Origin of the sequence: Fibrobacter sp. UWH1 (assembly GCF_002210365.1) — a bacterium.
GTDB lineage: Bacteria > Fibrobacterota > Fibrobacteria > Fibrobacterales > Fibrobacteraceae > Fibrobacter.
The window spans coordinates 1-40,488 of the sequence record NZ_MWQG01000027.1; the positions used below are offsets into that span (position 1 = coordinate 1).

Consider the following 40,488-nt stretch of genomic DNA (forward strand, 5'->3'; position numbering starts at 1 on the left):
AAATCCAGCAGCAGTTCGGCTAAGTCCAGTTCCTCTGTGAACTCCTCATCAAGTGTCAAATCTAGCAGCAGTTCTTCTGCGAAGTCTTCGTCATCAGTTGCATCAAGCAGTAGCGGTGAATATGTTCCTTTTGACCATTCGAAGCCTCTTCTTGCGGACAGTATTCATTCTGGGGCCTATAAAATTTATGAAGATACTCGTGATGGTCAGCGTTATTATTACTTAACCATTAACGGAAAAAGACGCGATGGAACACAAGGATCTGTGACTATCTTCGCTCAAAATCTTAATTATGGGAAACAAATAGTGGGTAATAAAAATCAGGATGATGACAATAATCCAGAAAAGTACTGCTATGACGATGATTGGACAAGGTGTGATGAGTATGGAGGACTATACCAATGGGCTGAAACGATGAATTTACCATTTGAATGCAATACAAAAAGTTGTGCAAACTTAATACAAGACACAATTGATGCAAAGGGTTTTTACCAAGGAATTTGCCCGGATGGTTGGCGGTTGATGACTTATGATGATTATGAACTTATTTATAGGAGTTCGGATAAAGGTGCGATTGGTATTCGTTCGCAGTATACCTTTAAGGGATCTAATTACACCGGTTTTTCCTTGGTTGGTGCGGGGTATCGGCATAGTAAAGATGCTTCAGGTTTCGAAGGTCGGCTGACGGTTGCCGCTTGGTATTATCCCGCTGAAGTAGATAAAAATAAAAATTTGTCTACTAGCGAAGAATTTAATGATTCTGATGTATTTCCTAGTGCAGGGTATTCTTATCAAAGCAAGGATACACAATCGCCAAATACCGCTCATACCGATTCTAAGCTATGGGGACTTTCTGTCCGCTGTGTGAAGGTTTATCAGGAATAATTCAATCGGAGCCTAGACAGAGACTGCTTTGCGTTATACAACCATTGAGGTCGATGCGTCTAAAAAATCAGCAAGGAAAATTTGCTCGTGATGACTGCAAAATCGGCATCCATCAACAGCGCAAGATTTGCATAGACACACCGACGGAAGCCGACATAAAAGCCTTCAAGAAAAACATCCCTGTCGGTTCCACATTGCTTTCGCGTTAGGCCCCGCAGCCCGCATGGGTGGGAGCTTCGCTCCTTGACATTTCGCCTCAGCAATGGCTATGCAAGCATAGCCGCTGCATTCGGCTCTGGGTCAATCGGACTCGCGCGGCGCTTGCCGCTTGAAAATCAAAGGTGAAGAATTATTTCCTTGGCCCCATGAACTTATCTCCATTCAAATGAATCATGTGATCCGGAGACTCGGCCAGCCATACTTCTGTTTCCCATGCCAGCATTTCGGAGAACTTTTTGAAGGTTTTAAAATCAAGGAATGCTGTTGTATAAATTTTACCAGCAGACACATTTTTAGTCATTTCTTCAAGTTCTTTAATTCTTTTTGGATCCATTGGGCCTACAGATGTTACTGCTTCGACAAAGTAAATCCAGTCTTTCTCCTCAGAGTAAAGAACAACATCAGGCATTTTGTCATGCAATGTAATTTCAAAGCCTAACGCCATCAAAAATGCAAATTTGGCGATTTCTTGAAATAGAAAAAAAACTTTTTTGATTTTTTTTATAAATTTATTAAGGAATAAAATTGAAGAAAAACATGTGTTACATAGACGACATTAATAATTTAAAGCCCAAGCAATCTGAACCAGCGGTAGTTCTAGACCTCTTTGCTGGTTGTGGTGGACTGTCCTTGGGCTTTGAAGCCGCCGGTTTTCGAACTATAGGTTATGAAATGGTTCCGGCAGCGGCAGAAACATATCGTAAAAATCTTGGTGGCGAGTGTTATTGTCAAAAACTTGAGGTGGGACAAGAATACCCACATGCGGACATCATCATCGGTGGACCTCCTTGCCAGCCGTTTAGTATACGAGGAAAACAGAAAGGAATGGAAGACGCTCGAGATGGCTTTCCTATTTTTATCGATGCCGTGAAACGTGTTCAGCCTAAAGTATTTCTTTTCGAAAATGTCCGCAACATGATGTTTTCTCACAAATGGTATCTTGACTTGGTTATGGGGGAACTTCGTAAGTTGGGCTACATTGTAGAAGCCCAGTGTGTCAATGCAGTAAATTATGGAGTTCCTCAAAATCGAGAGAGAATCATTGTTGTCGGGCACAAGGCAAAGTTTAACTATCCAGAAACCGAAACAACAAAGGTAACTGTTGGCGATGCTATAGGGGATACCATGCATGATGAGGTGGAGAACAGCAAGTTTCTTACTCCCGCTCAGGATGCGTACATTGCTAAGTACGAGAAGGCCTCGTCCTGCGTGAATCCGCGTGATTTATATGCGGACAGACCCGCTCGCACTATAACTTGCCGTAATCTTGCTGGAGCGACAAGTGATATGCAGCGAGTTCGCTTGCGAGACGGTCGTCGTCGTCGAATAAACCAGCGAGAAGCTGCTCGCCTACAGAGTTTTCCTGATTGGTTTGAATTTTGCGGAAACGAAACTCAACAATTTACACAGATTGGAAATGCAGTTCCCCCAATGTTGGCTTACAAAGTCGCCCTTCAGTTGAAAAAAACGTTTCACATGGAAACGCTTTCTCCGAAGGCTATCGCAATCCACAACAATATGCCAAATCCCTAATTTTTTGAACTATGACCATCGTAACAACAGGCAACAAAACAGAAAAAGTAAAGAAATTAATCTTTGCAATGCTTGACATTTTCGAGGCTACCGAGATAAACCTTGAAAACTTAACAGATCGTAGAAAAGAAAAAATGGCTTGTGCTTGCCTAGCCGTTGCTGGGATAAAGTGCGCGTTGAAAGAAGCGCGTTCTATGATGAATGGCATATTTTTGCGTACTAGAGATATAATAGCTTTTGAAAACGAGAACTATGGTGAAACGATTGCCATGGGATCCTATGATGATGTTAGACGCAAAGATTTAAGGCCTCTTATTGAGTTGGGATATGTCGTAAATTCAGCAGACTTTGACATGTCTGCAACAAATAATCCTACACGAGGCTATGCTTTAAGTGCACCGTTCTGCAAGTTAGTGCAGTCTCACGGAACAAAGACATGGAAAAAGACTCTTGCCGTGTTTTTGGAAATGCAGCATAAACTTCGAGAAGAATTAGAACGAAGGCGTGCTTCAGAAAAAGTTCCCGTAACACTGCCATCTGGATTAAATCTTGAATTGTCTGCCGGGGAACATAACATTCTTCAGAAGCGAATTATTGAAGATTTTCTTCCAGAATTCGGAATGGGAGCTCAAGTTCTTTATGTGGGAGATACAAGCAATAAATATCTTTTCCGTGATGACAAATCCTTGAAATCCTTAAATTTCTTTGAACTTGAACACGATGAACTTCCAGACATTATTGCCTATTCAAAAGAGAAAAATTTACTTTTCCTGATTGAGGCGGTTCATAGTTCTGGACCTATGAGTGAATCTCGCATCGCATCTCTAAAAGGATTGTTGAAGAAGTGCTCTGCTAACATAGTATTTTTTACAGCATTCCTTGATATGAAAGAATTTCGTAAATGGCTAACCCAGATTGCATGGGAAACGGAAGTTTGGATTGCAGATATCCCTCACCATTTGGTTCATTTCAATGGAAGCAAATTCTTGGAAGTATATAAGTAATTTGCAGGGACAAACCCCATCAAAGTACCATTTGCCTTGAAATATTCTGCCCGCTGTTTCTTTTCGGCAAGAATATCCTTCAAAAGTTTTTTGCTTCGGATGTAGTAAACTGCTTCATAGCATAATCTTCATCTATAATATAGGAGGACTACAAAATCGGCATCCTTCAACAGCGCAAGATTTGCATAGACACACCGACGGAAGCCGACATGAAAGCCTTCAAGAAAAACATCCCTGCCGGTTCCACATCGCTTTCGCGTTAGGCCCCGCAGCCCGCATGGGGTCGGACTCGCGCGGCGCTTGCCTTGTGCAGTTGCAGGTCGCGCGAGGCTGAACGAACGACTCGCATCGCGAGTCGATAGCGCAAGAGGGCCGGCCCGCCAGGGCAACGCCCAAAACATCGCCCCCTGTCGCCTATAGTTTGCAAAGTGAAATTTTTTCGCGCCCCCGCCTTGACACCGCCCAAACTTTTGTATAAATTTAGTAGTGAACAAAAGAACACAAATCAAGCCGTCGCTTTTTTAGCCTGTAGCGACGGTCGGAAAAAATGAATAGAAAAATCAAGCCCATCGAGGAGTTGACCATCAGGGACAACTTCATGTTCGTAAAAGTCTTCAGCGACGAGGAAATCGCCGACGAAGTCTGGGGATAAAACCTGCTTATTAGTTTTCCTGAAAAAGCCCGCGCTCAAGTAGCGTGGGCTTTTGCTAATCGGTCTGTTATAGGAACATGGCCATATACAAAGGCAGGTGTGTCACTCCATCCTTTATCATGACATCCTTTGGGTATAATACGAATCTTTCTCCAAGTCTGTTGCCAAACTTTGTACAGAACTTGTCGAGGGAAGAGTGCTTCTTGTAGGTGGAAGACTTTACTTCGATAGGTGATATCCGTTTGTGATTCGAAATCAGGAAATCGATTTCCATGTTGTTTTCACGGTTTGCGGAATCAACGCGAGAGTAAAAATACAGGTGGTGGCCGTTACAGCGAAGCATTTGCGCAACGATGTTTTCCGTCAGCATCCCTTCGTTCACGTTCAGCTTGTCCAGTAAAACAGACTTGTAAAGAATGTTGTCTGCGTATTCGTCATCGCGAAATGCCTGGGTTACTAAAAGTCCTGTATCGCCCATATAACATTTTTGCGTCGTGTAGTCGGTGCTCATGGATAGTCCGACGCTTGGGTCTGTGGCGTTCACGCATCGATTCACCATCATGGCCTTGTCTAGCCATACGAATGCGTCTTCGTACTGTCGCATGCGGGCGTTCTTGTTGATGTCAGCCAGCTTGAATTTTTTTTCTTTTTTGGAAAGTTGTCCGGGAATATCCTTTAGAATGGAATATACTCGTTGCTCGTCGTTCCCTGCGTATTTTCCCACATCGGCAAGATACAGCGAAAGAATCTGTTTTTTTAGATAGTCTGCTTCGCCAAAATTACCCGTGTTCATGTACGCTTCGACAGCCTGGGGCATTCCGCCAACAAGCATGTACTTGCGAAAATCGTTTAGAACTTTGCGGTGTAGCGCTTGACCCAAGGGTTTCCTCTTTTCAAAACAAGTCTTCAAAAAAGGTACCGTGGCATGGTCGCCTGCTGCCCAGAGGAATTCCTCAAAGTCCATAGGAAACATTTGCAGATGCACTTCTTCAGATGGAATCAGGATGTCCTTCACATTCTTGTATAGCGAAATGAGGGAGCCGATTTCCATGTAATCGTATCGGCCGTCCTTCACAAGCTGCTTTATCAACTGCCTTGCAGGTGGGTACAGCTGGACCTCGTCGAATATGACAACGCTTTCTCGCCGGAAAAGCTGCACTCCGTATATGGCGGACAGCTTGGCGAAAAAAATGTCAAGGTCGTGACGGTCTTCTTGAAAGCATTTCAGTGTTCCGGGACGAGGATACGAAAAGTCAATAAGCAGGTAGCTTTTGTATTCTGCCCTGGCGAAGGCTTCAACTGCATAGCTTTTGCCGATTCGCCTTGCGCCATCGACAAGTAGGGCGGACTTACCCTTTGAACGATTTTTCCAGTCCCTGAATTTTTCGATTATTTTGCGTTCCATAATAAGTATACACGAAAGTGCAAGTAGTAATATATGAATTTCTACACGAAAGTGCAAGTTGTGTATGGTGAATTTCTGCACGAAAGTGCGTTTTCTTTGTAGTATTTTATAGTAAAAGCCTATAACGTGAGCTGAAAATTAAGCTCTGCTAGATAATTGCTTGCGTGGCGCCTAAGCTGCGAAATTACTGTAAAAATGCTTGTGAAACGAACCGACAGGGCAGGTTATAAGTTACATTTGTGCAGTAACAATACAGCAGGTCAACGGGCTTACAAATTACAACTTATTTGCTAAGCGCACGTTTACGCCTAGCAGAGCTTTCATTTTAACCTTTATTCATCTTTCAATTACATCAACCTACTAAAAAGATAGGAAATTGAAAGCGAAAAAACAAATTTATAGATTATCTCCGGTTTAATAAGTGGATAAAGCTTGCTTTACGATTGCTTCGATCGAGGCGCAGACCTCGGCAAAGGAATATCTATTTGCTACAGAGAAAGTCTTTTGGTATCGTTGCCAATATTCCGCCAAAATCTCACTGTCCTTGATGCTGCGAAGAATTTCGGAGGCTTCGTTCAAGACTGCGGCATTGTTACGGAAATTTGCGGTTTCGCTTATTGCAATGCTTAAAGTTTCCACGCTGATTTCGTTCGCCAGCATTTGCCAAATGGAATGGACGTCGAAGAAATCTTTCATCCTTGTATTCGCGACGCCCATGACGAGAATTGCGTTCAATTTTTCCGCCAATAGCGTTTCCAAGTTGTAGGACTTGAGCGTTGTTGCGGTATTGCCGAACAGGGACGGGAACGACATCTCAATTTCATGCGGCGTGATTCTGTCGCCGACAGTTACATCCATAGCAAACGGAATCGAAAGTGTTTGGCAAATTGCGTTCAGATGAATTCTAAGGCCTGAATATTGATTCTTTTCACGAATCGTTTCGATTCCTTTAATGCTGAAGGAAAAATCGTCGTCTAAATCAATTTGAACGATTTCCTGGAGAATTTCTCTAATGGAATTTTCGTCCAGCTTCCTATGACAAAGTGTTGCGTCAATGTCCTTTGTTGTTCGGGATTGAAATCCTAGTTTTGCCGTTACAAGAAGCCCGCCCTTTAAAATGAAATTCTCTCGATAGGCGGAAGCTTCCAGACGCTTGAGAAACATCTCTATTGCATACAGGGTGTTTACCGACTGCGGTGTCAAGGACTGTTCCTGCGCAATCTTTTTCAGTTTGTTTTTCAACTGCATCACATTGATAGCGTTCATAGGAGTGCCTCCACATAGGGGCGGATTTTATCATGCATGCCGAACGAATTCGCGATTGAAAAAAGTTTGTTCAAGTTTTTGTCGGCGCTCGCCATGTACACCTTTATGGCGTTCAAGAAAAGTTCGGGGTCACCCTTGTATTTGAGCATGTCGCACAAAGTTCGTTCGATGCTGTAGGCTTGGACCATGTTGCCGTTGGGCGTCTTTACGGCGCTGATTTCCGCATCGTATCGGTCTTGTATCAGGATTTTGCAGGCGATACCGAATTTTTTTGCGGCAGATGTATTGTACCCCTTTGGGAATGTCATTTCCAATTGTTGTGGAACACGGTCGCTAAGACCCCATAGATAGAGTGCCGTGTTGAACGCAAAAACTCCCTTTGGATACTTGTACTGGGCGGTAAGGAACTCGTCGGAAAAATGGTCTGGTACTATGTACACGCCACGATTGTCTCGAAGCAGCATACCGTCTTTAACACAGTCAAATAACGCTCTGCACGGAATTCCGAGAAGAGCCGCGTCTTTTGCAGTAACAACGCCATTTTGCTTTGTTGCAAGATCTAGAACTTTCGATTTCTCTGACATAGCGATGAATATTTATGATAACTTTTTTAAAATAATATACACAAATATTCAATATTCGTCAAGTGGCCGTTCCCCCGGCTCCCGGGACACGCACAACAGAACCGCCGCCGGGGTCGGGCTGTCGCGTTATCACGGCAAGGTCGCTTCGCCAAGGTCCCTGAGCATGTCGAAGGGCCGAAGCGCCCCTGCCGTGTCCGTTCAGCCTCGCGCTCCAGGCAACATCACAAGCCAAGCGTCGCGCGAGTCCGAACCGTGGCCGGCTTCCATCCCTAACGCAAAAATGCAGGAAAACTAATTTTTTGGCGTTTTCCGACGACCTCGTTTAAAAATCGATAGAATGTGAAGAAAAATCGACATTAGAGGTTGGGGAAACCTAAAGATAGCAAGTTAAAAGTTAGGCTCTCCTTCTCATTTCCCCATAAACGCGGTAATCGGAAAAACCCAATTTAGTAGTGAACAAAAGAACACTGATTAAACTGTCGCTTTTTCAAGCCTGTAGCGACTGGAGGAAAAATGGATAAAGCAGTTTCTGCCAATAATGGCGAAAAGAACGAAATCATTGTATATCAGCCGGAGGGCGGCGAATTTCACATTGAAGTTCGTGTAGAGAATGAAACCGTTTGGCTTACGCAGGCTCAGATGGCAGAATTATTTGATGTTCAGCGTCAAGCGATTACGAAACATGTCAAGAATATTTTTGAGAGTCATGAACTAGAGGAAAAGTCAACTAGTTCCATTTTGGAACTAGTTCAGAAGGAGGGCAATAGAAATGTCCTCAGAAAAGTTGCTTTATACAATCTTGACATGATTATTTCCGTAGGTTTTAGAGTTAATGCCTTAAAAGGTATAGAATTCCGTCGCTGGGCAAACCAGGTTCTCAAGGAATATTTGCTTAAAGGCGGCTCCGTAAATCAGCGGCTAATTTCTCACGAAAATAAGTTGGAAAATCATGATTCCAGGCTTTCGTCCCTTGAAAAACAGGTCGATTTCTTTGTCAAGGCGAACTTGCCGCCGAGCGAGGGAATCTTAAACGCAAAATCCTGGTGGAGCGGGTATGAATTTGCGGCGCAGTTGGTGCGTTCCGCAAAAGAAGAAATCGTCATTATCGATCCGTATGCCGATGATGTTACTCTTTCTTTAGTTGCAAAGAAGGCCGAAGGTGTTAAAGTTTTCGTGTATTCGGCTCGCATTAATAGAACCATGAATGAGGAAGCGGCAAGGTTAAATCGGCAGTTCCCGACCGTTGAGCTTCGCAACATGCGTGATGTTCACGACAGGTTCATCATTGTAGATAGTACGATTTACCATGTAGGAGCAAGCATCCGCGATTTAGGCGACAAGCTAACCGCATTTTCTGTACTGAGTGCAATCTCAAGGGAACAACTTTTAGAAAGCGTGAAATGAATAACCGTCGCTTTTTTATTCACGTTTCAAACAGGCTCTGCACAAGAACGCACTATAATTACCGCATAAAAAGTTACAAAATGGTAGAATTTTATAAATTTTCATATATAAAATCTGTGTTTTTGGTAGAAATTCATTTGTTTTGGGTAGTGAATTAAAACTAGTCTTTTGGTAAATTCATAACTATGAAAACTGCATTCTTTAAAACATTCGTAAAATCCATGGGCGCGGCGGTCACAATTTCTGCCGCATTCGCCACCACCACAAACGCACAGATTATGAAAAACGTTCTTACCGTTCAGCAGCAGGACATGGCTATTATCGCCTGCCTGGAAGCCAAGGGCGACTTGGCAAAACTTAGCAAGGCCATCGACAAGGGCCTGGACGACGGCCTCACCGTAAGCCAGGTGAAGGAAGCCCTTTCCCAGCTTTATGCCTACACCGGTTTCCCGCGCTCCCTGAACGCCCTCGGAACTTTGCAGAAGGTTCTGGATGAACGCAAGGCCGCCGGCAAGAAAACCGCCGAAGGCAAGGACGCATCTCCCCTGCCCAAGAATTACAACTCCCTGAAGGCCGGTACCGAAGTTCAGACGAAGTTGTTCGGCAAGGTGAACAATACTTTCGTTCCTGCAACGGATTACTACCTGAAGGCACATTTGTTCGGCGACATTTTCGCCCGCGACAACTTGACTATGCCGGAACGCGAACTGGTGACAGTTGCTGCCCTCAGCGGCATGGACGGCGTTCACCCCCAGCTGGCTGCGCACAAGGCTGGAGCAAAAAAGGCAGGCCTTACGGATCAGCAGGTTGAAAGCATTACCATGACTTTGCAGGATGCCAAGTTGATTCCTGGCATGTACGGCGGAGATTCCCCGTGGCCCCGCGGCGTACCTAACGTAAATTACGCAAAGTACTTTATCGGCAACAGCTATGTAGCTCCCATGAGCGCCGAAAATGGCGGCCCCACCAACGTGACTTTTGAACCGGGCTGCCGCAACAACTGGCACGTGCATCACAACCAGGTGCAGGTCCTGATTGCTGTTTCTGGCCGCGGCTGGTATGTGGAAGAAGGCAAGGAACCTCTTGAAATGACGCCGGGTACTGTGGTGGCCATTCCCGAAGGCAAGAAGCACTGGCACGGTGCCGCCAAGGATTCCTGGTTCCAGCACTTGACTTACCACACCCACGTTGGCGAAAACGCCAGCAACGAATGGTTGGAACCTGTAGTTGACGAAGTGTACAACAAACTTCCGTAATTGAGGGTGGCATGAAAAAATTGCTGTTCTTGTTGAGCGTGACGGCGGCGTTCCTCCTGAACGCCTGCGGCGATGACTCCAGCTCTAATGCAAAGGATGATGTTGCAGGTTCAAGTGAGAGCATCGTAGAATCTTCTGCAACAGAAACTGCGAAAAGCAGTTCCAGCGAAGTTGAAAACATTGCAAGTTCATCTAGCGAGAGCGTCGCGGATTCTACAGGCGCGGACGAACCTACTGTTGACTTCGCAACTTCTGAAAAGATGCTGGTCGCTTACTACTCCTTCACCGGGAACAGCAAGGCTATCGTAGAAACCTTGACAGGAATGATTTCTGCCGATGTGGTGGAAATCTCTCCTGTGGAAAAGGCTGATTTCGCAGCCAACAATTACGCCATCGGCGACGCCCTTATTGACGCCATCAACAAGAATCCCGATGACGAAAGCAGCTACCCCGCCATCACCGCAAGCGTCGAAGTGAGTTTCGCAAACTACAGCGAGGTGATCATCGTTGCGCCTCTCTGGTGGAGCAAAATGGCCGCTCCCATGCAGACCTATCTTTTCAAGAACAGCAAGGAACTCGCAAATAAAAAAGTGGGCCTTATTGTCAGCAGCCATTCCAGCGGAATCAGCGGCGTAGAAGCCGACGCCAAGCGCTTGCTTCCCGGCAGCAACTTCACCGCAAGCCTTTCTATAAAGGCTACAGATTTCTCTAGCCGCGAAACCAAAATCGCAGACTGGTTGAAAAAGGAATTTTGAGAATATGAAAAAACTTCTATTTTTCTTCGTACTTCTTCTAGCTTTAGGAACGGCTATGGCAAAGACTAGTCAAGTGAAAAAGCAGCCCTTTGAAAGCGACCGCATCGTTCGCCTGTCCTACATTGAGATTCACCCGGAATATCACGACCAGTACATGGCCATGGCTCTTGAAGTCGGTGCCACCAGCATGCGTACGGAACCGGGCGTTATCTGCATGTATCCCATGGGCCTTAAGCGCGACAAGAATGCTCTATACATTCTTGAAATCTACGCCAGCCAGGACGCCTACAAAAAGCACATCGCTTCGGAACATTTCCAGAAGTACAAGCAAGGCTCCCTCCACATGGTGAAGCATCTTGACTTGATTGACACCGACCCGTTAAACCCGCTGATGTCCATCAGCTCTGAGATTGCGGACAAGTAGAACAAAAAATGAGAGAGATAAGAAGGAGTGCGAAAGCGTTCCTTTTTTTTATACGCCCACTGCATTTTCCTAATTCGAAGTCTCTTTTTCGGAAATTTTCACTCTCCCCTTGCAAATGTACCAATCGGTATACTATATTTGTAATATACCGAACGGTATATGTAATTTTTAGGGAGGTTCCCATGAGGCCGAATCACATTTATCACGTTTTCCCGCTGGGAGCATTACGTAATGTCGCCGATGGCGTCATTTCCAACGCAAGCACGAATCACGTGCCCTACCGAAACATCCGCGTGCTCACTAGCCTTATTCCTCACTTGCAAAGCTTGCGGGCTGATTCCATCTTGCTGGGTCCCGTTTTTAAAAGCGAGACCCACGGTTACGACGTGACGGACATGTACCAGCTGGACCCCCGCCTAGGAAATAACGAAGACTTGAAGCAGATGGTTCGCGATTTCCACGACGCAGGCTTCCATGTGTTTTTTGACGCCGTGTGGAACCATTCCTCCAGACATCATTTCGCCTACAGGGACCTTCGGGAAAAGGGGCAGAATTCCCCTTATGCGGGCTGGTATCGCAATCCGCGATTCAATACGCCCAACCTTTGCGGAGACTCCTTTACGGTGGATTGCTGGGCCGGCTTTCAGGAACTGCCAGCGTTCAACCTGCGAAATCCCGAAGTGGAGCGAGAACTGATTCATTGTGCAGAATACTGGATGGATGAATTTGGCATTGACGGAATCCGTATTGACGCCGCGGAGGATATGGATTTAGATTTTCTGCGACATCTTGCAACCGCCTGCCACCAAAAGCGTGCGGATTTCTGGATGATGGGAGAAGTGGTTTTCGGAGATCCCAGGCGTTGGCTTGAGGTGGGCCTGAATTCCGTGACCAACTACCAGACATATAAATCCTGCTGGAGTTCCCTGAATGACGGGAACATGTTTGAACTGGCCTACAACTTGAATCAATTTTTTGATGACAAGAGCGGAACCTGCAAGGGCACGAGACTCCAGCTTTTTAACGAGAATCATGACACCAACCGCATTTACAGCCAGCTGAAAAATAAGCAGGACAATTTCGTTCAGCATCTGCTGTTCTATACCATGCCGGGAGTGCCCACTATTTATTACGGCGAGGAATTTGGTTTGGAAGCAATTAAGGGCGATTGCGACGACTGGAATTTGCGTCCCTCTATGCACATCGAGCAGGGACACATTCGTTTCGATAATTACCCAAAGTCCGTGAGTAGACAATCTACAAACTCTACGGACAAAGAAAATCTACTTTCCGAAATCCGTCACCTGGCAGGCGTCCGCTTGGATTGCGACGCCTTGCGCGATGGCGGCTATCAACAGGAATTCGTTCACTCCCAACAATTGGCCTTCTGGCGAACACACCAAAATGGTGATGCCCTTGTTCTTATAAATCTCCAGGACGCACCCGTTCAATTTGAAATTGACTTGCGCAGATATTTTACGCGCACGCCTCAAATGAATTCCTTAAAAAATCTGCGAGACCTTCTTTCCAACGATTTCATCAAAATCAGCAACGGCAAAATTACCGTCATAATTCCGCCCAAGTGGGGCCGCATCCTTGTACCTAGCGGTACATAAAAAGTATATTTGAATCATGACCACAAAAGAAGTTTTATTACAGCAGGCTCTGGTCCTTTTCCGCAAGGAAGGCTACGACGCCACCGGCGTGCAGAAAGTTGCCGATGCCGCAGGTGTAGGCAAGCCCACGCTGTACCATTACTTCGGAAACAAGCGGGGCCTTTTAAACGCCCTGCTCACCGCCCATCTGGAAAACTTCTGGAAGGGCTTTGAAACCGCCGCGACCTACAATCGCGACATCGTCAAAACTTTGGAACAAGTCGCCCGCGTCTATTTTGAATTCGCCAAGAAGGACCCGGAATTTTACGCCTGGTTCTTGTGCATGAGCAACACCCCTACCGAAGGTGACATCCACGATGAAGTCCTCCCCCTCTGTGAAAAACAGTGGACTGCGCTCTCAGAACTTTTCCTTGCCGCAAGCAAAGATCACGGCAACATGAAGGGTCGCCATCAGCGTTACGCCTACACATTCCTCGGCATCATCAACGCCAGCATCCAGGCCTATTTCAGCGGCCTTATAAAACTAAATGACAGGGACGTTTACGACACCTGTCATCAGTTTATGCACGGAATTTTCTCGTAGTTCTAAAATTCAACCTTGATTTCCGTTCCCACGCCAACAATAGATTTCATCTCTATTTTTGCGTGATGAACTTCGGCCACATGCTTTACGATGGCAAGGCCAAGGCCCGTTCCACCCGTTTCGCGGGAATGGCTTTTATCTACACGGAAGAACCGTTCAAAAACACGGTTCTTGCAATCGTCGGGAATGCCAATACCATTGTCCATAACAGAAACGGAATTCTTGGAAACGATCACATCCACCTTGCCGTTTTCATTGGTGTAACGGATGGCATTATCCACCAGATTGTAGATCAATTCAAAAATCAAGTTTCCATTGCCTTTAATTTCTGAATCTGCGTCGCCTTGCAACGAAAGCATGATATTCTTTTTATTGGCATTAAGCGCAAGGACACTAATGCAGTTATCGGCCACACTCCACAAATCCACAGATTCATTGAGATTGATTGTACGTTCACCAGGCTTGTCCAATTTGGAAAGGGTCATGATGTCGTTGGTAATGGAAAGCATGCGTTTTGCTTCGCTATGAATTTTACCCGCAAAACGAACAGTATCTTCCGGCTTGGCGATTCCGGTTTCCAGCATTTCCGCATAGCCAGAAATTGTCGTAAGCGGGGTCTTTAATTCATGGGCGGCGTTGGCCGTAAACTCATCTTTTAGACGGGCTGTTTTCTGCTCCTCATCGTGAAGCTTTTCAATGGTAATGGCTAGCTCGCGATTCTTATTCCGAATGGTCTTTACAAAAGGAGCAATTTCTTTATACAGGCAGTCATCATCAAGGATTTCAGCATCATCTAATTTTTCGGATAGTTTCTTAATAGGCCGCACGAAGGCTCTGCTGAGTCCAACCGCAATGAGTATAGAAACAACAATGATAACGCCAATCAGTCCAAGTAAATAAGGAGTGGTCCTGGAAATCGCCTGCTGGATATTAGCCTGACGCATACCAAGGCGCAATATATTTCCATCAGAAAGTTTCAAGGCATAATAATAGATGTTCGCATCCAAAGTCACCGAATGGCGCATTCCCTTTCCGGAGCCAGTTTCAAACGCGGAAATCACCTCGGGTCGACGCAGATGATTTTCCATCTTACTGGATTCCCGATCACTTTCAAATAGAACATTCCCTTCTTTGGAAATCAACGTGATGCGTAATGAATCCGTCGTGAACTTTTTCAATTCCTTCGTAGGAGTCTGGTTATACGCGGCTTCAATCAAATGGGCATTTTGGCGTAAAGAATTTTGAAGCTGTTCTTCCATGGTCTCTTCAAAGACTTGGACAGAAAAATAAACAGCAAAAATGGTAGCGAGTACGCCCACATAAATCAAACTCATTCGGATTCGTACTTGCATTTTAAAGCTCCGCCTTATAGCCCACGTTTCGAATGGTCTTGATGATATCATTTTTTTCACCAAGTTTTTGGCGCAAGGTTTTTACATGCATATCCACCGTGCGGGTTTCCAGTGTGAAATCAGTACCCCACACACGTTCCATAATTTCCTGACGGCTGAAAACAATGCCAGGGCGCTGCATTAGCAACTTTAAAAGTTCGTATTCCTTAAACGTCAAATCGCAAGTATGGCCCTCTACAGAAACAATATGGCGATTGTCAAGTAATCGTCAGCCCCCAAATCCAGCCCCTTCACCTTATCCAGCTCCGTACCCTTCGCAGTCAGCATCATTACAGGAACCTGACTGGTGAAAGACTGTGCACGCAATCTCTTTAGGATGCTCAGGCCATCTTCACCGGGAAGCATAATATCCAAAACAAATAGATTCGGTTTTTCACCTTCATTTGTCGCGGCATTACGTAGCTTTTCATCCGTCCACCGCTATTGCAAATAAATGACCTCCGACGCCGCTATACTTCTGCGTACCAAGAACATGCTTGTTATTCCATGGAGCGGTACAAGCCCAATGCAGGTAAGCTGCCTTCATAACATCGTCTTTCTTGATTCCGACAAGACCTTGAATCTGATTATCATCCTTTAAAACTAGAGCGTAGATTTTGACGTCTTTGGGGATCGTCTCCCAATCGATTCCCCACCCATTCTTCTCGGTAAATGTCTTAATGCAAGCCTTGCTTTCGACCCTGAATACAAATGTTTCTTTTATCTCGCCCGTTTCAGAATCCTTAAGACAAGGGACTACCTCATCTATCCATATATTGACACAACCTTTTTGAACATTCGTCATACGGCACCTCTTGTTTCTAATTATTCTTGCTAGAGGCGTCTTCTCAATTCTGAAAACTCAGAATAAAAAAAGACGCACTTCTCCATTCGATAGAGAAACGCGTCGGACAGTAATGTAGGTAGATGCTACAAAACGGGCAAGGGGCCTAAGGAAATTTTACAAAAGTACTTTTCACTACACGCATCAGCGCGCATACACCAGCGGAGATTCCGAGTAGTTGAAGCACGGCGGCCGTTGTGCTGCTAGCTGCAAGTTTCCAGCCGCCGGTAACGAACATATAAACGTAAAGTTGGGCTTCTTTAAAGCAGTAAATACCTGCTGCAATGGCTGCGATGTAGGCGACAAAAAATAAAACTCGTTGCCATGTGTTGCAACGGTTCTCCAACTTTTTCAGAACGCCTTCTAAATGAATTCCCAGGTGAACGAGCATCACCATAAAGCCCCAGCTGCAACTAGCCAAATGAAGTTGTCGCGAGGTTTGCGTAGTTTTGATGGATGAACATTCAAATGCTAGGCCGCTCATAAAAATGGAGCTGATGGCCATGGTGATCATCAAGGCGAATAAAATCCAGTCGGTGACGTTCAGAAAAATGCGGCGTGCGTTCCATTGGCCTTTCAAAATAGTCTTATAAAACCAGCGGTTCAGAACATGATGGATCACAAATAAGACGAATAGGGAAATTCCCACTCGGCCGTGTTGCGACAAATCATGGATAGCCCCGTAACTCATAAGGTACAGGAAACTGCCGTACATCACAACGTCTATGAGAATTTTTACTGCGCGCATTTTATTCCGTCGCGACGAACATTCCGCGACCCATTCGGCGACGAACCTTACTTCAGCAGTCCTTCCACGAACTTCTTGATTTCTGCTTCGGAGCCGTGGTTGAATTCCTTGCCGCCTTTGTAAATGGCGCCCTTCGCGTGAGCACTCAAGTCCTTGCCACTCTGGCCGAAACCGCTGCCGCCACTGGTGCAAATGCCAATGACATTCTTCTTTTCGAAGCTCTGGCTTTCAACGAACGTGTACATGATTTTGGGTGCCAGGCCCCACCAAATGGGGTATGCCAAAATAACGGTGTCGTAACCAGCCAAGTCAATCTTGTTCTTGATGGCCGGGCGGCTCTTGGGATCGTTGCTTTCCTTTGTGGAACGGGACTTCTTGTCATTCCAATTTAAGTCTGCAGAAGTGTAAGCCTGTTCAGGTACCACTTCGAATAAGTCGCCACCTACGGCCTTGGCGGTTGTCTCTGCCACTTTCTTGGTGGTGCCGGTAGCGCTGAAGTAAACTACTGCGGTCTTTGCATTTGCTGTTGCCATTCCAAATACTCCTAGAATTAAAGCGATGATGAATTTTTTCATAAAAACCTCTATGCCGTTTCCTGCATGACCTTGTCGAAATCACCCGGCGAATCAAACAGCTTTTTCTTCAGTTGTTGTATTTTCTTTTGCTGTTCGGCGGCGTCAAGACTTCCCAACTTCACTGCCTCAGTGTATAGGATTTCCTTAAAACGGATCTTGTTCATGACCGTATTCAAACGCTCCATCTCCGCTTCCAATGCGATGCGGCGCTTCACGAAAAGATCCAGGCGCTGCTTGAGGGTGGAATCCCCCTTGCGATACCATTCGATGTACTGGCGGATTTCCTTGATCTGCAGGCCAGACTTCTTGAGACATTCAATCATGGAAAGCCATTGCAAATCTGAGTCTGAATATACTCGAATGCCGGAACTGTTTTTCGTTACGAAAGGCAGCAGACCTTCCTTTTCATAATAACGTAACGTATGGACCGAAAGCCCTGTTTTCTTTGTCACTTCACCAATAGAATAACCCATAAAGTCTCCTTATGTACCCTACAATATAGCACCTAGAGTTAGCTCTAGGTCAAGGGGATTTTGTGAAAAATCCACGACTTATAGGTTTCTGTTCCATCTCTCGCAGGATTTCCAGGAACTTTTCGCAGGCCTTGGTGGCGATGCGGTTCTTTTTCCAGGCGACGGCGACCTTGATGGGGAACAGGGGCTTGAAGGGAACAAAGCAAAGTTTCGTGCCTCTTGTGTTTATGATTCCGTCAATAGTGATGACGCTGGCGACTTCGGCTTCGGTCAATTTCGATGCGTTGTAAAGCATGTCGTTGGTGCCTACTACGTTCAGTTTATCAGTGCTGTAGCCCAGCCAGGTGGCGAGTGTGTTATTGTTCCGCATCTGTCGCGAAAGAATCAGAGGCATGTTCAGTAGATCTTTCGGGGTGGCGAACTTCTTTTTTGCAAGGCGGTTCCCTTTCCAGGTCATAACACCCCAAGGAGACGCAATGGGCACGGAAATACATTTATAATTCGGAAGAACTGTCAAGTCCACAAACATGCCGAAATCAGCGATGCCTTTGTCCAACTGGTAGCGTACAGTTTCTTCGTCGCCAGTAGTCATGTTAAATTTTACCTTCGGGTAGCGACGATTCATTTTCTTGATTGCCTGTGCAACGAAGGATACGCCTTCTATTTCGCCACATACCACATTGATTTCTCCGGTAATTTCAGCTTCGTCCGCCTTCAATTCTGTGAGGGTTCTGTTGGATAATTCCAGAATATCTTCGGCGCGCTGTTTCAGGAACAGCCCCGCATCTGTAAGCTGGACTATTTTTGAACCGCGGATAAAAAGTGGCGTGCCGATTTCTTCCTCAAGATCTTTGATCTGCTTGGAAAGTGCGGGCTGCGAAACGCACATAAGATTTGCTGCCGCTGTAAAGTTCTGTTCATGGGCGACAGCGAGAAAATAGCGGAGATGACGTAGTTCCATACTTCAAATATAACTAAAAGTTATAGTTCGGTATGAAAACAAAGTATTGGTTATTTGTGAAATTCATGGCTAAATTTAGACCATGACCGTAGAAGAGTTCCGAAATTATATGGAGTCTGGCAAGCCTGTGGTTGCTGGCTCCGATGTTCACCAGGCAATGCACCTGTTTTCACAGCAGGCCATGCGCATTACTGCGAAAATCAATGGTGTTTACAACGAACCTGAAAAACTCCATCAACTGCTTTCTGAACTTTGGGAAATTGATTTGCCCAAGAATTTCGGCATGTTCCCGCCTTTCAATACGGATTGCGGCAAGAATACCTTTATCGGCGAGAATGTGTTCATTAATTCTGGCTGCAAGTTCCAGGACCAAGGCGGCATCTACATTGGTGACGGAGCCTTGATCGGTCACAATGTTACCCTTTGCACCATAAACCACAATTCCGATCCTGAACATCGTGGGGATATGGTTTTCAAACCGATTCATATTGAAGAAAATGTATGGATTGGTGCCGGTGCCATTATTTTGCCGGGCGTAAGGATTGGCGCTGGAGCCATAGTTGCTGCCGGGGCGGTGGTCACAAAAAATGTGGCCCCAAGAACAGTGGTGGCAGGGGTACCTGCAAGGAAAATCAAGGAAGTTTAACCATGAAAAGGTTCATCGGGATTCTGGCTCTATTTTTTCTAATGGGTTGCAGTTCGGCATCTGCTCCGACAACTGAAAAGATGGAGACGAATGAGATTGCTAACAGCAATATTAAAGTCTCGGTTGGCGAAGTTTCCTTTGTCGCCATAATCGAGAATTCAGAAACGGGTAAGGCGTTCCTTTCGAAATTGCCTCTGACTCTTGACATGAATGAACTTCATGGAAATGAAAAATACCATTATGGCGTAGAGCTCCCCACAAATGCCAAGTACTTTGACAAGGTCCTTGCAGGAAATTTGATGCTTTATGGTAACGATTGCCTTGTCCTTTTCTATGGAGACGCAGGGGGCTATAGCTATACCCCCATCGGGAAACTTAAAGATACTACGGGCCTTTCCAAAGCGTTGGGAAGCGGCAATGTCAAAATCACCTTTTCAAAATAAGGAACAATCATGATTAATAATACTCTTAAGGTTGCTGCCGGCCTTGCGCTGAGCGCCACACTTTTCACCGCCTGCTGTGACAAGACAAATTGCGATAAGGCAAATGAATCTGCGGCCGCTCAGAAAAATACCATTAACTATTCTGCAAACGAGACTACTATGCAACAAGTTGAAAAACTGGAACTGACCCAGGAATGGGATAAGGTATTCCCCAAGAGCGAAAAGGTGGATCACAAGAAGGTCACCTTCGTCAATAACTTCGGCATTACCTTGGCTGCCGACATGTACATTCCTAAGGATGCCAAGTTGGCTGCAAACGGCAAGTTCCCTGCCATCGCTGTTTCTGGTCCTTTCGGTGCCATCAAGGAACAGTCCAGCGGTCTTTATGCACAGACTATGGCTGAACGAGGTTTCTTGACTATTGCCTTTGACCCCAGCTTTACAGGCGAAAGTGGCGGCATGCCTCGCCGTACAGCGTCTCCAGACATCAATACAGAAGACTTCCTTGCTGCTGTTGATTTCCTGGAAGCTCAGGAAAATGTGGACGCCAACCGCATCGGCATTATCGGTATTTGCGGATGGGGCGGAATCGGCTTGAATGCTGCCGCAGCAGACACCCGCATCAAGGCAACTACAGCAGTTACCATGTACGACATGACTCGTGTGGGCGGAAACGGTTACTACGATTCCGAAGATAACGAAGAGGCTCGTTACAAGGCTCGCCAGGCTATCGCCGCCCAGCGCGCCAAGGATTATGCTGAAGGCAAGCATCTTCGCGCCGGTGGCGTTGTGGACCCGCTCCCTGCTGATGCACCCCAGTTCGTGAAGGATTATTTTGGCTACTACAAGACTCCTCGCGGATACCACAAACGTTCCGGCAATTCCAATGACGGCTGGAATGCTATTGGCACTCAGGCTTATGCAAACGCACGCTTCCTCCGTTACACCAATGAAATCCGCAGCGCTGTTCTCGTAATGCATGGCGAAAAGGCCCATTCCCTCTATTTCGGCAAGGATGCCTACAAGTACATGGTGGAAGGCAATCCCGCTGCAGGAATCAAGGCTAACCCGGTGCCCTCCAACAAGGAACTGCTTGTCATCAAGGATGCTAACCATACGGACCTTTACGATGGTGGCGAAAACAAGAACTTTATTCCCTGGGATAAGCTGGAAAAGTTCTATACCGAAAACCTGAAGTAAACAATGAATATCCTGAAAAAATTGTTCGTCACTTCTCTAGCAACACTTGCATTCGCAAGTGTTTCTTATGGTCAAATCATGAAAAACGTTCTTACCATTCAGCAGCAGGACATGGCCATTATCGCTTGCTTGGAAGCCAAGGGTGACTTGGCAAAGCTTAGCAAAGCAATCAACAAGGGTCTTGATGATGGCCTCTCTGTAAATCAGGTCAAGGAAGCTCTTTCTCAGCTTTACGCCTATACCGGATTCCCCCGTTCTCTAAACGCTTTGGGAACTTTGCAGAAAGTTCTGGATCAGCGTAAGGAACAGGGCAAGAAAACTGTTGAAGGTAAGGATGCTTCTCCGCTTCCCAAGAATTTCAATGCATTGAAAGTGGGAACTGAAGTGCAAACAAAACTTTTCGGGAAATTCAATTACGCCTTTGCCCCCGCAACAGATTATTACCTGAAGGCTCATTTGTTCGGCGATATTTTTGCTCGCAACAATTTGACCATGCAGGAACGAGAATTGGTTACTGTGGCGGCTCTCAGCGGAATGGACGGTGTTCATCCGCAGTTGGCAAGTCACAAGGCTGGAGCTGTTAAAGCGGGCCTTACGGAACAGCAGGTGGAAAGCATTACCATGACATTGCAGGATGCCAAGCTGATTCCTGGAATGTATGGCGGTGATTCCCCGTGGCCCCGCGGTGTTCCTAACGACGGTTTTGCAAAGTATTTTATCGGCAAAAGCTATTTGGCTCCTATGGATGCGGAAAATGGTGGCCCCATCAACGTGACTTTTGAACCCCGTTGCCGCAACAACTGGCATGTGCATCATAACCAGGTCCAGGTTCTGATCGCTGTCTCTGGCCGTGGCTGGTACGTTGAAGAAGGTAAGGAACCTCTGGAAATGACTCCGGGTACAGTTGTTGCTATTCCCGAAGGCAAGAAGCACTGGCATGGTGCTGCCAAGGATTCCTGGTTCCAACATTTGACCTACCACACTCATGTGAAAGAAGGCGCGAGTAACGAATGGTTGGAACCTGTCGTTGACGCGGAATATGATAAGCTTCCGTAATTGTCGAATTTAACGTCTCCGATCTACCGAACGAAAGTTGAAAAAGAAGTGAAAGTCGCCGGGATGCCACATCAGCGTCCCGGTGCTTTTTTTTGTTATTTGTGAATATTGTCTGTTCGCCCTGCATCGCCTGGAACCTCTGGAAATTTGTTCTGCCGGGCCTTTATGAAAATGAACGGCGGTTCGTGCGCTCTATTGTGTGGATGACTTGCGGGCTGTTTATTGCCGGTGTGGTTTTCTGCCTGGGGATTTGTTTTCCGCTGCTTGTAAAGTTCGGCATGAGTTTCCAAAGTGAAACTTTGCAGCCTATCTTTGGCGTTTCCAATATTGTGACGCTTGCTCTTTGGCTCTCCCTTGCCTTTGGATGTATGTTCCAGTTTCCTTTGGTAACGTACGCCCTGATTCGTGCTGACATTGTCAGCCAACTGATTCTAGGTGTGCCTACTTATCTACTTTTTGAGGCAGGGCTTCTTGCTGCCCGCAGGTTCAAAAAACGCTAGAAAGCCCTGGCTTCCTAGCGTTTTTTTGCTTCGTTTTTTACAAGTGCTTACTTGCAAAACTTTTTCAGGAATTCACCGATTTCAATGGGCTTAGAATAGTAGTATCCCTGGAGGCTTGTGACGTTGAGTTCACGAAGTTCGTTGCGCATACCTTCGGTTTCGATACCCTCGGCGCAGACTTCTGCAGAGAAGGATTTTGCAAGGTCGCTGATGAACTTTACCGTGTTTCTATCCTTAGCGTCATTTTCGATATTCATGACGTAGCCGCGGTCGATTTTCACGGTGTTCACCGGAAGGTCGCGTAGAATTCCCAGCGAGGAGAAACCTGTGCCGAAATCGTCCAAAGCGATGCGCACGCCCTTTTTGCGGAGAGCGCTGAATATCTTCTTTAACTGATTGATGTTCAGCAGGCGGCAGCGTTCTGTAATTTCAAGGCAGAGGTTTTCTGCAGGGAACTGAGTTTCTTCAAGAATGTCTATGACATCCTGGGCGAAATCACCCTTTTCCAGCTGGGCGTAAGAGAGGTTCACGTTGATGATAAAACCTGGATTGCCCATCAGAATTTTCTTGCAGTCTATAAGGGCCTGTCTCAGGATCCATTTGCCCAGTTCTGGGAAGAGGCTGTCCTGTTCCAAAACGGGAATGAAGGATAGCGGCGGAACCACGCCATAGACGTCGCTACGCCAGCGGATCAGGGCTTCGGCTCCCTTCAATATTTCGGTTTTTGTGTCAACTACGGGCTGGTAACAGAGGTAGAAACCGCTGCAGTTGTCGATGATGCAGTTGCGAATGAAGTTGATTCTTTTCAGAGTGTCCTTCTGATCGTTGTTCAGGGCTTCTTCGAAAAGATACAGGTCTCCATGGCGGGAGTTCTTGGATTCCGCAAAGGCGTATTTTAGGCAGGAATAGACTGTGTCTGCGGTAACGGAAAAGTCTGCAATAGTAACTGCCCCTGCGCAAAGTGAAAGGGCGATACGGTCCGATGCCACGTAGAAGTTCTGTGCCACCAATTCCTGCACGTCGCGGTAGACTGTATTCAGTTCCTCGATGGAGGAATTCTCGGAAATAACGGCAAACTTTGTTCCGTCCATACGGTAGGTAGTGCCCATACCGCGGAATGCCTGCTGCAAGATAGAACCGAACTTGCGGAGGATTCTGTTTCCGAAGGCGTAGTTGTAGATGTCGTTTGCTCTGGAGAAATCCTCAAGTCCGATTATGATGGTGCTGATTTTCTGCTTTTTCCAAAGGCAGCCTTTGATATCTTCCAGGAAACCGTAAAGGCTGCGGAGATTTGTGATGGAATCCGTGTAGTTCAGGCAATCGTGATTCTTGATGATTCCGCAGAAGTACGCCGGGGTTCCGTCATCGTCGGGAATGGATACTCCGCTGCAGGTGCAAAGAACGTATTTGCCGTCTTTGGCCATTGCTCGGTACTGGATGTTGTGACTTTTTTCTCTACCCTCAAAGACGTCTGCAATGCTGGTTTCGAAATCTTCACGGTCGTCGGGGCTGATGTGGCCAAGCCAGATGTGACCTGCGCTTTCCATGTATTCTCCGGGAAGGCCGAAGTAGTCAACTGCGGCCTTGGACCATTTGGAGTAATCGTTCTTGATGTCGCATACATAAACGTATGCGCCGTCTGCGGCGATGGAGTAAGCTTCAAAAAGAGCGTCTAATTTTTGCGTATTCATTTTGTGTCTCCATTACCCGATAAAAACCTGATTCTTGCCATTGTTCTTTGCTTCGTATAGAGCGCTATCGACTCGTACACAGACCATGTCGGCGTTCTCGCCTCGCAGTGCTTCTACGACGCCGACACTGATTGTTTTTCGTCGTGCCTTGGGGAACAAGATTGCTGCAAAGGATGTCCTGATTTCGTTTGCGATTTCTGCCGCTTTATGGCAATCGATGCCGGGAAGAACTAACATGAATTCTTCGCCGCCCCAGCGACCGCAAGAAGCGTCGGGGTTGCTCTTTTCGACGGTTTCCTTGATGACCTTTGTAAGGCCGAGGATGACGTTGTCTCCTTCCTTATGGCCGTAGGTGTCGTTGACCATCTTGAAGTTGTCGATGTCCATCATAATGAGACTGACCTTTTTGCCAGTGTTGTTGTAATCTTCCAGAGCTTCCCTGATTCTGCGTTGGGTTTCGGCACGGTTGCAGAGATTGGTTAAGCTGTCTTCGATAGCCATCTTTGCCAGTTTCTGGTTGGCTTCGGCCAGTTCCGCTGTAGCGGCTTCGATGAATTTTGCCAGTCGGCTGATCATTGAAACCTTGCCCGAGAAATTTTCGGAATCCATTTCGAAATGGGCCTTGTCATCGATGGGGCCCTCGCGCATGGCGGCGATGACTAGGGTGACGTTATGCTGGATCAGATCCTTGTCGGTACGAAGGAATTCGCCGGAAGTGTAGAAACCCGAAGTGGGTGCGATGCTCTGGAAAGGACCTGTTTCTTTACTGATTTCGTCGTTGCCCCAGAATGTTCTGCGAGCGGCGCAAGAGAAAACCTTTAGGATCTCAGGTTGGAATTCCGCAATTTTGCGGCCACCTTCTTCAATACTGTTAAGAATGGTCCATGGATCGCCATAGGCAATTCTCGCGTAGACGTTTTCTTCAATGTTGGAAGTCATGGTGAGGGACCCGTCGGCGTTACTTGCGATGGGGGCTCTCAGGATGTTGATTCCATGATGTTTGTAGAAGAAGGGAAATTCTAGGGTGTTGTAGAAGAAATGCTCGTTGTTGGGAATGTTCAGATACTTGTAGTAGGCGTCGTAGGCCGGCTTGCCGTCCAGTTCCTGCAAGATGCTTCCGTTTGCCTTGGTCACGAGGAATTCCCTACCCAGGGGTTTCCAGCCGGTAATATGTGTGGTGTGAATGTTTAAGTCATCGCCTCCGCAAAGCAGGAAGACGACGCCTTTTTCTGAATAGCCCCTGGCCTTGGAGAATACGCAGGCGTTGTCGTTGTTCAAGTCTATGTTGAATGCGCCACCGCCAAAAATCTGAATGTCTGGGTTGATTTCAGTGCAAGCCTCGCAGAACGGAGTCATGGACATGCCGCGAATAGTCGCCAGTAATTCGATGGCTTTAACCCAAGGACGTTTTTCCAATTCTTTTTTCAGGTTCTCGATAGCATCCAGTGCATTGTCTTCCGATAGAGGATATTGCAGTAGGTGTACCTGGGTAGAAGGGTATTCGCAAATGGTACAGACAACTACGAAGGGGGAGTCCGAAAGTCTGCCTTCGGTGATGGTTCCGTTTGTGGAACACCCGAGGTACTGAGCGTCCGGCATTTCGCTCTCGATGATTTCGCAGGCGAGATCGATTTGCTCCTGGTCAATGTTTTCTGCGTAGATACTAAAAACGACAGCGGAGGTCACCTTGGACTTTCGCCACTGATTGATTTTATCGAGCTCTCTTTTGAGCTTGCCGACACCTGAAAACTCAAATTGAAACTGTTTCACGTTACTTATGTAGAATAAAATGTCCGACTTGTATCAATTAATGTAAGAAAAATATATTCCAATTTGGAGAAATATGTCATAAATTTTTTGATTTGATATGTCCTATTATAGGAAAAATCTATAATAAGTGCTAAAAATTAAGTATTGGACAAAGTAATATTGCCTGTTTTATATTTGTCGCCGTTCATAAATAACTTCCGCCTTTGAAGGCGGCGCGGGTACGATTCCGCGAAAACATGAAAAGGAAAGACAAATGACTCAGAACAATACTCTTATTACCCATTTTGATGTGGTTGGTAGTTTTCTCCGCCCGGCAGCCGTAAAGCAGGCTCGTGCAGATTTTAACGAAGGTAAGATTACCCTTACGCAGTTTAACGAAATTGTCAACCCCGAAATTGTGAAGCTGGTCGAAAAGCAGAAGAAGGCTGGCCTCCATTACATTACCGATGGCGAATACAACCGTAGGTTCTGGCATTTGGATTTCTTCTGGGGATTTGAAGGCGTGGCTCACGAACGTGTGGGCGGCGGCGTTCAGTTTGCCGGTGAAGTGGCCGATTTGGATGCCACTTTTTTGGTTGGGAAAATCAAGGCGAAACCGCATCCCTTTGTGGAGAACTTTAGGTTTGTAAAGTCCCTGGAATCTGAAGGCCATGTGGCAAAGCAGACTTTCCCGGCTCCGGCCCAGCTGTTCCAGCAGCTGATTGTTCCGCAGAACATCGAGACTACCCGCAAGTTTTACCCCACCAACGAAGAGCTGATTCAGGACATCGCTTACGCTTACCGTGCCGTGATCCGTCAGTTCTATGATGCCGGCTGTCGCGTGATCCAGCTGGATGACTGTACCTGGGGCGCCATTGTTGGCGATGCTGCTGCCCAGCGTTACAAGGCTCTTGGCCTGGATCTTGAAGATGTGAAAAAGCAGTTGCTTTTGGTGAATAATTTGTCTGTGGAAGGTGCGCCGGAAGACTTGATTATCAATACCCACATCTGTCGCGGAAACTATCACTCCACCTATTTTACTAGCGGCCCCTACGATTCCGTTGCGGATTACGTTTTCGCCAACGAAAATGTGGACTCCCTCTACCTGGAATATGATGACGAACGCTCTGGTGGTTTTGAGCCTTTGGCAAAGGTGAGTGCCGACAAGAAGGTTGTCCTTGGTTTGATTACTTCCAAGACCCCCCAGCTGGAAGACAAGGCTGCTGTTATCGCCCGCATCAAGGAAGCCGCAAAGTACATTCCGCTGGATCGTCTGTCTCTTAGCCCCCAGTGCGGTTTTGCCTCTTGCGAAGTGGGCAACAAGTTGACGGTGGAAGAACAGTGGGCAAAGATTGCCTTGGTGAAGGAGATTACCGAAGAAGTTTGGGGTTAAAGCCGACAAGAATTTCTATTTGGTTAAAGGCGGCCGTTCCCTTTGGGGGACGGTTGTTTTTTTATGGTATGCGTTCTTGTATTGCGGTATAAAAAAATCTTATATAAACCGCTAAAAATTAAGTATTGGACAAATTGAAAACTGCCTTCTATATTTGGTCTCGCGAATAATCCTACTAAAACACTAGGAAATAAAAGGTTAATGGCCATTCGAAAAAGGAGTGCGCGAACATGAGCTTAGGAATTGAAACACGATGTATACACGGTGATTTGAAACGTTTTGACAAGGATTCTACGGGATCCATCAGTTTTCCCATTTACCAGACGGCAACTTTCGCTCACAGGGGCGTTGGCAAGTCTACCGGTTTTGATTATAGCCGCTTGCAAAATCCCACCAGGGAACAGCTTGAAAAGATTGTAGCTTCGCTGGAAGGTGGTATAGATGCTCTTGCTTATTCTTCGGGCATGGCGGCCATTACCGCCCTCTTTGAAATTTTTGAACCGGGCGACAACATTATTATTGACTCCGATCTATATGGCGGAAGCATTCGTCTGTTTGATAATGTCAGCAAGAAAAACGGTCTAGAAATTACCCGTGTAAATTTTGCTCAGGACAATATTGAAAATTTTATTAAGCCCAATACCAGGGCCCTTTATTTTGAAACTCCCACCAATCCCATGATGAACATTGTTTCTGTTCGTCGCATCGCGGGAATTGCGAAGACTCACGGAATCTTGTGCATTGTGGATAACACTTTCCTTTCGCCGTATTTCTTGCAGCCGCTGAAGTTGGGAGCGGATATCGTTGTGGAAAGCGGAACCAAGTTTTTGTGCGGTCATAATGATACCTTGGCGGGCTTCCTTGCTACGAGCCGTCAGGATATTGCGGAAAAATTCCGTTTCTATATCAAGACGGTGGGATCGGGATTGGCTCCTTTTGATAGCTGGCTTCTGCTTCGCGGCATCAAGACGTTGCCCATCCGCATGGAGCGCCAGGCAGAAAATGCCTGCGAAATTGCACAGTGGCTCCGCAACAATAAGCATGTGAAGAAGGTTTATTATCCGGGCTTTGAAGATTATCCGGGCCACGATATCTTGAAGGAAGAAGCGTCTGGTTTTGGTAGCATGATTACTTTTGAAGTGGAATCCAGGGAATTGGCTTTGTATATTTTGGAAAATGTGAAACTGATTCAGTTTGCAGAAAGCTTGGGCGGTGTGGAATCCTTAATTACTTATCCCATTACCCAAACTCATGCGGATGTGCCTAGGGATATTTTGGAAAAGAACGGGATTACTCCCAGTGTGTTGCGACTTTCTGTGGGAACTGAAAATGTGAAGGACTTGATTGCGGATTTTGAAAATGCGATTGTAGAGTTGCACTCTGGAAACGACGGCGCTTATGTTTAGAGGTGTGAGGGTGGCCTGCGGCCTTTGAGGTATGAGGGCGCTTCGCTTTGAGTGACTTATATGTAATGAGGTGCTTGTCAGTGTCATTCTGAGCGAAGCGATATATGAAACTAGGAACTTTAGTTCCTTAGTTGAATTAGGTTCGAAGGAGCAGAATCTAGCTTAGATTGTCACGTCGCTAGCGCTCCTCGCAATGACAAATGTGTACGGAAAAAGAGGATTTCAAAAATGACGAAAGAGAGAAATTTAAACTTTGACGAGATTGTGGATCGTCGCGGTACCAACTGCCTGAAGTATGATTTTGCAGTGGAACGTGGTGCATTGAGACCGGGCGAAGATTCTAACGGTTTGTTGCCGCTGTGGATTGCGGATATGGATTTTAGAACGTCCTCTTTTGTTCAGGATGCTCTGATCCGCTCTGTGGAACATGGCATTTTTGGCTACACCGAACCCAAGGCCGAATACTTCAAGGCGCTTCAGAATTTTTACCGTCGCCGTCACAATTTTGAATTTGATCCCAGATGGGTGATCAAGACTCCAGGCGTCATGATTGTGCTGGCCTTGGCAATCAAGGCCTTTACGAAAGTGGGCGATGCTGTGCTGATTCAGCAGCCGGTCTATATGCATTTCCCGGATGTGATTCTGCAGAACGATCGCAAGCTTGTCAGCAACGATCTCGTTTACGGCGAAGATGGACGCTATCACATTGACTTCGAAGATTTTGAAAGAAAGATTGTGGAAAATAATGTGAAGTTGTTTTTGCTTTGCAGCCCCCACAATCCGGTTTGCCGCGTATGGACCCGCGAAGAACTTTTGCGCGTTGGTGAAATCTGCCTGAAGCATAATGTGTTCGTTGTCGCTGATGAAATCCATAACGATTTCGTTTTCGAAGGAACCCACACCGTGTTCGCTTCCCTGGGTGAAAAGTTTGCGGACAATTCCATTACGGTAACGTCTCCCACAAAGACTTTCAATCTGGCTGGCCTCCAGATCGCCCACGCCTTTATCAAGAATCCCGAAGTCCGCAAGACCATCCGCAAGGAAATCGATGGCATCGGTTACAGCCAAGTCACGATTCCTGGGTTGGTTGCCGCCCAGGCCGCATACGAACACGGCGAAGAATGGCTGGAAGCTTTGAAAAAATATCTGAAGGGAAACATTGATTTTGTGGACAAGTTCGTCAAGGAAAATCTGCCCGGCGTAAAGCTTGTTCCTATGGAAGCCACCTACTTGGCATGGCTGGATTTCAAGGGCACTGGGCTTTCCACCACGCAGGTAGATGATTTGATTCGCAATAAGGCACGCCTGTGGCTCAACAGCGGAACCCTCTTTGGAAAAACCGGAGAATGCTTCCAGCGCGTGAACCTGGCTTGCCCCCGCCGCATTTTAGAAGAAGCCTTGAACCGCATAAAAAAAGCTTTGGAGGCTCTTTAATGAAACTTAAAACCACAAGTCTGCTGAAGAAAAATACTCTTGATGATTATCTGGATGCCGCTATCGGTGCCGCTCGCTGGATTCAATCCTTGGAAGTGAAAGAAAAAGTGGGCAAGACCTGGAAAATTTTTCCAGATGGTCAGAATGGCTATAAGGACAACCCTTTCGTTGGCAAGACCAGTTTTTATGCGGGTTCCGCCGGCATCGGCTTTTTCTTTTTGCGCTTGTACCAGGTGACTAGCGATGAGCAATGGCTTGACGAAGCCAAGGCCGCTGCAGAATACATTCTCGCCAATCCTCGCGGACTTGAATTTTATCGTAAGGTTCAGAAGCGTATAGCCTCAACAAAGAAAAATTCTGCTCCGGAATGCAATGCTGCTGGCCCTGTAAACGGTTGGTCTTTTAGTTACAAGGTTGGCCCCATTAGCGAAGGTCAGTTTGTTTACGCACTTTATCGCGAAACCAATGACAATCGCTATTACGAATTTGCAATCCGCACAGCCAATACATTTGTAGAGGCCGCCATAGAAGACGAAAATGGATTGCGCTGGAGCGACTTCCGCGACATCGTGGGTGACGCTGGCGGCATCGTCTATTTGCTGCAGGTCTACAAGGATACCCGCAAGAAAATTTATCTGGAAACCGCCAAGAAGGCTGGTGCCTACATTGAAAAGTTTGGTCGCCCTGCAAAAAACGGTGGAACCTATTACAACCTTTATGATCTTGAAAGCGTTGGGGAAGGCGAGAAGGGAGCCGTGCATGTAAACTTCTCTCATGGTTCGGCAGGTACGGCTTACTTGTGGGCTGCCCTTTACGAAGCGACCAAGGATAAGCATTACTTAAAGCTGGCTGATGACGTGATTAAATATTTGGAAGGAATTGCAGTTGGCGATAAAACTTCTGTGTTGTTCCCGTACCAGGATCATCCGGAAAAGGGTCCCCTTGACAAATTCTATTTAGGTATGTGTGGCGGCCCTATCGGAGCGAGTTTGCCCTTCAAGAAACTTTATGAGTTGACTCATGACGAAAAATATTTGCAGTGGGTGAAGCGTTTGTATGCAGGCCTTGTTAAGGCTGGTGTTCCTGAAATCAAGTCCTGGGGCTATTGGGGAAGCAAGTGCATTTGTTGCGGAGGCCCCGGCGCATTGGAATACTTTGCAACACTCTACAAAACCTATGGAGACGCTCAATACCTGAAGCTGGCCCATCGTTCTGCTGATGTTTTGCTAGGTGAATCTTTTGAGGAAGAAACGGGCCTGAGCTGGTACGGAGCCTGGGATCGCGTGAACCCCAGTCGAATCGTCAGCTACACCGGATTCTACATCGGTGCCGCAGGCGTTGCGGGGTCCCTGCTGAAGCTCATTGCCGCTGAAAAGCACATACAAATCGCAGAGTTCTTTGAATATTATCTTTAAGGGACCGTAGCGCTGCTACATATATTGTACGACTTGCTCTTTGCCTCAAAATTTGATATATTAAAGATTGTTGAACTTTGAGGAATTTCCAAGCGAAAGCTTATTGATATTTATGGCGATATGGGAATTCCGTATATTGACATGGATATTTCCGAAATCGAAGATGAATTAGCTGTATTTGAAGAAATTGAGGCTTCATCGAAATGATTGTTGTTTCTGATACAACTCCCCTCATTTCTTTTTTAAAGATAAATCGCCTTGATATTCTGGAGAAAAATATTCGGAAAATTATTTATATTCCTTGAAAATAAAATACGAGGCTTACATGGAAAAGGATTTTTTTAACACAATTCTACAAAACATCAATGTAGTTGACGAAAATGGACTTGGTTACGACATATCTCTGTTGCCAGAAGCAAAAAAAGAATACGAAAATTATAAAAATCGTTGTCTAGCGAGTGAATGGAGCGACTCTCACTTTGATGAGTGGAGTGATGCAGATACATTAAAATTCATTAGAAAGCCTTCGCTCGTTGAATTCATTGATGATCCAGCAAAAAGAAAACAGGCAATTTTGGAAAATAAAGCAAATGTATATTTTCCAGTTTGCGACAACAAATCTGCTAGTAACGAAATGCCTTGGAATGAAATTCACCAATTAAACGGAGTCGAAAAGTACAATTCGCTGATTGTGGCCGCAGCAAAGGAGTATTCTTTAGACCCGGATTTATTGAGAGCTATAGTTTATATGGAGACCACTCATGGCTATTACGACAATGCCATTTCAAATGTGTTTGGGGCATTTAACCTAACTCCGAATTATATTCCTGAAAGTATAAACAAGTCCATTTTACCAATGAATATAAACACTCAATTTTGGGGTGATAATTTTGGGTCGAGAGAGCAGTTAAGAATTCCTGAATACAATATATATGCTGGAGCAAAGCATCTAAAACAGTTACAAAATGCTGTCGGAGGACTTGACATAGAAAAAATCGCGACATTGTACAACAACCTTTCCGCCCGACGAATAAATGACTACGGGAAAAGGGTTGCAAGACTGTATCAAGAAAAACCCTGGATAAATCCGCCGTCACAATACAATTACAACGAAGGTGCTCCTTTACTCAATTTTCTTCGAGCATTACTTATATCGACATACACTCTGTGTCCATCTCTATTCGCTGAATAACAATGAACAAAGACGCTGAACTATTTGCATCTCGGGTTGGCATTGCAACTTTTGCAACAGCATACTGCGCTTTGTTAATGAGCAGATTAAACAGAGAATGTGAATCGGCTGACATATTTATGTCGATTGTTCTAACGACGGGTTCTTTGTTATGTTTTTTACTTTTTATTCGACTTCCTTGGCAATTTGTATGCAAACGCATCGTTAAATTTAGTCAAGCAAATGAAAAATTCATAAAAAAGCTATTTTGTTTATGCTGTTACGACGTGTTTCCCTTGACTATAATAGTCATAATTGCGTGCTGGTTTGATTTCTATGCGGAACTGTTGCTTCTACCGATTATAACAATTGCGTTGATTGCACTCGTCCTGAAGTTTTGCGATAAAATAAAATTTAGCAAAAAGACGCAAATCGCTTACTTTGTGTCGAATACAGTAGTTCTAACCGTAATAGGATTTTGGGTATCCCTTGGCAGCAATGAGAACATCACAATGGCATTGACCTTTGCTAGGTTCATGATGGTTGTCGGTCCAATTACTTTGCTTTTTAAATGCACAAAACTCTTTTATTTGCCAACGGCTGTAATTGTGGTAGGAAAACTATTGTACGGAAATTTTTCCACACTGGATACAATTTTCATTCCTTGCAATTTCTTGATTAGCGCGGTATTTGCTCTTGTCATGACAAGGCACAATCAGGCTTAACTGTTATAAAACAAACCTATATCTAACCCTAGAAAAATAGTATTATAACTATCCCTTGCCAGAAGGCAGGGGTTTTCTATTTTTATTCCTACAAGATTGATAGGGAATCGGAAAATGTTTTCGAGTTCACCTAAGCATTCGAAGGAGCCTATATGTGTAGTGACTGTCGAATGCCGAAAGGCATGCAGAAAAATAGATAACTGCTTCGCTCAAATATCAAAAGTCCTTGATGTTTTGGTCAAAGCAAGTAGTTATGAAAACTTAAGGACGAAAGACCTGGTACGGTGCCGGGCAAAATATTCAAAATCAGAAATCGGGCCGAATGAAGTCGGCAAAAAAGGAATTTTAAAAATGAGTGAAAAGAAAGTTGTCGTTATTACTGGTGCTGCACAGGGTATTGGTCTTGCAGGCGTCAAAAAGTTTTTGAAGGAAGGCTGGGCTGTTGCCGCCACCGATATCAAGAAGAAGGAACTTGATGAAGAAGTGGCAAAGCTTGTTGCCGAAGGTCACGACGTTACTGCCTACGAACTTGACGTGACCAACTACAAGCAGGGCCAGGAAGTCATCGCCGAAGTGGTAAAGAAGTATGGCCGCATCGACGCCCTGTTCAATGACGCCGGCATCACAGGCCACCGCAAGAATATCCTGAACTTTGATCCGGAACTGATTAAGCAGGCCGAAGATGTGAACCTCTGGGGAAGCCTCTACTTGATTCAGCATGTTTCCCGCGTGTTTGTAGAAAAGAAGATTAAGGGTGCCATCGTGAACGTGTCCTCCTTTGTGGCATCCTTTGCAGAATGGTCTCCGTTCGGTTACGGAATTTCCAAGTCCTCTGTTGACGGGCTTACCCGTACCGCAGCCTTCCATTTGGGCAAGTACGGTATTCGCGTGAACTCGGTGGCACCTGGCTATACCAAGACCGAAATGGCCATCAAGTACGACTACTCCGATCCTAAGCTTCGCAAGGCTGCCGAAGACAAGAGCCTTTTGAATCGCTGGATCGAACCTTCCGAAATCGCTGCTGCCGCTTACTTCCTAGCAAGCGACGAAGCCAGCGCCATCACCGGCGTAAAACTCCCTGTGGATGCGGGTTACACCACCACCAAGGAAGATAACAAGGTAAGCCTTTACGGTGAAACTGAGTAGTAATTAGCTGAAAAAATGTGTCTTCCGTTAGTGTGAAAGCGATCCTGAAAAGGGTCGCTTTTTTATGTGAATTTCTGAACACTTGTACACTTTTCTTAAAATACATTTTTATGTATTTTTGTGTTTACTATGAAAGAACCTTTTAAAGCTGAGTTTATTGAATCTGCACTACAAAAGCTAGATAAGCGTGAATATTTTGACGAACTTATTGACGCCACGTCCCATATGGGCATTTACCTAACTGCTTTGAAAAGGTCTATCGCTGAAGAATCTTGTACTCGATCCATGCTCTGGAAGGAAAATTTTCATTCAACTAGCATGGAAGGAACTTGCACGAGTCTTGAAGAATCCCTAGAAAACAAGGCGACAAATGAAACGAGCACAAGTAACAAGGATTTAGACAATTACACTAATGCCTTGAATAGCGGCCTCTCTTATTTGATTCGTGATGGACGATTCAGTGAAGAAATGCTTTTGGAAATGCACCGGATTTTACTTAGTGGCAACGTGCACAAAACCTCGGAAAACACTGGTAGGTATCGAGTAAAGCAAAATTATATCAAGGACGAAGCTACAAAGGATGTTTCGTTCACGCCACCAGCACCGTCAAATGTCAAGAAACTGATGGACAATCTCATCAGTTACATGAACAATTCTTCTCCAACGCAGCGGAATCTCGTAAATGCTGCGCTAATCCACGCTCAATTCGAGACGATTCATCCTTTTGAAGATGGCAACGGACGTATTGGCAGAATGATTATAGTCTTGTATCTGTTTTTCACCCACGAAATTGATAGACTGTACCTGTTCTTGAGCGAAGCTATTGAAAAAGAAAAGTATAGATACTACAAGTTGCTAAACGATATTCGTAGCAATGGCGCCTGGAACGAATGGGTGAAGTTCTTTCTGGACATTGTCAATAAGCAAAGTATCAAGTATAGCGAGAACATAGTCAAGATTGAAAAGTTGTACACACGCAGTATTCAAGTGATAGACGAAAAGTGCTCCTCGAAAATTGCAAAGCAGGTTTTTGAGTGCTTTTTCAAGATGCCTATACATACTAGTAAGTCGATTGCAAAAGAAACTGGGCTTTCCAACACAGCCATCAATCGAGCGTTAGATAAACTCGTTGAATTCAACCTTGTGTTCAGCAATCATCAGAAACGTAATACTTTATATGTTTTTTACGAGTTGATAGACTTGATATAGCGAATTTATCAGTTAGCATATTTTTTTTCAGTTAATATAAAAATCCTTTCTTCTGTTCCTTGGCCAACGATTCGAGGCAATCCAATTCCTTAAATGTATATTGGTTAATCACTCGCTTGATTTCCTTTAAGGACGCCTCTTCGAATTGGACGCTTTCAGCCGGAACAGACGCACCTCGTTCAGGAATCCTTATACGGCACTTGCTTTCTATCGTATTTAACGTATCGTTCTTTTCTTCAAAAATGTCTAGCGCTATAATTTCCCCAGTTTCATCCTGAATCAAAGCATAGGTATCTCGATGATTGGGGTATCTACGATCTTCGCTTACATAAACGAATTTTACAGTTTCCTCTTTTGACATGGATACATAATAAGGAACGATTTTGTCAACATCAACTTCAAAGTACTTATCTAAATAATCGCTGTGCGACAACGAATAAAAAAAGTTTTGTTTTCTTACCCAGACATAAAAACGATAGGTATGCCCATGAAAACTTTGCATGATAAAATCTTTATCAACAAAAATTGCAATCTCCGTGTCACCGACATTTACCTTGTCTGCGTATGCTGAGAAAAAATACTCTGGAATAAGATTCCTCCAGAGTATAAATTCTACAACAAAAACAAGTGTTGCAATCGCAAGAATTATTTTAAAAGCAATCCATTTCACGAAGACAGCCTTCCCTAACTTTGTTGATAAACGCCCTTTGTGCGGCATCAATAAAGATAGATTCTAGCAAAGGGTTCATTGGGAAAAAATTATAGCTACGCACGCGTTTTTCAAAATTTTTCCAACCGCCATAGCTATTCACGAACATGCCGAAGCGGCCGTAAAGATCGTTTTCAAAATAATTTTCAACAGCAGTATGCAACGGCAGCCCTTGTCCAACTAAGGTCGAGATGTTCCGCGCGTCAACATCTGCGTAGAAGTCACTACGTCCAAAACTATGATTAAAACCATCAAGCTTTTCACCAATGCTAAGGTCCGCCAGTTTGTATAAACTGTCATTGCTAAACCACCCCTTACTACGCAAGTCCTTCAAATCTCGCGCAAAAGTAAACATGTCACCAGCCCAGCCAGCTAGATCAGGACGTATATATTGGTGATTTTGAGGCCAGTCAAGATACTTGCTCAATGTCGCATGAAAATGGGAGACGTCAAAGGGCGCATTGACTTTTGGAAGTTCAAGTTTGCTAAACAAACCATCTTTAGAAAAATACCTAGGATAGCGCGGGTATTTCGTTCGTATTAAAGAATCCAGATGGTTGTTGGGAGAACCGGTGGTCAGGTCCCACTTCATCCCTTGATACCCGCCGTAATACCTCAACAAACGCATTTGTTCCAAAGCTCTGTCTCGCGCCATGTAGTTCTTCCAACCAGGTAGCACGATCTCGGCGTCGATATCCTTGATTGCGCGAAGGTATTGTTGAAAAGACGGCTTTTCCTGTTCCATCAAATTACGAGTCCACGAAATGGACGGAACCAACCCACCAACTCCAGGGGAAGGCCGGAAATCATGGGTGTAAATGGTGTCTCTCGGTGCACCAGAACCGATTACAGGTAATAGAGGTCCATAATCTGCCATTGCAGACTCCTTTGCCCTTGCGGGCGGTTAAATGAAATTGCCAAGAGCAAAGGATTTATGTAGCTTTACAAAACTCAAAGGGGCTACAAAGTCCTTTACGGGGCCGACCAGCAATTGCAGTTGCAGGCCGGTCCTTTTTTCTTGGAGAGAAGAACACCTTCTCCAACCTAAATATACGTCAAAAAGTTTGTTTCGTCAATAAGTTAAATACATTTTATTGAAATATTGTATTTAACATACGTTAAAAAATATAATTAAAGACTATTTTCGAATATTTTGGTAAAATAACACGATTAAACATTCGTCACGGAACTGTCTAAGATATCTTCGATCAGATTCTTTCTTACAAGCTCCTTCACATTTTCCGCCAACTTGAATTGAGCAATTTCGTTGCGACGGTAGTTTCGCATTTTATACGGATCGAAAGAATGTGCCAAAGTCTATCTTCCATTTACAATAGTTACCCAATTTTCATCGAAATAAATCCGTTCCAACACATCCGAATACGATATCACTGAAGGTTGTTTGACTTTAAATTTAACAGCGCTAGAGGGAACTTTTTCTGAGATCGTGAACTGGCTCCCATGTGGCTGCCATGTAAACACATCACGATTAGTAGCAATTTCCGTTCCTATGAGATTACCGTTTTTGTTTACGCTCCACTTATAGTTACTAGGTATAAACCGGTGATTTTCTGTCTCATACAAGGTGTAGGAAAGTAAATCCTCGCTACGGATCAATACAGACGTTCTTATTTGAGAATATTCATCTTGCGCAATGTTTACCCGTTCGTTCCATATATTCAAAACGGCACGACCTGTTGCCTGAACATCCTTGTGAGGATCTGTAATACCATACGAATAATCTGGAGAGCAACGCCCACTTATAAGCCTTACACTCGTACAATCAAAAGGATTTCTAAGACACTTGACCGTCTTCATAGACCACGCCACCTTATTTTTCACTACATCAGCAATGCCTAGTGGAGAGTCCAAGTGTGTTCCGCCAATTGCTTGCGCAAAAGCATCGCCCCAATCGGTCCCGCTTACATCTTTGCGTCCTATATGAAGCAAATAGATCATGTAGCCGCCAATTTTAGTAACTACGCTTTCAGGAATTTCATTTAAAGGATAGTCTTCCGAATAATCTAATTTATGTGAATCTCTCAATTTGGGCTTAAGCATGCAAAATCTCCAGCATTCGTATTGCAACGGCTCTAATTACTTTAACGCAAACTGCATTTCCAGTTTGTCTGCGCACATCTTGATTAGAGCCAACAATTTTATATGTATCAGGAAATCCTTGTAATCTGAGCAGTTCCCTCTCTGTGAATCTTCTATTGCCGTTAACCAACTGATAATTGTATGAAGCGCCTGTACGCAAAGCGCATGCGTGAGGCAAGACAGAGATATTTCCAGACTTATTCTCGTGCCATACAGAAGGAAAAAAGACATCTTTTTTCGCAACGCTTTTCTTTCTTTTATCGACTATTCGTTTTGACGCAAAGAGTGATGGGTTTACATTCTCTTCGCTTTCTAGAATATCGTTTAAGTTATATGGAATTGGTTCGAAATCTAGAGACATTCTATTTGCAAATTTTTTATTTCTAAACCCAACTATTATTACTCTTTCCCTTCGTTGAGCAATGCCAAAATCAAGAGCATTCAAGACTTTCCACTTCACATGATATCCTAATTCAGCGAGGTGATCTTGAATCACTTTGAAAGTCCGACCTTTGTCATGACCAACCAGTTGTTTTACATTTTCCAACAATATCGCCTTGGGTTTGTGATATTTTAAAATGCGTTCAATTTCAAAAAACATTGTTCCTCTCGTATCCGCAAATCCTTGCATTTTTCCCATAATGCTGAACGCTTGACAAGGAAATCCTCCTAACAGGATATCGTGTTTTGGAATATCGCTTTCATGGATTTTCGTGATATCGCCATGAGGACGCTCTCCAAAATTTACTTGATAAGTATTTGCGGCGTGACTATCCCACTCCGAAGAGAATACGCACTTGCCACCGAGTTCATCAAATGGAATTCGAATGCCACCAATACCAGCAAATAAGTCAATAAAGGTAAATGCCATCGAACCGCTCCTTGTTGAAAGTGAACGAGTTCACCCTCAAAGGAGCGGCGCAAGCCTTGCAGATGGATTAAATCACCGACGAACAAGACAAGAAGCCAACTCACTTCTCATCCAAAAGTGTGACATTTTCAAAAAGAATACAACACGCCCGTAAACGCCCATGTGGATACACGCGCGAATTTCCCGGGCGCCGAGTGGATGCAGTATGCCCAGGGTATAGCATGGCCTATGCAACCATAGGTCAACGAACGTTTGTCTGGTTCTTTGGCGATGAAAGTGTCGAAGTTTCAAACGGGAACGAGAGCAAACTCAACAAGAGTCGCTCTCATCCTGTGTTCAACCACGATATTAAGAAAAAGGCGTGGAATTGAATGCACCTATCCGTTTGAGGCCTTCGACTGCCCTACCAAAATAAGCACAAACAACCCACGCCCCAAAAAGGTCGTATGTAAGTCAACTTTTCAATAAAGTCAACGCAACAAAACGATGCCACTTGGATTGTCCAAGCGACAGGCGTGAGCGTTCGTCTTGTCCTTTGGTAATGAAAGTGTCGAAGTTTCAAACGTGGACAAGAGCAAAACTCTTTATGTACATAAAGAATATAGATAATCCAGGATGTCAGTAGGTGTCACTCAAAATTTTTCAGCACCCCTATTGCCTATTTTTTACGAAATGGCTTGACATATCCTAATCCGACCTTGCTGTTATTATTCAGCAAGAAAACAATGGGAACACAATCTCACCCCGACCGTGTATACTGGCTTGACAGAGCCTTTGTTTTAGTGTATTTTTGTGCAGTACGGAGGTTTGAATGAATACCGCTGATAAGAAAGGCGAAATAGTAATCTATGTTTCCGATGACGGATCCTCGCATCTTGAGGTGAAGCTTGAAAACGAAACCTTATGGCTTACGCAAAAAGCCATGGCTGAGCTATTTGAAGTTGGTGTTCCTGCAATTAGTAAGCACCTAAAGAACATCTTTGAGGAAGGTGAACTGGAAGAATCTATGGTTATTTCCAAAATGGAAACAACCACTCTGCATGGAG

General features: G+C 45.1%; 38 protein-coding genes and 3 pseudogenes. 23 read left to right on the forward strand and 18 right to left on the reverse strand.

Annotated elements, in window-relative coordinates; translation table 11 throughout:
• The coding region (locus B7992_RS11780; protein WP_088666354.1) for an FISUMP domain-containing protein at window positions 1–885 on the forward strand (885 nt) is incomplete at its 5' end.
• 349 nt (window positions 886–1,234) lie between these two features.
• Here B7992_RS11780 and B7992_RS11785 read toward each other — a convergent pair.
• Window positions 1,235–1,546 (reverse strand): annotated as a pseudogene (locus B7992_RS11785) (BsuBI/PstI family type II restriction endonuclease); the annotation flags it as partial.
• An 83-nt stretch (window positions 1,547–1,629) separates the two neighbouring features.
• Between B7992_RS11785 and B7992_RS11790 the strand changes: the two are divergent.
• Window positions 1,630–2,637 carry a DNA cytosine methyltransferase gene (locus B7992_RS11790; RefSeq protein ID WP_217897605.1) on the forward strand — a complete coding sequence of 336 codons (1,008 nt, stop codon included), beginning with the start codon at window positions 1,630–1,632 and terminating at the stop codon, window positions 2,635–2,637.
• 11 nt (window positions 2,638–2,648) lie between these two features.
• Window positions 2,649–3,641, forward strand: a complete 993-nt coding sequence (locus B7992_RS11795) for a BsuBI/PstI family type II restriction endonuclease (RefSeq protein ID WP_088666355.1) — start codon at window positions 2,649–2,651, stop codon at window positions 3,639–3,641.
• 719 nt (window positions 3,642–4,360) lie between these two features.
• Here the strand turns inward: B7992_RS11795 and B7992_RS11800 are convergent.
• From B7992_RS11800 to B7992_RS11810, 3 genes are all read right to left on the reverse strand, one after another.
• Window positions 4,361–5,698: an ATP-binding protein gene (locus B7992_RS11800; protein ID WP_088666378.1), complete on the reverse strand. Its 1,338-nt coding sequence runs from the start codon at window positions 5,696–5,698 to the stop codon at window positions 4,361–4,363.
• A gap of 414 nt (window positions 5,699–6,112) precedes the next feature.
• A complete protein-coding gene (locus tag B7992_RS11805) occupies window positions 6,113–6,964 on the reverse strand; it encodes a nucleotidyl transferase AbiEii/AbiGii toxin family protein (RefSeq protein WP_088666356.1) in 852 nt (283 codons plus the stop codon).
• Complete coding sequence (locus B7992_RS11810; protein ID WP_176421936.1) at window positions 6,961–7,428, reverse strand: abortive phage infection protein; 468 nt, start codon at window positions 7,426–7,428, stop codon at window positions 6,961–6,963. Before B7992_RS11810 ends, B7992_RS11805 begins: the two co-directional genes overlap by 4 nt.
• A gap of 633 nt (window positions 7,429–8,061) precedes the next feature.
• Here B7992_RS11810 and rhuM point away from each other — a divergent pair.
• The 6 genes from rhuM (at window position 8,062) to B7992_RS11840 (ending at window position 13,586) form a co-directional block, all read left to right on the forward strand.
• The gene (gene rhuM / locus B7992_RS11815) at window positions 8,062–8,952 is read left to right on the forward strand and encodes a RhuM family protein (RefSeq protein WP_088666358.1); all 891 of its coding nucleotides are present in this window, start codon (window positions 8,062–8,064) and stop codon (window positions 8,950–8,952) included.
• Between the two features lie 185 nt (window positions 8,953–9,137).
• The gene (locus B7992_RS11820) at window positions 9,138–10,208 is read left to right on the forward strand and encodes a carboxymuconolactone decarboxylase family protein (protein WP_217897606.1); all 1,071 of its coding nucleotides are present in this window, start codon (window positions 9,138–9,140) and stop codon (window positions 10,206–10,208) included.
• 11 nt (window positions 10,209–10,219) lie between these two features.
• Window positions 10,220–10,963, forward strand: a complete 744-nt coding sequence (locus B7992_RS11825; protein WP_217897607.1) for a flavodoxin — start codon at window positions 10,220–10,222, stop codon at window positions 10,961–10,963.
• A 55-nt stretch (window positions 10,964–11,018) separates the two neighbouring features.
• A complete protein-coding gene (locus B7992_RS11830) occupies window positions 11,019–11,387 on the forward strand; it encodes a putative quinol monooxygenase (protein ID WP_217897608.1) in 369 nt (122 codons plus the stop codon).
• 182 nt (window positions 11,388–11,569) lie between these two features.
• The gene (locus tag B7992_RS11835; RefSeq protein WP_176421937.1) at window positions 11,570–13,003 is read left to right on the forward strand and encodes an alpha-amylase family glycosyl hydrolase; all 1,434 of its coding nucleotides are present in this window, start codon (window positions 11,570–11,572) and stop codon (window positions 13,001–13,003) included.
• 16 nt (window positions 13,004–13,019) lie between these two features.
• On the forward strand, window positions 13,020–13,586 hold the full coding sequence (locus B7992_RS11840; RefSeq protein ID WP_088666361.1) for a TetR/AcrR family transcriptional regulator: 567 nt from the start codon (window positions 13,020–13,022) through the stop codon (window positions 13,584–13,586).
• Between the two features lie 2 nt (window positions 13,587–13,588).
• Here B7992_RS11840 and B7992_RS11845 read toward each other — a convergent pair whose 3' ends face one another.
• From B7992_RS11845 to B7992_RS11875, 7 genes and pseudogenes are all read right to left on the reverse strand, one after another.
• Window positions 13,589–14,938 (reverse strand): ATP-binding protein, encoded by a 1,350-nt coding sequence (locus B7992_RS11845; protein ID WP_088666362.1) that lies wholly within the window; start codon window positions 14,936–14,938, stop codon window positions 13,589–13,591.
• Between the two features lies 1 nt (window position 14,939).
• A pseudogene (locus B7992_RS17435) lies at window positions 14,940–15,370 on the reverse strand (response regulator transcription factor); the annotation flags it as partial.
• 34 nt (window positions 15,371–15,404) lie between these two features.
• Window positions 15,405–15,782 (reverse strand): hypothetical protein, encoded by a 378-nt coding sequence (locus B7992_RS11855; protein WP_073237096.1) that lies wholly within the window; start codon window positions 15,780–15,782, stop codon window positions 15,405–15,407.
• 145 nt (window positions 15,783–15,927) lie between these two features.
• Window positions 15,928–16,569, reverse strand: a complete 642-nt coding sequence (locus B7992_RS11860; protein ID WP_088666363.1) for a DUF4405 domain-containing protein — start codon at window positions 16,567–16,569, stop codon at window positions 15,928–15,930.
• A 47-nt stretch (window positions 16,570–16,616) separates the two neighbouring features.
• A complete protein-coding gene (locus B7992_RS11865; protein ID WP_199174018.1) occupies window positions 16,617–17,102 on the reverse strand; it encodes a flavodoxin in 486 nt (161 codons plus the stop codon).
• A gap of 50 nt (window positions 17,103–17,152) precedes the next feature.
• Window positions 17,153–17,617: a MerR family transcriptional regulator gene (locus B7992_RS11870; protein ID WP_073160072.1), complete on the reverse strand. Its 465-nt coding sequence runs from the start codon at window positions 17,615–17,617 to the stop codon at window positions 17,153–17,155.
• A gap of 49 nt (window positions 17,618–17,666) precedes the next feature.
• Complete coding sequence (locus tag B7992_RS11875; RefSeq protein WP_088666364.1) at window positions 17,667–18,578, reverse strand: LysR family transcriptional regulator; 912 nt, start codon at window positions 18,576–18,578, stop codon at window positions 17,667–17,669.
• 82 nt (window positions 18,579–18,660) lie between these two features.
• Between B7992_RS11875 and B7992_RS17295 the strand changes: the two genes are divergently transcribed.
• The 5 genes from B7992_RS17295 (at window position 18,661) to B7992_RS11900 (ending at window position 22,423) form a co-directional block, all read left to right on the forward strand.
• Entirely contained in the window at window positions 18,661–19,224 is a 564-nt protein-coding gene (locus B7992_RS17295) for a DapH/DapD/GlmU-related protein (protein WP_088666365.1), read from the forward strand.
• A gap of 2 nt (window positions 19,225–19,226) precedes the next feature.
• Window positions 19,227–19,667 (forward strand): cyclophilin-like fold protein, encoded by a 441-nt coding sequence (locus B7992_RS11885; protein ID WP_088666366.1) that lies wholly within the window; start codon window positions 19,227–19,229, stop codon window positions 19,665–19,667.
• Between the two features lie 159 nt (window positions 19,668–19,826).
• Window positions 19,827–20,867, forward strand: coding sequence for an alpha/beta hydrolase (locus B7992_RS11890; RefSeq protein WP_088666381.1), 1,041 nt, complete (start codon window positions 19,827–19,829; stop codon window positions 20,865–20,867).
• A 78-nt stretch (window positions 20,868–20,945) separates the two neighbouring features.
• Window positions 20,946–21,923 carry a carboxymuconolactone decarboxylase family protein gene (locus B7992_RS11895; protein WP_217897610.1) on the forward strand — a complete coding sequence of 326 codons (978 nt, stop codon included), beginning with the start codon at window positions 20,946–20,948 and terminating at the stop codon, window positions 21,921–21,923.
• Between the two features lie 101 nt (window positions 21,924–22,024).
• On the forward strand, window positions 22,025–22,423 hold the full coding sequence (locus B7992_RS11900; RefSeq protein WP_254917698.1) for a twin-arginine translocase subunit TatC: 399 nt from the start codon (window positions 22,025–22,027) through the stop codon (window positions 22,421–22,423).
• A gap of 47 nt (window positions 22,424–22,470) precedes the next feature.
• On the opposite strand, the gene B7992_RS11905 is transcribed toward B7992_RS11900, so the two are convergent.
• Window positions 22,471–24,114: an EAL domain-containing protein gene (locus B7992_RS11905; protein WP_073160080.1), complete on the reverse strand. Its 1,644-nt coding sequence runs from the start codon at window positions 24,112–24,114 to the stop codon at window positions 22,471–22,473.
• A gap of 12 nt (window positions 24,115–24,126) precedes the next feature.
• Window positions 24,127–25,884 carry a diguanylate cyclase gene (locus tag B7992_RS11910; RefSeq protein ID WP_088666369.1) on the reverse strand — a complete coding sequence of 586 codons (1,758 nt, stop codon included), beginning with the start codon at window positions 25,882–25,884 and terminating at the stop codon, window positions 24,127–24,129.
• Between the two features lie 253 nt (window positions 25,885–26,137).
• On the opposite strand from B7992_RS11910, the gene B7992_RS11915 reads away from it, so the two are divergent.
• The 8 genes from B7992_RS11915 (at window position 26,138) to B7992_RS11950 (ending at window position 35,762) form a co-directional block, all read left to right on the forward strand.
• A complete protein-coding gene (locus B7992_RS11915) occupies window positions 26,138–27,256 on the forward strand; it encodes a 5-methyltetrahydropteroyltriglutamate--homocysteine S-methyltransferase (protein ID WP_073160082.1) in 1,119 nt (372 codons plus the stop codon).
• Between the two features lie 230 nt (window positions 27,257–27,486).
• On the forward strand, window positions 27,487–28,662 hold the full coding sequence (locus tag B7992_RS11920; protein WP_088666370.1) for a PLP-dependent aspartate aminotransferase family protein: 1,176 nt from the start codon (window positions 27,487–27,489) through the stop codon (window positions 28,660–28,662).
• Between the two features lie 228 nt (window positions 28,663–28,890).
• Complete coding sequence (locus tag B7992_RS11925) at window positions 28,891–30,096, forward strand: MalY/PatB family protein (RefSeq protein ID WP_088666371.1); 1,206 nt, start codon at window positions 28,891–28,893, stop codon at window positions 30,094–30,096.
• Window positions 30,096–31,511 (forward strand): lanthionine synthetase LanC family protein, encoded by a 1,416-nt coding sequence (locus B7992_RS11930; protein WP_176421938.1) that lies wholly within the window; start codon window positions 30,096–30,098, stop codon window positions 31,509–31,511. The genes B7992_RS11925 and B7992_RS11930 overlap by 1 nt, the downstream gene beginning before the upstream one ends.
• A gap of 325 nt (window positions 31,512–31,836) precedes the next feature.
• Window positions 31,837–32,703, forward strand: coding sequence for a transglycosylase SLT domain-containing protein (locus B7992_RS11935; protein ID WP_139258392.1), 867 nt, complete (start codon window positions 31,837–31,839; stop codon window positions 32,701–32,703).
• A gap of 2 nt (window positions 32,704–32,705) precedes the next feature.
• Window positions 32,706–33,407, forward strand: coding sequence for a hypothetical protein (locus B7992_RS11940; RefSeq protein WP_073160087.1), 702 nt, complete (start codon window positions 32,706–32,708; stop codon window positions 33,405–33,407).
• 351 nt (window positions 33,408–33,758) lie between these two features.
• The gene (locus B7992_RS11945; RefSeq protein ID WP_088666373.1) at window positions 33,759–34,553 is read left to right on the forward strand and encodes an SDR family NAD(P)-dependent oxidoreductase; all 795 of its coding nucleotides are present in this window, start codon (window positions 33,759–33,761) and stop codon (window positions 34,551–34,553) included.
• Window positions 34,554–34,682: 129 nt separating this feature from the next.
• Window positions 34,683–35,762: a Fic family protein gene (locus B7992_RS11950; protein ID WP_073160091.1), complete on the forward strand. Its 1,080-nt coding sequence runs from the start codon at window positions 34,683–34,685 to the stop codon at window positions 35,760–35,762.
• 31 nt (window positions 35,763–35,793) lie between these two features.
• Here B7992_RS11950 and B7992_RS11955 read toward each other — a convergent pair whose 3' ends face one another.
• From B7992_RS11955 to dcm, 5 genes are all read right to left on the reverse strand, one after another.
• Window positions 35,794–36,432, reverse strand: a complete 639-nt coding sequence (locus B7992_RS11955) for a hypothetical protein (RefSeq protein ID WP_088666374.1) — start codon at window positions 36,430–36,432, stop codon at window positions 35,794–35,796.
• Window positions 36,413–37,348, reverse strand: a complete 936-nt coding sequence (locus B7992_RS11960; protein ID WP_073160095.1) for a hypothetical protein — start codon at window positions 37,346–37,348, stop codon at window positions 36,413–36,415. Before B7992_RS11960 ends, B7992_RS11955 begins: the two co-directional genes overlap by 20 nt.
• 293 nt (window positions 37,349–37,641) lie before the next feature.
• A complete protein-coding gene (locus tag B7992_RS16730) occupies window positions 37,642–37,785 on the reverse strand; it encodes a hypothetical protein (protein WP_176421939.1) in 144 nt (47 codons plus the stop codon).
• Window positions 37,786–37,788: 3 nt separating this feature from the next.
• Window positions 37,789–38,532, reverse strand: a complete 744-nt coding sequence (locus tag B7992_RS11965) for a hypothetical protein (protein WP_088666375.1) — start codon at window positions 38,530–38,532, stop codon at window positions 37,789–37,791.
• Window positions 38,525–39,442, reverse strand: coding sequence for a DNA (cytosine-5-)-methyltransferase (gene dcm, locus B7992_RS11970; RefSeq protein WP_088666376.1), 918 nt, complete (start codon window positions 39,440–39,442; stop codon window positions 38,525–38,527). Before dcm ends, B7992_RS11965 begins: the two co-directional genes overlap by 8 nt.
• Window positions 39,443–40,253: 811 nt before the next feature.
• Between dcm and B7992_RS11975 the strand changes: the two are divergent.
• Window positions 40,254–40,488, forward strand: a pseudogene (locus B7992_RS11975) (cytochrome C biogenesis protein CycH); the annotation flags it as partial.

Bases quoted from the DNA above. Each gene is read 5' to 3' on its own strand.
- B7992_RS11845 (WP_088666362.1), bottom strand. From the start codon at position 14,938: ATGCAAGTACGAATCCGAATGAGTTTGATTTATGTGGGCGTACTCGCT.
- B7992_RS11810 (WP_176421936.1), bottom strand. From the start codon at position 7,428: ATGCTGCTTCGAGACAATCGTGGCGTGTACATAGTACCAGACCATTTT.
- B7992_RS11860 (WP_088666363.1), bottom strand. From the start codon at position 16,569: ATGCGCGCAGTAAAAATTCTCATAGACGTTGTGATGTACGGCAGTTTC.
- B7992_RS11945 (WP_088666373.1), top strand. From the start codon at position 33,759: ATGAGTGAAAAGAAAGTTGTCGTTATTACTGGTGCTGCACAGGGTATT.
- B7992_RS11885 (WP_088666366.1), top strand. From the start codon at position 19,227: ATGAAAAGGTTCATCGGGATTCTGGCTCTATTTTTTCTAATGGGTTGC.
- B7992_RS11855 (WP_073237096.1), bottom strand. From the start codon at position 15,782: ATGACGAATGTTCAAAAAGGTTGTGTCAATATATGGATAGATGAGGTA.
- B7992_RS11800 (WP_088666378.1), bottom strand. From the start codon at position 5,698: ATGGAACGCAAAATAATCGAAAAATTCAGGGACTGGAAAAATCGTTCA.
- B7992_RS11820 (WP_217897606.1), top strand. From the start codon at position 9,138: ATGAAAACTGCATTCTTTAAAACATTCGTAAAATCCATGGGCGCGGCG.
- B7992_RS11915 (WP_073160082.1), top strand. From the start codon at position 26,138: ATGACTCAGAACAATACTCTTATTACCCATTTTGATGTGGTTGGTAGT.
- B7992_RS11960 (WP_073160095.1), bottom strand. From the start codon at position 37,348: ATGGCAGATTATGGACCTCTATTACCTGTAATCGGTTCTGGTGCACCG.
- B7992_RS11875 (WP_088666364.1), bottom strand. From the start codon at position 18,578: ATGGAACTACGTCATCTCCGCTATTTTCTCGCTGTCGCCCATGAACAG.
- rhuM (WP_088666358.1), top strand. From the start codon at position 8,062: ATGGATAAAGCAGTTTCTGCCAATAATGGCGAAAAGAACGAAATCATT.
- B7992_RS11870 (WP_073160072.1), bottom strand. From the start codon at position 17,617: ATGGGTTATTCTATTGGTGAAGTGACAAAGAAAACAGGGCTTTCGGTC.
- B7992_RS11925 (WP_088666371.1), top strand. From the start codon at position 28,891: ATGACGAAAGAGAGAAATTTAAACTTTGACGAGATTGTGGATCGTCGC.
- B7992_RS11920 (WP_088666370.1), top strand. From the start codon at position 27,487: ATGAGCTTAGGAATTGAAACACGATGTATACACGGTGATTTGAAACGT.
- B7992_RS11940 (WP_073160087.1), top strand. From the start codon at position 32,706: ATGAACAAAGACGCTGAACTATTTGCATCTCGGGTTGGCATTGCAACT.
- B7992_RS11840 (WP_088666361.1), top strand. From the start codon at position 13,020: ATGACCACAAAAGAAGTTTTATTACAGCAGGCTCTGGTCCTTTTCCGC.
- B7992_RS11895 (WP_217897610.1), top strand. From the start codon at position 20,946: ATGAAAAACGTTCTTACCATTCAGCAGCAGGACATGGCCATTATCGCT.
- B7992_RS11830 (WP_217897608.1), top strand. From the start codon at position 11,019: ATGGCAAAGACTAGTCAAGTGAAAAAGCAGCCCTTTGAAAGCGACCGC.
- B7992_RS11965 (WP_088666375.1), bottom strand. From the start codon at position 38,532: ATGCTTAAGCCCAAATTGAGAGATTCACATAAATTAGATTATTCGGAA.
- B7992_RS11930 (WP_176421938.1), top strand. From the start codon at position 30,096: ATGAAACTTAAAACCACAAGTCTGCTGAAGAAAAATACTCTTGATGAT.
- B7992_RS11950 (WP_073160091.1), top strand. From the start codon at position 34,683: ATGAAAGAACCTTTTAAAGCTGAGTTTATTGAATCTGCACTACAAAAG.
- B7992_RS11890 (WP_088666381.1), top strand. From the start codon at position 19,827: ATGCAACAAGTTGAAAAACTGGAACTGACCCAGGAATGGGATAAGGTA.
- B7992_RS17295 (WP_088666365.1), top strand. From the start codon at position 18,661: ATGACCGTAGAAGAGTTCCGAAATTATATGGAGTCTGGCAAGCCTGTG.
- B7992_RS11935 (WP_139258392.1), top strand. From the start codon at position 31,837: ATGGAAAAGGATTTTTTTAACACAATTCTACAAAACATCAATGTAGTT.
- B7992_RS11825 (WP_217897607.1), top strand. From the start codon at position 10,220: ATGAAAAAATTGCTGTTCTTGTTGAGCGTGACGGCGGCGTTCCTCCTG.
- B7992_RS11795 (WP_088666355.1), top strand. From the start codon at position 2,649: ATGACCATCGTAACAACAGGCAACAAAACAGAAAAAGTAAAGAAATTA.
- B7992_RS11865 (WP_199174018.1), bottom strand. From the start codon at position 17,102: ATGGCAACAGCAAATGCAAAGACCGCAGTAGTTTACTTCAGCGCTACC.
- dcm (WP_088666376.1), bottom strand. From the start codon at position 39,442: ATGGCATTTACCTTTATTGACTTATTTGCTGGTATTGGTGGCATTCGA.
- B7992_RS11805 (WP_088666356.1), bottom strand. From the start codon at position 6,964: ATGAACGCTATCAATGTGATGCAGTTGAAAAACAAACTGAAAAAGATT.
- B7992_RS11905 (WP_073160080.1), bottom strand. From the start codon at position 24,114: ATGAATACGCAAAAATTAGACGCTCTTTTTGAAGCTTACTCCATCGCC.
- B7992_RS11835 (WP_176421937.1), top strand. From the start codon at position 11,570: ATGAGGCCGAATCACATTTATCACGTTTTCCCGCTGGGAGCATTACGT.